General features: G+C 65.8%; 42 protein-coding genes and 1 pseudogene. 28 read left to right on the forward strand and 15 right to left on the reverse strand.

What is annotated here, in order from left to right:
* The 6 genes and pseudogenes from FV217_RS23385 to FV217_RS09875 all read left to right on the forward strand — a co-directional run.
* A pseudogene (locus FV217_RS23385) lies at positions 1 to 267 on the forward strand (hypothetical protein); the annotation flags it as partial.
* Between the two features lie 103 nt (positions 268 to 370).
* On the forward strand, positions 371 to 712 hold the full coding sequence (locus FV217_RS09855; protein WP_147817015.1) for a hypothetical protein: 342 nt from the start codon (positions 371 to 373) through the stop codon (positions 710 to 712).
* 76 nt (positions 713 to 788) lie between these two features.
* Positions 789 to 2,042, forward strand: coding sequence for a DUF3829 domain-containing protein (locus FV217_RS09860; protein ID WP_147817016.1), 1,254 nt, complete (start codon positions 789 to 791; stop codon positions 2,040 to 2,042).
* A 164-nt stretch (positions 2,043 to 2,206) separates the two neighbouring features.
* On the forward strand, positions 2,207 to 3,250 hold the full coding sequence (locus FV217_RS09865) for a zinc ribbon domain-containing protein (RefSeq protein ID WP_147817017.1): 1,044 nt from the start codon (positions 2,207 to 2,209) through the stop codon (positions 3,248 to 3,250).
* 316 nt (positions 3,251 to 3,566) lie between these two features.
* Positions 3,567 to 4,669, forward strand: a protein-coding gene (locus FV217_RS09870; protein ID WP_147817050.1) for an IS3 family transposase whose coding sequence is annotated in 2 segments (ribosomal slippage) — positions 3,567 to 3,828 and positions 3,828 to 4,669 — 1,104 coding nt in all. Because the reading frame shifts where the segments join, the coding sequence is not laid out codon by codon here.
* Positions 4,670 to 5,723: 1,054 nt separating this feature from the next.
* The gene (locus tag FV217_RS09875; protein WP_147817018.1) at positions 5,724 to 7,175 is read left to right on the forward strand and encodes a sensor domain-containing diguanylate cyclase; all 1,452 of its coding nucleotides are present in this window, start codon (positions 5,724 to 5,726) and stop codon (positions 7,173 to 7,175) included.
* A 201-nt stretch (positions 7,176 to 7,376) separates the two neighbouring features.
* Here the strand turns inward: FV217_RS09875 and FV217_RS09880 are convergent, their stop codons facing one another.
* On the reverse strand, positions 7,377 to 8,354 hold the full coding sequence (locus tag FV217_RS09880) for a LysR family transcriptional regulator (protein ID WP_246682755.1): 978 nt from the start codon (positions 8,352 to 8,354) through the stop codon (positions 7,377 to 7,379).
* 152 nt (positions 8,355 to 8,506) lie between these two features.
* Between FV217_RS09880 and FV217_RS09885 the strand changes: the two genes are divergently transcribed.
* The 4 genes from FV217_RS09885 to FV217_RS09900 all read left to right on the forward strand — a co-directional run bounded on the left by FV217_RS09885 (position 8,507) and on the right by FV217_RS09900 (position 11,341).
* A complete protein-coding gene (locus FV217_RS09885) occupies positions 8,507 to 8,893 on the forward strand; it encodes a nuclear transport factor 2 family protein (protein ID WP_147817019.1) in 387 nt (128 codons plus the stop codon).
* 71 nt (positions 8,894 to 8,964) lie between these two features.
* Positions 8,965 to 9,618 carry an SDR family oxidoreductase gene (locus FV217_RS09890; RefSeq protein WP_147817020.1) on the forward strand — a complete coding sequence of 218 codons (654 nt, stop codon included), beginning with the start codon at positions 8,965 to 8,967 and terminating at the stop codon, positions 9,616 to 9,618.
* A 23-nt stretch (positions 9,619 to 9,641) separates the two neighbouring features.
* Complete coding sequence (locus FV217_RS09895) at positions 9,642 to 10,697, forward strand: aldo/keto reductase (protein WP_147817021.1); 1,056 nt, start codon at positions 9,642 to 9,644, stop codon at positions 10,695 to 10,697.
* Between the two features lie 170 nt (positions 10,698 to 10,867).
* A complete protein-coding gene (locus FV217_RS09900) occupies positions 10,868 to 11,341 on the forward strand; it encodes a hypothetical protein (RefSeq protein ID WP_147817022.1) in 474 nt (157 codons plus the stop codon).
* Positions 11,342 to 11,471: 130 nt separating this feature from the next.
* Here FV217_RS09900 and FV217_RS09905 read toward each other — a convergent pair whose 3' ends face one another.
* From FV217_RS09905 to dnaK, 3 genes are all read right to left on the reverse strand, one after another.
* Positions 11,472 to 12,686 (reverse strand): CoA transferase, encoded by a 1,215-nt coding sequence (locus FV217_RS09905; RefSeq protein ID WP_147817023.1) that lies wholly within the window; start codon positions 12,684 to 12,686, stop codon positions 11,472 to 11,474.
* A gap of 123 nt (positions 12,687 to 12,809) precedes the next feature.
* On the reverse strand, positions 12,810 to 13,973 hold the full coding sequence (gene dnaJ / locus FV217_RS09910; RefSeq protein ID WP_147817024.1) for a molecular chaperone DnaJ: 1,164 nt from the start codon (positions 13,971 to 13,973) through the stop codon (positions 12,810 to 12,812).
* A gap of 203 nt (positions 13,974 to 14,176) precedes the next feature.
* Positions 14,177 to 16,093 (reverse strand): molecular chaperone DnaK, encoded by a 1,917-nt coding sequence (gene dnaK, locus FV217_RS09915; protein ID WP_147817025.1) that lies wholly within the window; start codon positions 16,091 to 16,093, stop codon positions 14,177 to 14,179.
* A gap of 408 nt (positions 16,094 to 16,501) precedes the next feature.
* Here dnaK and FV217_RS09920 point away from each other — a divergent pair, with 408 nt between their 5' ends.
* The 5 genes from FV217_RS09920 to FV217_RS09940 all read left to right on the forward strand — a co-directional run bounded on the left by FV217_RS09920 (position 16,502) and on the right by FV217_RS09940 (position 22,628).
* A complete protein-coding gene (locus FV217_RS09920) occupies positions 16,502 to 17,479 on the forward strand; it encodes a hypothetical protein (RefSeq protein ID WP_147817026.1) in 978 nt (325 codons plus the stop codon).
* Positions 17,480 to 17,725: 246 nt separating this feature from the next.
* Positions 17,726 to 18,628: an acetyl-CoA carboxylase, carboxyltransferase subunit beta gene (gene accD / locus FV217_RS09925; protein WP_147817052.1), complete on the forward strand. Its 903-nt coding sequence runs from the start codon at positions 17,726 to 17,728 to the stop codon at positions 18,626 to 18,628.
* A gap of 44 nt (positions 18,629 to 18,672) precedes the next feature.
* Positions 18,673 to 19,998, forward strand: a complete 1,326-nt coding sequence (locus FV217_RS09930) for a folylpolyglutamate synthase/dihydrofolate synthase family protein (RefSeq protein WP_147817027.1) — start codon at positions 18,673 to 18,675, stop codon at positions 19,996 to 19,998.
* Positions 19,999 to 20,540: 542 nt separating this feature from the next.
* Positions 20,541 to 21,443, forward strand: coding sequence for a porin family protein (locus tag FV217_RS09935; protein WP_147817028.1), 903 nt, complete (start codon positions 20,541 to 20,543; stop codon positions 21,441 to 21,443).
* 291 nt (positions 21,444 to 21,734) lie between these two features.
* Positions 21,735 to 22,628 (forward strand): porin family protein, encoded by an 894-nt coding sequence (locus tag FV217_RS09940; protein ID WP_147817029.1) that lies wholly within the window; start codon positions 21,735 to 21,737, stop codon positions 22,626 to 22,628.
* Between the two features lie 456 nt (positions 22,629 to 23,084).
* On the opposite strand, the gene trxA is transcribed toward FV217_RS09940, so the two are convergent.
* Positions 23,085 to 23,405, reverse strand: coding sequence for a thioredoxin (trxA, locus tag FV217_RS09945; protein ID WP_147077748.1), 321 nt, complete (start codon positions 23,403 to 23,405; stop codon positions 23,085 to 23,087).
* Positions 23,406 to 23,822: 417 nt separating this feature from the next.
* Between trxA and FV217_RS09950 the strand changes: the two genes are divergently transcribed.
* Positions 23,823 to 25,112: a PQQ-dependent sugar dehydrogenase gene (locus tag FV217_RS09950; RefSeq protein ID WP_147817030.1), complete on the forward strand. Its 1,290-nt coding sequence runs from the start codon at positions 23,823 to 23,825 to the stop codon at positions 25,110 to 25,112.
* 116 nt (positions 25,113 to 25,228) lie between these two features.
* Here FV217_RS09950 and FV217_RS09955 read toward each other — a convergent pair whose 3' ends face one another.
* Together FV217_RS09955 and FV217_RS09960 are read right to left on the reverse strand one after the other, a co-directional pair.
* Complete coding sequence (locus tag FV217_RS09955) at positions 25,229 to 26,128, reverse strand: TIGR01459 family HAD-type hydrolase (protein WP_147817031.1); 900 nt, start codon at positions 26,126 to 26,128, stop codon at positions 25,229 to 25,231.
* Positions 26,129 to 26,198: 70 nt separating this feature from the next.
* Positions 26,199 to 27,662, reverse strand: a complete 1,464-nt coding sequence (locus FV217_RS09960) for an EAL domain-containing protein (protein ID WP_238232549.1) — start codon at positions 27,660 to 27,662, stop codon at positions 26,199 to 26,201.
* A 273-nt stretch (positions 27,663 to 27,935) separates the two neighbouring features.
* On the opposite strand from FV217_RS09960, the gene FV217_RS09965 reads away from it, so the two are divergent.
* Complete coding sequence (locus tag FV217_RS09965; protein WP_147817033.1) at positions 27,936 to 28,265, forward strand: hypothetical protein; 330 nt, start codon at positions 27,936 to 27,938, stop codon at positions 28,263 to 28,265.
* 82 nt (positions 28,266 to 28,347) lie between these two features.
* On the opposite strand, the gene murA is transcribed toward FV217_RS09965, so the two are convergent.
* The gene (gene murA, locus FV217_RS09970; RefSeq protein ID WP_147817034.1) at positions 28,348 to 29,637 is read right to left on the reverse strand and encodes a UDP-N-acetylglucosamine 1-carboxyvinyltransferase; all 1,290 of its coding nucleotides are present in this window, start codon (positions 29,635 to 29,637) and stop codon (positions 28,348 to 28,350) included.
* A gap of 163 nt (positions 29,638 to 29,800) precedes the next feature.
* On the reverse strand, positions 29,801 to 29,965 hold the full coding sequence (locus FV217_RS22835; RefSeq protein WP_187272514.1) for a hypothetical protein: 165 nt from the start codon (positions 29,963 to 29,965) through the stop codon (positions 29,801 to 29,803).
* 345 nt (positions 29,966 to 30,310) lie between these two features.
* Here FV217_RS22835 and hemA point away from each other — a divergent pair, with 345 nt between their 5' ends.
* Positions 30,311 to 31,639 carry a 5-aminolevulinate synthase gene (hemA, locus tag FV217_RS09975; RefSeq protein WP_238232547.1) on the forward strand — a complete coding sequence of 443 codons (1,329 nt, stop codon included), beginning with the start codon at positions 30,311 to 30,313 and terminating at the stop codon, positions 31,637 to 31,639.
* On the opposite strand, the gene FV217_RS22840 is transcribed toward hemA, so the two are convergent.
* On the reverse strand, positions 31,625 to 32,254 hold the full coding sequence (locus FV217_RS22840; protein ID WP_187272512.1) for a hypothetical protein: 630 nt from the start codon (positions 32,252 to 32,254) through the stop codon (positions 31,625 to 31,627). The two genes, hemA and FV217_RS22840, sit on opposite strands and share 15 nt — an antisense overlap.
* A 16-nt stretch (positions 32,255 to 32,270) precedes the next feature.
* On the opposite strand from FV217_RS22840, the gene FV217_RS09985 reads away from it, so the two are divergent.
* From FV217_RS09985 to FV217_RS09995, 3 genes are all read left to right on the forward strand, one after another.
* Positions 32,271 to 32,834 carry a DUF4337 domain-containing protein gene (locus FV217_RS09985; RefSeq protein ID WP_147817036.1) on the forward strand — a complete coding sequence of 188 codons (564 nt, stop codon included), beginning with the start codon at positions 32,271 to 32,273 and terminating at the stop codon, positions 32,832 to 32,834.
* 121 nt (positions 32,835 to 32,955) lie between these two features.
* Complete coding sequence (locus FV217_RS09990; protein ID WP_147817037.1) at positions 32,956 to 33,471, forward strand: phosphate-starvation-inducible PsiE family protein; 516 nt, start codon at positions 32,956 to 32,958, stop codon at positions 33,469 to 33,471.
* 141 nt (positions 33,472 to 33,612) lie between these two features.
* Positions 33,613 to 34,335 (forward strand): DUF4142 domain-containing protein, encoded by a 723-nt coding sequence (locus tag FV217_RS09995; protein WP_147817038.1) that lies wholly within the window; start codon positions 33,613 to 33,615, stop codon positions 34,333 to 34,335.
* A gap of 331 nt (positions 34,336 to 34,666) precedes the next feature.
* On the opposite strand, the gene FV217_RS10000 is transcribed toward FV217_RS09995, so the two are convergent.
* Positions 34,667 to 35,563, reverse strand: a complete 897-nt coding sequence (locus FV217_RS10000) for an N-formylglutamate amidohydrolase (RefSeq protein WP_147817039.1) — start codon at positions 35,561 to 35,563, stop codon at positions 34,667 to 34,669.
* A 153-nt stretch (positions 35,564 to 35,716) separates the two neighbouring features.
* On the opposite strand from FV217_RS10000, the gene FV217_RS10005 reads away from it, so the two are divergent.
* The 4 genes from FV217_RS10005 to FV217_RS10020 all read left to right on the forward strand — a co-directional run bounded on the left by FV217_RS10005 (position 35,717) and on the right by FV217_RS10020 (position 37,860).
* Entirely contained in the window at positions 35,717 to 36,076 is a 360-nt protein-coding gene (locus tag FV217_RS10005; protein WP_147817040.1) for a response regulator, read from the forward strand.
* A 169-nt stretch (positions 36,077 to 36,245) separates the two neighbouring features.
* On the forward strand, positions 36,246 to 36,503 hold the full coding sequence (grxC, locus tag FV217_RS10010; protein WP_147817041.1) for a glutaredoxin 3: 258 nt from the start codon (positions 36,246 to 36,248) through the stop codon (positions 36,501 to 36,503).
* Positions 36,503 to 37,345: a carbon-nitrogen hydrolase family protein gene (locus tag FV217_RS10015; protein WP_238232544.1), complete on the forward strand. Its 843-nt coding sequence runs from the start codon at positions 36,503 to 36,505 to the stop codon at positions 37,343 to 37,345. The genes grxC and FV217_RS10015 overlap by 1 nt, the downstream gene beginning before the upstream one ends.
* Positions 37,346 to 37,365: 20 nt before the next feature.
* A complete protein-coding gene (locus tag FV217_RS10020; protein WP_147817042.1) occupies positions 37,366 to 37,860 on the forward strand; it encodes a DUF1178 family protein in 495 nt (164 codons plus the stop codon).
* 45 nt (positions 37,861 to 37,905) lie between these two features.
* Here FV217_RS10020 and FV217_RS10025 read toward each other — a convergent pair whose 3' ends face one another.
* Together FV217_RS10025 and mepA are read right to left on the reverse strand one after the other, a co-directional pair.
* Positions 37,906 to 39,270 carry an amino acid permease gene (locus FV217_RS10025; RefSeq protein WP_147817043.1) on the reverse strand — a complete coding sequence of 455 codons (1,365 nt, stop codon included), beginning with the start codon at positions 39,268 to 39,270 and terminating at the stop codon, positions 37,906 to 37,908.
* A gap of 151 nt (positions 39,271 to 39,421) precedes the next feature.
* The gene (gene mepA / locus FV217_RS10030; RefSeq protein ID WP_246682756.1) at positions 39,422 to 40,330 is read right to left on the reverse strand and encodes a penicillin-insensitive murein endopeptidase; all 909 of its coding nucleotides are present in this window, start codon (positions 40,328 to 40,330) and stop codon (positions 39,422 to 39,424) included.
* A 133-nt stretch (positions 40,331 to 40,463) separates the two neighbouring features.
* On the opposite strand from mepA, the gene FV217_RS10035 reads away from it, so the two are divergent.
* A complete protein-coding gene (locus FV217_RS10035) occupies positions 40,464 to 40,853 on the forward strand; it encodes a PRC-barrel domain-containing protein (protein ID WP_147817045.1) in 390 nt (129 codons plus the stop codon).
* Positions 40,854 to 41,591: 738 nt separating this feature from the next.
* Here the strand turns inward: FV217_RS10035 and FV217_RS10045 are convergent.
* A complete protein-coding gene (locus FV217_RS10045; protein WP_246682757.1) occupies positions 41,592 to 42,593 on the reverse strand; it encodes a helix-turn-helix transcriptional regulator in 1,002 nt (333 codons plus the stop codon).
* Between the two features lie 836 nt (positions 42,594 to 43,429).
* Between FV217_RS10045 and FV217_RS10050 the strand changes: the two genes are divergently transcribed.
* Both FV217_RS10050 and FV217_RS10055 read left to right on the forward strand, forming a co-directional pair.
* The gene (locus FV217_RS10050) at positions 43,430 to 44,482 is read left to right on the forward strand and encodes an HD domain-containing phosphohydrolase (RefSeq protein ID WP_147817048.1); all 1,053 of its coding nucleotides are present in this window, start codon (positions 43,430 to 43,432) and stop codon (positions 44,480 to 44,482) included.
* 294 nt (positions 44,483 to 44,776) lie between these two features.
* Positions 44,777 to 46,255 (forward strand): PAS domain-containing methyl-accepting chemotaxis protein, encoded by a 1,479-nt coding sequence (locus tag FV217_RS10055; RefSeq protein ID WP_147817049.1) that lies wholly within the window; start codon positions 44,777 to 44,779, stop codon positions 46,253 to 46,255.
* 293 nt (positions 46,256 to 46,548) lie between these two features.
* Here FV217_RS10055 and FV217_RS10060 read toward each other — a convergent pair.
* Positions 46,549 to 47,314, reverse strand: a 766-nt coding sequence (locus tag FV217_RS10060) for a SwmB domain-containing protein (RefSeq protein ID WP_281407162.1), incomplete at its 5' end; no start/stop codon positions are given.

Below are 47,314 nucleotides of genomic sequence, written 5' to 3' on the forward strand. Positions count from 1 at the left end.
AGCCATGCACAGCTCCGCGCTCACTTGGCCGACTTCGTCAGCGCTTACAACTTCGCGCGCCGCCTCAAGACCCTGCGTGGCCTCACACCCTACGAGGCCATCTGCAGGGCATGGTCCGCCGAGCCAAGCCGCTTCACGTCAAACCCGCTCCACCAAATGCCGGGACCAAACACTGATCAAGGCTCAAGATGGGGTAGCACGCTCCGCCACAGCACCGGGCATCCGGGAGGAGCGCCCCTTGTTTGTCATCTTAGGGCGCGGCATTGAGGCTATCGCTGAGCCGTTCTACCGCAGCTTCTTGATTGAAGGGTGTGGCTCGGCGCGTCGCCCCACCTCCTCGTCGACGAACCTCACCTGAGAGCTGACATTCATGCTGTTCGTCTGGTCGGGTTGGGGCATCCTGGTTGTCCCCGTTGTCGTCGGCACCGCGATCATCGTCGGTGCATTGGTCCAGCTATCGCTGCAAGCGATTGGACACCCCGAACTTGCGTTTCTCGCTTTCAGCCTTGGCCTTTTCGCCGCCGCCGCTTTGAACTGGGTGGTCGGTCGACGCCTCAACAGCACCCCTCCGCGCGAGCTCATCGACCCCGCCACGAATGAGCGCGTGCTACTCATGCGGCGGCACGCGCTGTTCTGGATCCGAATGGAGTACTGGTCCGTACCCGTCGTACTGGCCGCCTTCGTCCCGCTGCTTGCCCTCCGCAATCTCTAGCGTCGTCGTTCCAGGGCCCAGCGCTTCAACTTCCAGGACTAGAATGCACGGCACAGCTTCCACGAGAAAGTCAGGCATGTCTCACCGTTCGGCTTATGCGCTGACCCTCCTGTGGGGGATCACTGCCACACCCGTGGTGGCGGTCACTCCGGTGACACCGGTGGGCGTCGAGAGCTGTGACGCCTTCCTGGAGGCTTATGCCCAATGCGCGGCCAGCCCCAGGGTACCGGAAGCCGCTCGCCCCGGCATCCGCCAGGGCATCAACACGATGCGCGAGAGCTTCCGAGACTCGGTCATGCGCAACGAGGCGGCTCGGCCGACCGTAGCCTTTCAATGCGCTCAGGCTCACAACGCCGTGCGCAAAAGCCTAATCGACGCTTTCAAATGCGATTTTCCTGCCGCACCCCCGGCCTCTGAGTCTCTGTTGCAGAACCCGCCACCGTCGCCCGGAGCAGCCCGGGTGGCAGCCCGCCCGGCGCCAGCGCAGACTCCCGAAGTTCAGGCTCTGGCGAAGGCCAATGCCTACACCGAGACCCAGAATCACCTCGTCCGGTCTCATCCCCTGGAGCAGCAGTTGGCTGACTACCGGCGCGACAATGAGCGGGTGCTCAAACTCGGAACGAAGCTCGGCGCCAACGCCTGGTACCACTTCGGCATTGTGGATTTCGATGGGGTCATCGACGAGTTGGATAAGGCCGTTGCCATGCCGAGCGTCGTCCCAGAGGTGGATGCTCAGGCCGCACGGCTGCTGGCCGCCCTACGCGAGGTTAATCCCACCCTGAAGGCGCTAACCCGCTATCAGACCACGCGGGAGTTCAACGAGGATGGCTTCAAGTTCGCACGCGAGCAGCACGCGATCCTCGTTCCCCGCGTCGAGGCTGCTGCCAAAGCGATGGACGCTTATGGCACGGCCTTGTTCGAGCGCGAGATCGCCCGGGATGAGCGGCGCTTGGCAGCTCTGCCGGACGATGCGCCTGCGCGCCGTCTCCTCGCCACCAGCCTCACGCTGCGTCGTGCGATACGGCAGTTCGAGGCATTGGGACCGAAGGCGGATATCGCCCCCTTCCTGGCCGCACTCGGCGATGTCTCGAACGCCAACCGTCAGCTTGGTACGACCTTTGACAGCATGAGCCCGAAGGCGAACTCATCCTGCACCGGCTACACCGACACGGTCGCAAGTCTGATCGGGCATGGCCGGGATGTAGCCCGGGACATTCGCGCCAAGGGTGATCCGAGCCAACCAGCGCAACGCTTCAACGAGACCTACAACCGCTCCGTACGCGATCTAGAGTCTTGCCATAAGAACGAGAGCCGGGCGCGCCCAGGCTGAGATCAGGTTTAGACCGCCGAACCCAGGGTCGATGTCTCCTTCGAGGTAAAGGCTCGTCCTTATGCCTCCTCAAGTCTGCGGGCATCCCGAGGCGCCCGTATCAACGAGGCAGGCGCCGCACATCAGCGGATGCAGGCCCGTCATTACCCAGCAAGGTTACTGAAATGGCATCTGGTCGCAGGCTGTCGGAACGCTGGTTCACGCTTGTGCTCTGGCTGGTGGCGTTCCTCTTCGCTTGGTTCCTGATCGGCCTCGGCTCCCTTGTGGTCGGTGACCTCCCCCAGGTCGAGCACCGCTACAGCATTGAGCAATTCCTTGATGCAGATAAGGCTCGCCCGGCCGCGGAGGCCCTGCGGGAGATCAGGCGTGAGCAGGCGGACAGCCGCCGCCGGACCGAACAGGACCAGCTTGCCCTTGCGGCGGCGCGCTCCGCTTCCGAGGCCGCGCAGGAAACCTTCGCCAACTGGTTGAAGACTCGCGACGCCACTCAGCGGGTCGATCAGGATCCCGGGCTCATTGCCCGCACGCAGCAGCTCGATACCCTCAAGAGTGCGGAACGCGCCATTGAGGAGCGCCTGGAGGAGCGGGCGAGCGTTGACCTCGCCCTATCAGAGCGAGAAAACGCGCAGGAGCGGGTCGATACAGATCTGCGCGCAGCGGCCCAGTCGAAGCTTGATGCGGCCGAGCGGGAGCAGGAACTCCGCGTCTTCGGCTATCGGCTTGCCCTCACGCTCCCGCTGCTCGCTTTGGCCGGATGGCTTCTGCTGAAGCGGCGGCGCACACGCAACTGGCCCTTCGTGTGGGGCTTTGCCTTCGCATCAGCCTTTGCCTTTTTCGTTGAGCTTGTTCCCTACCTGCCGAGCTACGGCGGCTACGTGCAGTACGGCGTCGGGGTCATTTTGACCCTCGTCGTAGGCCGCGCAGCGATCAACGCACTGCATGCCTACAACGAACGCCAGAAGCTGGCCGAGGCGCGGCCGAACGAGGAGCGCCGAACGGAGATTGCGACCGACCAAGCTCTGCTACGTCTTGCCAAGAAGGTCTGTCCCGGCTGCGAACGTCCGATTGATCTTACCAACTTGGAAGCGAACTTCTGCCCGCACTGCGGCATCGGTGTGTTCGAGCGTTGCCCGGCCTGCACTCACCGCAAGAGCACGTTCGAGCGCTTCTGCTACGCCTGTGGGACGCCCGCCTTAGGACCCGCCTGAGCGCGATCCGGCCTTGGGCACGCCCTAACCGCACAGAAGCATCCGCAACGACGGTACAATCACGGCCCAAGGTCCGCTTAGGAAAGCGACGAAGTAAGAATCGTACGCCTTGGTTGGGTTAGATGCGGAACGTCTGCTTCTGGCCGAAGGGCTAAAGTCCGGTCGCCACCCAAGCTGTGACAGCCCAGAAACTCACATAGGCCGTGGACCACAAACGGGGTCAACTCCACGAGGACCGTGATCCTGACCCAGCAAACTGGTCCGCGTCGAGCGCAAGTTTTTCGGGCATCCTGAACCCTGAAGGAGGGTGGATGCCATGCCTCGCAAACGCTTCACGAACGAACAGATCGCCTTCGCCCTGCGGCAAGCGGAGAACGGTGCGACGGTGGACGAGGTCTGCCGGAAAATGGGCGTGTCCGAGCCGACTTTTTACCGTTGGAAGAAGCAGTTCGTCGGCATGGGCGTGCCGGAGATTCGGCGGCTGAAGCAGCTGGAGGACGAGAACGGCAAACTCAAACGACTGGTCGCCGATCTGACGTTGGACCGCTCCATGCTGCAGGACGTACTCAAGCGAAAGTGGTGAGGCCCGCCGTTCGCCGCGAGGTCGCCGGTCACCTGCAGGTGGCCTACGACATCAGCGAGCGTCGGGCCTGCCAGGCTACCGGCTTCGGCCGTTCCTCCCAGCGCTACCGCAAGCGCTCAGATCCGCAGGTAGCGCTGCGCATGCGGCTGAAGGAACTGGCCGCCGTGCGGGTGCGCTACGGCTATCGGCGGCTGCACATCCTGTTGCGACGGGAGGGCTGGGCCGTGAACCACAAGCGAACCTACCGGATCTACCGCGACGAGGGGCTGTCGATCCGGTCCAAGCTGCCTAAGCGCAAGCGGGCCTGGCGGTATCGTCAGGGCCGGCCGGCGATCGGTGGGCCCAACGAGGTCTGGGCGATGGACTTCGTATCCGACCGCATCTTCGACGGGCGTCCGTTCCGGATTCTGACCGTCGTCGATTGCCACACACGAGAGGCGCTCTCGCTCACACCGAGAGCCAACTTCCGCGCCTACCAGGTTACCGAGGCACTCGACGCTTTGGTCAGGCTGCGGGGGCGGCCCAAGAGCCTGCGGGTGGACAACGGACCCGAGTTCGCCGGCCGCATGCTCGACCAGTGGGCCTACCTGAACGGGGTCGAGATCGACTTCTCCCGACCGGGCAAGCCGACCGACAACGCCTACATCGAGTCGTTCAACGGCCGTCTACGGGCGGAGTGCCTTAACGCCTCGTGGTTCCTGTCCTTGGCCGATGCCCGCGAGCGCATCGAGGAATGGAGATGCCACTACAACGAAGATCGCCCTCATACGGCCCTGGGCGGCTTGACGCCCCGAGCCTTCGCCAACCAAACTGTCACGGCCCGAGAACTTGCATAGGTTGTGGACTACAAACGGGTCAACTCCAACCGACGATGCACTACCTTTGAACACGGGCCACCAAATGGGGGCAGGCCATGATCGGAGAGCCAAAACCCAGGGATAATCGGCAAGCGATTGGGGGAAAAGTGCCCGGCGACGTCTAGTCCAATTGCACTAGTACGACGCCCTTTGGTAGCTCACGCAACAGGTCAATGAGGTTGCCAATGCCGCTAACGCCAGCCCAGATCGCAGAAGCAACGGAGCTTTGCCTTGAGGCGCAGGCCAAATTTGATGGCGGTAGAAGCTATCGAGTTCGAGTGCTTCTTGAAATGGTTCTCATTGAACTTGCCACTTTGACCGCTAGGCAACCGCCGGCAGGTCTTCCTGAAAAACCAGCCGGGTCGTTGTGAGCACTGTCGTAGGGCCTGTGCGTACTGTCACGACGATATGGCCGCTGCTTGCGAGGTTGTGAGGATCAGAGGCGTACTTCGCAACTACAGAGCGAGCGTGATGTAGCGCAGCGTTGTCGTCTGCAAGATCCAGTCCAACGCTATCAGAGACATCAACCCCGTTACAGACATCAAAATAGTAGTGCGACATATAAAAACCTTCTCGGGCCAGCCGCGCGGAGTGCCGCGACGGCGGGGTAGAGTCTTAACATTTCCATAGAAAAAAGATTGCGTGCAATCGCACTTTATGTCGCACCTCACTACGGTCTGGAACCGTACATCTAACGTGTGGTGCGCCAACGAGATGATCACCCTAGGAAGGTCTCCTTCTCGGTAGCCTTATTGGCAAGGACCTACGACCGCAGAGGTGGTTTGTTGCCAGTCGTCTTTTGGGACGGAGTTTCAAATAACGAGCCGGCCCCATTTGGTCGCGGTGCCCCACCGCTTTGCTCAGACTTAGGGCGATTATCTGCTCCCGGCAGTACCTCCTCACCGTACTCACAGGTCAAAAGCCGGTTCGGACTCATTACGTAGCTGAGGTTACGCTCACTTAAGCCTATCCGCCGTATGCAACATGACGGCGGGCTTGCCTCGACGGGGCCGCACACGGGCGTCAGGAGACCATGTCGGACACACAGCGCGAGGCACTGCGCCAACAGGCGCTTGCGGAAATCAACCTTCTCGACACGCCACCTGAGCGCGAGTTTGACGCCCTCGCCAAGGTCGCACAACGCATGCTGGGAACTGGCATGTCCTCGATCACTCTGGTTGCCCCGGAGCGGCAGTGGTTCAAAGCGCGCTGCGGGCCCCTGGCAGCCGAGACACAGCGGGCCCAGGCGTTCTGCCCCATCGTGTTCGAAACCGAAGCGCCGCTAATCGTGGCGGATACCAGCCTCGACCCGCGCTTCGCGACAAGCCTGTTCGTCACGGGTGCACCGCACATCCGCTACTACGCGGGTGTTCCGGTGCGCGTCCGGCGTGCTGACGGCGACAGAGTTACGGTCGGAACACTCTGCGTCCTCGATGAGCAGCCGCGTGATACGACGCCGGTTGACCTCGAACTCCTCACGGAGTTGGCTTCCGTCGCTGAAGCCCTGATCGAGGCCCGGACCCTTGCCCTTTGCGCTGCAAAGACGGCCGAAGAGCACCGGATGGCGGTGGAACGCCTGGAACGCGAGCGCCGGCAGTTCAAGCGGGCCGAGGGTATGGCCGACATGGGATCGTACCGGTACGACATCGAGAAGCGATCCGTTGCCTGGTCGGACGGCGTCTTCGCCATCCACGAGCTGCCCGTTGGCGACGGCAAGCCGACCGGCGATATCATGGGCGCCTTGCTTGAGCCCGACCGCACCACCTTCAGAATCGCTGTGATGCGCACTCTGGACACGGGGGAGCCGTTCGAGCTGGAGGCAGACCTCGTGACCGCCAAGGGCAACGCTCGGCGCGTACGATGCTCCTGCGAGATCGAGCTGGCCAAAGGCAGGCCCGCCGCCCTTATCGGATTGATCCAGGACATCACTGAGCAGCATAGGCTGGAGACGCGGCTTCGGCACCAGGCCCGGACCGACGACCTGACGCAACTGGCCAACAGGGCCGAGTTCCACCGCCTCCTCGACGCGCGGCTGCATGAAGCGCGCGCGGCGAACGGCGACGTCGGCTTGCTGCTGATCGATCTCGACGGCTTCAAGGGCGTGAACGATGCGCTTGGACATGCGGCGGGCGACGCTGTGCTGCGCCTTGTCGCTGACCGGCTGCGTTCATCTTCATACGAGCGTTGGCTCCCGGCACGCCTGGGGGGAGATGAGTTTGCGGTCGTCGTACCTACCGACCTCGGTCGGGCGGACCTGGACCGGATGGTGCGGCGCCTTCTGCACGACCTTGAGATTGTCATGGATGGACAGGGGCACATCGCGCGAGTGACAGGAACCATCGGCATCGCATGGTCCAGCGAAGCGTTGCACGACCGCGAAAGGGTCTTGCGTCACGCCGATGCAGCGCTCTACGCAGCTAAGCGCATGCGGAAGGGAACGGCTCAGACTTATCAGGTAACAGGCCCCCCCCAGCAGGTCGCTTGAGTGAGGCGGCGGCAATCAAGGCTTGTCGCATACGGAACGTCCGCTTCCGGGCGGAGGGCTAAAGCCCGCTTCCCACCCGTCTCGGACGCTCAAGGTGAGTGCCATCCGTTAGGTTTCCTCGGCCAGGCGGGCGCCTCTAAACGGGGCCCTGGGCTCGCGGGTCCGTCGGATGCAGCGAAGGCCGCCGATTGCGATACAGGGTCAGTCTCGCCTGCCGTTCGGTCGGCATGCCCAGCCGGCCTTGATGACGTTCGCGACCTCGTCGACGAACAGGCGGGTCTTGGCGGGGACGAGGCGACCGGGCGCCAGGATCGCGTACACGCCTCCGTCCTCCCTGCCGACCCAACCCGGCAGGACCTCGACGAGGGTGCCGTCTCGCAGTGCGGGACCAGCCAGCCAGTCGGCCGCGAACGCGATGCCTGCGCCCCCCACGGCCGCCATGAGCAGGACCTCGGAATGGTCGGCGGTCAGGGAGCAGGCGGGACGCACGGTCTGGCGTTTCCCCTCCCGGACCAACGGCCAGTCCGGCCAGGCCGTGGAACCGGTGAACCCCAGGCATCTGTGACGCGTCAGGTCGGCGGGCTTCTCCGGAATGCCGTTGGCCGCAAGGTAGCCCGGCGAGGCCACGAGCAGGTTCTGGTAGGACGCGATCTTGCGGGTGGTGAGCGTGCTGTCACGCTGCGCTCCGGCTGTGACGCGGATCGCCACGTCGAAGCCTTCGGCCACGACGTCGATGAAGTAGTCCGACGTCCGGACGTCGAGCCGGATATCCGGGTACCGCGCCAGGAATGTCGGCAGCATGGGCGCGATCCACTGCCTACCGAAGACGATGGGGATGGAGACGCGAACGAGGCCCTGCGGGCTGGCGGCGTGGTCGCTGGCCTCCCGGCTGGCGCTGGCCAACTCCTCCAGGACGCCCTGAACCCGGGTGAAGTAGGCCGCACCGGCCTCGGTCGGCGTCACCCGTCGCGTCGTGCGCGACAGCAGCCGAACGCCGAGCCGCCGTTCGAGCTGGCTCACCCGCCGTGAGAGCACGGACGCATCGCGTTCGAGGACCTTGGCCGCCGCGGCGAAGCTACCGGCCTCGGCGACGGCCACGAAGGCTGTCAGCTCCTCGAAACCGCCGGGCTCCAACAATTCCTGCATGGCATGCACGAGTAAAATGCGGTTCTGGCCCATTATTCGGACCCAACGCATCACCTATCTCAAGCCGTACAAGTCGTCGAGGCGGATGTGGCCTTGGGATCCTTCCGACCATCGGGTTGGGGGTTCCACGCCGGTGACCGCCCCGCCCTCATCGACGTTCGAACATGGCCACGCAGGGAAATCCGATGTCCAGAAACCTCAAGACCGTACCGACGAGCGATTACGACGCCGTCGTCGCCACCGTTCAGGCCTACGTCGACGGGCTGAAAAGCGGGAGCGTCGCCGACCTTTCCAAGGCGTTCCACGGGGACGCGGTGATGTACGGCTTCACCAACGGTGCGCTGATGGGCGGTCCGATCACCAACCTATACGATTTCGTCGAGAAGAACGGGAAGGCGACCGAGGTCAGGACGCGGATCGACATCCTCGCGATCACGCCCACCACCGCCGTCGTCCGCGTCGACATGGAGAAGGACGTCATCGGCCTCGACTACACCGACTTCCATTCCCTGCTGAAGCAGGACGGCACGTGGCGCATCATTGCCAAGGTCTACCACGCCTATGAGGGCTGAGCCTTCGATGCCGGCATCGGCTTTCCGATGACCAGTATGAGCTTGCTCCCCAACCAACCGATAGGTGCCGCATGAACGTCTTCGTCGTCGGAGGCTCCGGAAAGGTCGCCCGCAGCCTGGCGCGCATGCTTTCGCAGGGCGATCACGCCGTTCGGTCGCTGCATCGCAAGTTGGAGCAGGCCCGGGAACTCGCCGCTTTGGGGGCGATGGCGGTTCAGGGTGACCTGACCGCGTTGTCCATCGATGCGCTAGCCACGTTGATGGCCGGCAGCGACGCGGTGGTCTTCTCGGCCGGCGCGGGCGGCGCGGGGATGGAGGTCACCAACGCCATCGACGGCCGCGGTCTCGAACTCGCCGTAGCGGCGGCCCGGCAGGCCGGCATCCGGCGCTTCCTCCTCATTTCGGCCTTCCCCGACGCCTTGCGCGGCGGCGAGCGCAATCCCGGGTTCGAGAATTACGCCCGGGTCAAGAAGCTCGCGGATGCGCACCTCGTCGCGAGCGACCTCGACTGGGTGATCCTCCGGCCCGGAACCCTGACGGACGAGCCGGGCACGGGCCGCGTGCGTGCGGCGGCCGCCATCCCCTACGGCGCGGTGCCGCGGGACGACGTCGCGGCCACCCTAGCCGCGATCATCGAACGACCGAACGTGAGCCGGACCATCATCGAACTGACCTCGGGCGACACGCCCATCGACGAGGCGCTGGCACGCATCTCCCAGCGCTGACCTAGCTCCAGAAGGATCTCGACATGGCTGAATTCCAAAGCCGCGCGCTCGGCAGGATGCGCGCGGCAGTGACGTCGCTTGGCTTCGGGACCGTGCCGCTCGCCGGCTTCAAGGCGAAGGTGAGCTTCGCCGACGCCCAGGCAATCGTGAAGGCGGCCTACGACGGCGGCATCCGGTACTTCGACTGCGCGCCGCTCTACGGCTTCGGCAAGGCCGAGTACAACCTCGGCCATGCCCTGCGCGAACTGGGCATCCGCGAGGCGGTGACGGTCAGCACCAAGGTCGGGCGCGTGCTCAAGGCGAAGAGCCGGACCAAGGCGCTCGATACCGTCTATGGCATCGACTGGGTCGAGCCGCTGCCCTTCCTCGACACCTACGACTACACCTACGAAGGCATTATGCGCTCGTTCGAGGACAGCCAGAAGCGGTTGGCGCTGGACCACATCGACATCCTCTACGTGCACGACCTCGGCAGCGCCTGGCACGGCGACCAGGCCGACGTGTACTGGAAGCAGATCCGCGAGAGCGGCTACCGCGCCCTCGACGAATTGCGGAGTTCCGGTGCGGTCAAGGCTGTGGGTCTCGGCGTCAACGAGACCGAGGCCGTGGTGACTGTGGCGCGCGAGTTCGACATCGACTGCGCGATGATCGCCGGGCGGTACTCGCTGCTCAACCATGCCCCCTTGGAAGGTGCGTTCGACGAGCTTCGGCAGCGCGGCGTCTCGGTCGTGGCCGCCGGCGTATTCAATTCCGGCGTGCTTGCGTCAGGCGTCAAGAACGGTGGGGCGAGCTACGATTACGGCGACGTGCCCGAGGACATCGCGAAAAAGGTCGCTGCCATCGAGGACGTCTGCGTTGCGCACCGCGTGAGCCTACCGGCCGCCGCGATCCAGTTCGTTGCCGCGCATCCGGCCGTGGCGACGGTGGTGCTGGGCGCCAAGGACGTCGAGCAGACCCGGCAGAACATCGAATCTTTCTCTCAGGACATCCCCGCCAGCTTCTGGGCGGACCTGACGGAGAAGGGGCTGCTCCCCGGGACGGCACCCGTCCCAGCGCGGCAATGGGCGCACCGTGCTTAGCGTGGCATTGTTACGAAAGCGTGCTACACTAATGCTACGCGGTGACGGAAAAACACCTGCATTTTCAATATTCTGAGCTTGCCGCCCCCGAATCCCGCAGGGCGCGCCACTCTCTCCTGCTTCGCTACGGCCTTCACCGCTCGATAATTCCTGGCGGCTATCCTGGCCGGATGATCCGGTCGTTCCTCATCCTCGGCGTCCATGCGGTTCTCGCCGGGAGTGCGGCGGCCGCGCAGAAGGGCGCGGAGGTGCCGACCCTGGCGACGGTGAGCGGGACCTGCGAGCGCCTCGTGATCGGCGGCCGGGACGTCACCGGCCAGTGCAAGGGGACGCTGCTCAACACCAGCTACGCGACCGGCCGGGTCGGGTTCTACTTCGTCACCGGCGACGGCGCGGCCCTGACCTTCACGGGCATGGGCAGCAGCCAGATCAAACCCGATCCGGATACGGCCGTGCAGCCGGTCGACGGGGTGATTTTCGGGTTCAAGGGGCAGTTCGACCGCACCAGGGCGGTGGGAACCTGCCGGTTCACCAATCCCTATGCGCGGCCGGGCTCGGTGAGCTGCAAGGCCGACACCCAGGGCGGCACCTTCGCGGCCGAGTTCATCACCGACGGCAATCCGCCCTCGGTGATGAAGCCGTGAGGGCGTTCCGGTTCATCGGCTCGGTCGAGGAAGGCGCTCTTCTCTCGGCAAGGGGGAGGGGAGGCGCCGTCCGCCCTCTTGATCGAACGAAAACCTTCCGAAGTCCGGCAGGATTCCGCGATCCTGCGGTTCAGCGCACGACGCCCTTGGCGAAAAAGCCCTCGATCGCCGCCGCGTCGTAGCCGGCCTCGTTCAGGATGGTGCGGCTGTGCTCGCCGAAGAGCGGGGCCGGGCCATGGACCCGGCCGGGCGTCTGCGAGAATTTCACGGGGAGGCCGAGGGTCGCCATGCGGCCGGCCTTCGGGTGGTCGACCTCCACCACCATCGCGCGGGCGCGCGTCTGCGGGTCGCGATGCATGGCGGCGACGTCGAGGACCGGGCCGGCCGGCACGCCGCCGGCCTCCAGCCGCACCAGCCAGTCTTCGGAGCTCGCCTGCCGGAAATGGGGGGCAAGCACTGCGGCGAGAATCTCGCGGTGGGCCATGCGGTCGCGGTTCGTCGCGAAGCGCGGGTCGCCGGAGAGATCCTCGGCCCCGAGCACCGCGAGCAGGCGCAGCCAGTTGGTCTGGTTGGCCGCGCCGATGGTGATCCAGCCGTCGGCCGTCTCGAAGGCCTCGTAGGGGGCGTTGAGCGGATGAGCCGAGCCCATCGGCCCGGGCGCGGCGCCCGTCGCCATGGCGATGGCGGATTGCCAGTAGGTCAGGGTGATGCCGGCCTCGAACAGAGAGGTGTCGACGGCCTGGCCCTCGCCGGTCCTGAGCTTGTGCGTGCAGGCGGCAAGCACGCCCATGGCCGCGAGGATGCCGGCGGTGATGTCGGTGACCGGCGGGCCGCATTTCATCGGCGGCCGACCCGGCCCCTCGCCGGTGATGCTCATCAGCCCGCTCATGCCCTGCGCGACGAGGTCGAACCCGGCCCGGTCGGCATAGGGGCCGGTGCGGCCGAAGCCCGAGAGCGCGCAGTAGATCAGCCCCGGAAACTCCACGCGCAGGGTCTCGTAGCCGAGGCCGAGCTTTTCCATGGTGCCGCCGCGGTAGTTCTCGATCAGCACGTCGGCGCCGCTGAGGAGCCGGCGAAAGATCGCCTTGCCCTCGGCGCTCTTGAGGTCGAGGGCGAGCCCGCGCTTGCCGCGGTTCATCATCATGTAGGCGGCGCTCTCGCCTTCAATGGCGGGCGGGACCGAGCGGCGTGTGTCGTCGCCGCCGTCGATCTTCTCGACCTTGATCACCTCGGCGCCCATGTCGCCGAGCATCAGCCCGCAGACCGGGCCGGCCATGATGTGGGCGAGCTCGATCACCCTGAGGCCGGCGAGGGGGCCGTTCGTCCCGGGAGCGTTCTCCGTCATGCGCGCCTGTCTTTTTCGCGGGCAGGGTGCGTCAGCGTGCAGCGCGGGTCCGGGCGCGCCGCAGGCGAGAATCCGGCCCCCGGAGCATTAACGGTCGTCGCGGGTCGGCGGCCGTCCGTACGATCAGGGACGCCCCGTGCCGGCGACGAAAAAGTCCTTCACCTTGGAAAAGAACCCGGCGCTCTCGGGGTGGTTCTCGGCGGAAGCCGATTGGTCGAATTCCTGCAGCAGCTCGCGCTGGCGCTTGGTCAGGTTCTGCGGAGTCTCGACGGAGACCTGGATGTAGAGGTCGCCGACCTCGCGCGTGCGCAGCACCGGCATGCCCTTGCCCTTGATGCGGAACTGCTTCCCGGCCTGCGTGCCGGCGGGGATGCGCACCTGTGTCTGGGTGCCGTCGATCACCGGCACGGTGATCTCACCGGCCAGCGCCGCAGTGACCATCGAGATCGGCACGCGACAGAACAGGTCAGCGCCGTCGCGCTGGAAGAAGGTGTGCGGCGCGATCGAGAGAAACACGTAGAGGTCGCCCGAAGGCCCGCCGCGCAGGCCGCTCTCGCCCTCGCCGGCGAGCCGGATACGCAGGCCGTCGTCGACCCCGGCCGGCACGTTGATCGAGAGGTTCCGCTCGCGGGTGACGCGGCCGGCCCCGGAGCAGGACGGGCAGGGATCGTCGATCACCTCGCCGCGGCCGTGGCAGTTCGGGCAGGTCCGCTCGATGGCGAAGAAGCCCTGTGCCGCGCGCACGCGGCCGTAGCCGCCGCAGGTCGAGCAGGGGCGAGCCTTCGAGCCGGGCTTGGCGCCGGTGCCGGAGCAGGGCTCGCAGGCGATCGAGGTCGGGATCTTGATCGCCTCGGTCTTGCCGGAGAAGGCCTCTTCCAACGAGATTTCGAGGTTGAAGCGCAGGTCGGCGCCGCGCTCGCGGCCCGGCGCACCACCGCGGCCGCGACCGGCCCCGGCGCCACCGCCCGGCTGCCCACGTCCGTCCCCGAAGAAGTTCTCGAAGATGTCCGACATGAAGTCGCCGAACTCGTTGCCGAATCCGGGGCCGCCCTGGCCGCCCTGCTGGAACGCGGCATGGCCGAAGCGGTCGTAGGCGGCGCGCTTCTGGCCGTCGGAGAGGCACTGATAGGCCTCGTTCACCTCCTTGAAGGCGATCTCTGATTCCTTGTTGCCGGGGTTCCGGTCGGGATGGTGGACCATCGCCAGCTTGCGAAAGGCCACCTTCAACTCGACTTCCGTCACCGTCTTGGTGACGCCGAGGACCTCGTAATAGTCCCGCTTCGACATACCGGCCCTCGAAACCCCTCGACATGCTTGATCCCCGAGAGGGGCCCGGGGATCAAGTCTTCGTCGTCATCACATGAAAAAACGATGCCTGGAAGCATCGTCCCGGCATCGGGTCGTCTGAAAGCCGGCAACCGCCTTTCGGCCCGATGCCCTGGAAACGAACGGGGGCCGGATCGCTCCGGCCCCCGCGTCCTGCGCCGGATTCAGGCGCGCTTCTTTTCGTTCTTCTCGTCGACCTCGGAGAAGTCGGCGTCGATGACGTCCTCGTCCTTCTTCTCGGCTCCGGGAGCGGCGGCGCCTTCCGGCGCGCCGTCCTGGCTGGCGGCGTACATCGCCTCGCCGAGCTTCATCGAGGCCTGCATCAGGTCGTTGGTCCGCGCCTTGATGGTCTCGACGTCGGTGCCGTCCAGCGCGGTGCGGAGCGCCGCGATTCCGGTCTCGATCGCGCCCTTCTCGGCCGCGCCGACCTTGTCGCCATGCTCGGCCACCGACTTCTCGGTGGAGTGGAGCAGGCTCTCGCCCTGGTTCTTCACCTCGACGAGCTCACGGCGCTTCTTGTCCTCGGCCGCGTTGGCTTCGGCGTCCTTGACCATCTTGTCGATATCCGCGTCCGAAAGGCCGCCGGAGGCCTGGATGCGGATCTGGTGCTCCTTGTTCGTCGCCTTGTCCTTCGCCGTCACGTTGACGATGCCGTTGGCGTCGATGTCGAAGGTCACCTCGATCTGCGGCATGCCGCGGGGTGCCGGCGGGATGCCCATCAGGTCGAACTGACCGAGCATCTTGTTGTCCGCCGCCATCTCGCGTTCACCCTGGAAGACCCGGATGGTGACCGCGTTCTGGTTGTCCTCGGCCGTCGAGAAGGTCTGCGACTTCTTGGTCGGGATCGTGGTGTTGCGGTCGATCAGGCGCGTGAACACGCCGCCCAGCGTCTCGATGCCGAGCGAGAGCGGGGTCACGTCGAGGAGCAGCACGTCCTTGACGTCGCCCTGGAGCACGCCGGCCTGGACCGCCGCGCCGATGGCCACGACCTCGTCGGGGTTGACGCCCTTGTTCGGCTCCTTGCCGAAGAACGCCTTCACCACCTCGGTGACCTTCGGCATGCGGGTCATGCCGCCGACCATCACGACCTCGTCGATCTCGGCCGCCGTCACGCCGGCATCCTTGAGCGCCTTGCGGCAGGGCTCGACGGTACGCTGCACGAGATCGTCGACGAGCGACTCGAACTTGGCGCGCGAGAGCTTGATCGCGAGATGCTTCGGGCCGGTGTTGTCGGCGGTGATGTAGGGCAGGTTGATCTCGGTCTGGGTGGCCGAGGACAGCTCGATCTTCGCCTTCTCGGCGGCCTCCTTGAGGCGCTGAAGGGCGAGCTTGTCCTTGGTCAGGTCGATGCCCTGCTCCTTCTTGAACTCGGCGATCAGGTACTCGACCACGCGGTTGTCGAAGTCCTCGCCGCCGAGGAAGGTGTCGCCGTTGGTCGACTTCACCTCGAACACGCCGTCGCCGATCTCGAGGATCGACACGTCGAAGGTGCCGCCGCCGAGGTCGTAGACCGCGATCGTGCCGGTCTTCTTCTTGTCGAGGCCGTAGGCCAGCGCAGCCGCCGTCGGCTCGTTGATGATGCGCAGCACTTCGAGGCCGGCGATCTTGCCGGCATCCTTGGTGGCCTGACGCTGGGCGTCGTTGAAGTAGGCGGGCACCGTGATCACGGCCTGCGTGACGGGCTGGCCGAGATAGGTCTCGGCCGTCTCCTTCATCTTCTGAAGGGTGAAGGCGGAAATCTGCGAGGGCGAATAGCGCTTGCCGTCGGCGCCGACCCAGGCGTCGCCGTTGTCGCCGCGCACGATGTCGTAGGGCACCAAGCCCTTGTCCTTCTGCGTCATCGGGTCGTCGTAGGTACGGCCGACGAGACGCTTGATGGCGAAGAAGGTGCGGTCGGGATTGGTGACGGCCTGGCGCTTGGCCGGCTGGCCGACGAGGCGCTCGCCCTCGTCGGTAAAGGCGACGATCGACGGGGTGGTGCGCGCGCCTTCCGCGTTCTCGATGACCTTGGCCTGCGACCCTTCCATCACGGCGACGCAGGAATTGGTGGTGCCGAGGTCGATACCGATGACTTTACCCATGGTGGGATCCCTCTGTTGGACTGTTCAAGCAGACCGCCGAGCCCCGAAGCAGCTCGGCCCATGGCTCTAGGCTTAACGGGCGATGCAAATCTGAAAGCGGTGGGAACGGGAGGAGGAGGCGATCGCACCGCGTGCCGGTCGGATCGGCCCCTCTCCGTGCCTCGCCAGATATATGAATGTGGTCGCGGGGCCGCAAGACGGTCGGGCGCGACGGGCGCAAGCCGGCGGTTTTCGCCGGTTTTCCGGTTCGATTGGTGACCGTGCCCTCGAAATGTTACGGCCCCGCCACGCCGTCGCCACGGGTCGCGTGCTAGAGCGCGGGCCGACCCCGCCGTCTCGACGCCCTCGCGCCTCCCGCGAAACCGGCGTCGCGGCGGCCGCCTTTCCGCTCCTCGGGCGAGACTTCCGATGCGCCTCCCCCGCACCCTGCTCGTGCTCGCGGCCCTCGTGCTGCCCGTCGCCATGACCGGCCCGGCGGCCGCCCAGAACTTCTTCGAGGAGCTGTTCGGGATCGGGCGTGCGGCCAGGCCCCCGGTTCCGCGCCAGCCGATCCCCGGGACGCCGATCGCGCCTCCGCCCGCTCAGCCGGGGGGCGTCGACCCGAATGTCGAGGCCGCCAAGCCGGCGGCGCCCGCGCCGCCGCGCCAGCCGGTGGTGCTGAAGGTGCCGGCCGACGACAACGTCTACGGCCAGGATCTCATGCTCAACGGCCTGACCGGCGGCCTGAGGCTGGAGAAGGCCGGGGCCGGCGTCACGGCCAAGGTGACGCTGCCGGGCACGAAGATCTCGCAGCCGACCGAGAGCTGCACGGTGAAGCTCAACGCGGGCGGCGGCGTCACCCTGACCTCCGAGGGCAAGCCCGAGGGCGTCGCGCGGCTCGAGGCGGCCGCGGCGGAATGTCCGCTGCGCTTCGAGGTGGTCGACGGCGGCGTCATCGCCACGCCGCTCGGCGGCAGCCCGGTCTGCACCTTCTCCGCCGCCGACTGCGCCACGACGCCGAAGGGCCTGTGGGGACCGGCCGCCGCCGGGCTGATCCCGCGCGCCGGCGAGTTCGACGGCGCCCGCGGCGTCGCCGACAAGGCGGTGCGCGACAACTACAAGATCATGACCCAGCGCCTGCGCGGGCAGGACGTCCGCCCCGTGGTGCAGGAGCAGGCCGCCTTCTCCTCCGACCGCGAGGACCTCTGCCGGACCTATGCCCGCGAGGGCGCGCACGGCTTCTGCCACCTGCGCTTCACCGAGGTCCGCGCCATCGCGCTCGCCGTCCGCCTCGGCGCCAACACCAGCGCGCCGACCGCCAGCGTCGCCCCGCGCCCCGTGCGCAAGCGGCCCGCGCCAGTGGACGGGATGAACCCCGAGGGCGCGGCGTCGGCCATCACCGACTGAGTCCAACAACAGTTGGCAACCGCGACTGCGCGCCGCCGCGCGCAGTCCAATGTTTGCAGACTGCGTACACTTATCTGCATGCGGCGAACGGCCTTTGAGGCGCAAGCCGAAAGGGCCACCAGGAACAAGCCCCTCCGTTTCGCCGCGACCGGATCTGGGATAAAGCGCTCGCCGATAAGGGAGCCGCGCCACTCGCATTCGCGCCCGCGCGCTCCGATATCCGTGGTCTCCCACAAGGACGTTCGCATGGTCGAGGCGATGAACTGGATCTCGGAGGTCATGCGCCCCAAGATCAAGACGCTGTTCAAGCGCGAGACGCCGGAAAACCTCTGGATCAAGTGCCCCGACAGCGGGCAGATGGTCTTCCACAAGGAGGTCGAGCAGAACCTCTGGGTGATCCCCGGCTCCGAGCATCACCTCAAGATGAGCGCGCATGCGCGCCTCAAGACGATGTTCGACGAGGGCACCTGGATCGACGTGCCGCTGCCAGAGGTCGCCACCGACCCGCTCAAGTTCCGCGACGAGAAGAAGTACGTCGACCGCCTGAAGGAGGCCCGCGCCAAGACCGGCATGCCGGACGCCTTCAAGATCGGCTTCGGCCGCGTCGGCGGCCTGCCGACCACGATCGCGGTGCAGGAATTCGCCTTCATGGCCGGCTCCCTCGGCATGGCGGCCGGCGAGGCCTTCGTCCGCGGCGCCGAGACCGCTCTGGAGAAGCGCACGCCCTATGTGCTGTTCTCGGCCTCCGGCGGCGCGCGCATGCAGGAGGGCATCCTGTCGCTGATGCAGATGCCCCGCACCACGGTGGCGGTGCGCCGGCTCAACGCGGCGAAGCTCCCCTACATCGTCGTGCTGACGAACCCGACCACCGGCGGCGTCACCGCCTCCTACGCCATGCTCGGCGACGTGCATCTGGCCGAGCCCGGCGCGCTGATCTGCTTCGCCGGCCCGCGGGTGATCGAGCAGACCATCCGCGAAAAGCTGCCCGACGGCTTCCAGCGGGCGGAATACCTGCGCGAGCACGGCATGGTCGACCAGGTCGTGCACCGCCGCGACATGAAGGAGACGGTGGCGCGGATCTGCGGCCTCCTGCTCGACGTCCGCCCGACCCCGCCCAAGGACCGGCAGCCGGCGCCGCAGGCCGCCTGACCCGTCACCGGCGTTCCGATCCTCGACAACGCGACCAGCGAGACATGGATTCCTCAGACGCGCTCATGGCGCGATTCCTCGCCCTGCATCCGCGCACGATCGACCTGTCGCTCGGGCGGATCGAAAGCCTGCTCGCGCGGCTGAATCACCCCGAGCGGCGCCTGCCGCCGGTGATCCACGTCGCCGGCACCAACGGCAAGGGTTCGACCATCGCCTTCATGCGGGCGATCCTCGAGGCCGGGGGGCTGGCCGCCCACGTCTACACCTCGCCCCATCTCGTGCGCTTCCACGAGCGCATCCGCATGGGCGGCATCGGCGGCGGCACCTTCGTTCCGGAGGAGCGCCTCGCCGAGGCTTTCGCCCGCTGCGAGGCGGCCAATGCCGGCGATCCGATCACGGTGTTCGAGATCACCACCGCCGCGGCCCTGCTGCTGTTTTCGGAGTCTCCCGCTGACGTGCTGCTGCTGGAGGTGGGCCTCGGTGGCCGGGTCGACGCCACCAACGTCATCGCCGAGCCGGCCTGCGCCGTGGTCACGCCGATCGGCCGCGACCACGCCGAATATCTCGGCGACACCCTGGAATCGGTGGCCACCGAGAAGGCCGGCATCTTCAAGCGCGGCTGCCCGGCCGTGATCGCCGCGCAGGACTACGCCGAGGCCGACGCGGTGCTGTGCCGCCACGCCGAGCGCGTCGGCGCTGTGCCGATCATCGTCGGCAAGCAGGATTTTTCGGTGCACGAGGAGAGCGGCCGCTTCGTCTACCAAGACGAGACCGAGCTGTTCGACCTGCCGCGCCCGAAGCTCGCGGGCCGCCACCAGCTCGTCAACGCCGGCACCGCCATCGCGGCGCTCCGCGCGGCGGGCTTCGGCGATCTCGGCACGCCGGCCTACGAGGCCGGCCTGCGCAACGTCGACTGGCCCGGCCGCCTGCAGCGGCTGACCCGCGGCCGCCTCGCCGACCTGATGCCCAAGAATTCCGAGCTCTGGCTCGACGGCGGCCACAATGCCGACGGCGGCCGCATCCTCGCCGCCGCCATGGCCGACCTGTCCGAGCGCAGCAACGTGCCGCTGGTGCTCGTCGTCGGACTGCTCGGCACCAAGGACGCCGAGGGGTTCCTCAAGAACTTCGTCGGGCTCGCCCGCGTGCTGGTGGCGGTGCCGATTCCCGGCCAGCTCGCCGCCCGCCCGGCCGACGAGGTCGCGCAGATCGCCGAATCGGTGGGAATCGCCACGCGCGTGGCCGGCGGCACCGAGGCCGCGCTGATGAGCCTGTCGGACATCGCCTTCGAGCATCCGCCGCGCGTGCTGATCTGCGGTTCGCTCTACCTGGCGGGCGCGGTCCTCGAAGCCAACGGCACGCTGCCAGCCTGACGCGCGATTCCGGGCCGGTGGCATGACGCCGCCTCCGGCCGGTCGCCCCGGAGCCGGTGAAGCCCTGCGCCGGATGGGTGCAAAGCGCCGGCCGGCGGTGTCGCAGGCATCGCCGCAGACGCGGTTTTCCCGTCACCGGATCGCCTTCAGCCTTCCGGCCGGCCTGCGCGAAAGCGCGGCGTCGTCTTCCCGATGATTGCTTGGCCCGTCTCGCTGCGTCCGGTCCCGAGGGACACGGCTTCGGCGCGGGCCGGCTGCCGTGCGATCGGTCGCCGACAGTGATCCCGTCCTCGCGCCGCAAGACGAACGTTGCCGCGAGGCCGGCGACATCTCCCTGGCCCGAAGGCGCCCGCATCCGGAATTGTACTTCTCCGATTTGGGGTCTTTGCGGATCCCGCGAGGGCCTGCTGCACTGCAATAGAATTCGAGGAGATCAGTGTACGGGTATTGTGCGGCGCGGGTGTGTCCTCGACGCTACATCCCGATAGTGGGGAATCGCCTAGCTTGATCGTCGATCGGGCACAAAGCTGGGGATCAAACAAATGAAAAGACTTCTGACGACATTCGCTGCCTTCACGGCACTCACCGCCGCCGCCACCGCGGCGGATCTGCCGCGCCGCGCGGCGCCTCCTATCTTCACGCCGATTCCGGTGTTCACCTGGACGGGCTTCTACGCCGGTTTCAACGCCGGCTACGGCTTCGGCGTCTCTGACCCCGCCTCGCCCTTCAGCCTCGTCGGCACCAACGACCCCCGCGTCGTCACGGGTCCCGGCGCTCCGGGCACGAATATCGGGCTCCTCGCCTTCAACAACCGCACCAACATGGACGGTTTCACGGGCGGCGGTCAGATCGGCTATAACTACCAGTTCACGCCGGGCTCCGGCATCGTGATCGGTGTCGAGGCCGACGCCCAGTATTCGGACCTCGGCGGACGCAACAACGCCTTCCTGTTCGCGCCCGTCACGGCCGGTGCGGCCCTGAACCCCGGCGCGTCGGTGTTCAACCCGACCGGCCTCGGCGGCCTCGACTTCTTCGGCACCGTGCGCGGCCGGATCGGTTACGCCTTCGACCGTGTCCTGTTCTACGGCACCGGCGGCTTCGCCTACGGCAGCTTCGGTGGCGGCAAGGCCCTCAACACCGACGATTTCTCCACCGGCTACGCCGCGGGTGGCGGTGTCGAATACGCGCTCCCGACCGACTCGTTCCTGAACTTCTTCCGCTCCTCGGCGGTGACGTTCAAGGTCGAAGGCCTGTACGTGAACCTCGACCAGAACAACCGGGGCTTCACCTACGCCAACGCCGGCGGCGCCGCGATCGCCGCCACGCCGATCGCCCAGTTCGTTCCGGGCACCACCACCTCGGTCCTGTTCAGCAGCGCCGCCAAGCGCGAGACCGACTTCGCGGTGATCCGTGCCGGCATCAACTACAAGTTTGGCTCGTACTAAAGCTCACTTCGATCGAGCGGCTGCCGGTCGATCGCGAGAAGGCGCGTCACGACAAAACCTTGGAGCCGCCGGCCCGACGATGTCGGGTCGGATACGGCACCAAGCCGACACGGTCTCGAAACCTTCCGAAAGCCCGGCCTTCCCGGCCGGGCTTTCACCCCCACCCCACCGGCACGACCGCACCGAGGCCAAGACTTCGGAGCGCCGTGTGTGTCTTCGCCGCTACATCCCCAATCCCGGGAATGGTCTAGCTTCAATGGCGATCGGGCACCTCGCTGGGGATCATAAAAAATGAAAAAGCTTCTTACCACGTTCGCCGCCTTCACGGCGCTCACCGCCGCCGCCACCGCGGCGGATCTGCCGCGCCGCGCGGCTCCTCCCATTTTCACGCCGGTTCCGGTGTTCACCTGGACGGGCTTCTACGCCGGTTTCAACGCCGGTTACGGCTTCGGCGTCTCGGACAACAACGCCCCGACCATCGTCGGCGTTGGCCCCACCACGGCAATCTTCGCCAACGGCGCCGGCACGGCTCTGCAGTCCGGCGTCCTCGCCTTCCGTAACGGCAACCAGGGCGACGGTTTCACCGGCGGTGGCCAGATCGGCTACAACTATCAGTTCACGCCGGGCTCGGGCGTCGTCGTCGGCGTCGAGGCCGACGCTCAGTACGTCGATTTCGGTCGCAGCCGTAACCAGTTCGCCTTCGCGACGGCCGGCACCGGCGGTATCATCCCCGGCACCCTCGTCTACAACCCGTCGGGTCTCTCGAGCCTCGACTACTTCGGCACCGTGCGCGGCCGCATCGGTTACGCCTTCGACCGCGTCCTGTTCTACGGCACCGGCGGTTTCGCTTACGGCGCCGGCGGCGGCCGTCAGTTCGGCTCGGGCACGTCCTCCGACGACTTCAAGACCGGCTACGCTGCTGGTGGTGGCGTCGAGTACGCTCTCCCGACCGACTCCTTCCTGAACTTCTTCCGCTCCTCGGCGGTGACGTTCAAGGTCGAAGCTCTGTACGTGAACCTCGACGAAGGCAACGGCAACACCGGCGCTTTCGCGACCAACCGCCTCGGCCGCACCGTCGCCGTCGGCAACCCGGACGTGGCGCTCGTCTCCGGCGCTCCGCGCCGCCAGGGCACCGAGTTCGCCGTCGTCCGCGCCGGCATCAACTACAAGTTCGGCTCGTACTAGGCCGAACCCAACGGGTCTTCGGACTTGCGGAAAAGCCCGGCCATCTGGCCGGGCTTTTTCGTTTTGGGCGATCGGGTCCCGTTCCTCTCAGCCGGCACGCCGCTCCGAAATGCCCGCATCGGCGGGCCTCGAAAGAGGCTTCCGGGAATCGCGGTGGGATCTGTAGGCCCCTTCGAGGCCTCCGCCGATGCGCTCCTGCGCCTCGGGGTGAGGTTCCGGGTGGGATGATCAGTTCTCGGCCGGGCTTCAGAGCGGGGAGGGCGTCCGCTCCATCGTCGCCGTATGTCGAGACAGTCGGATCCCTGGCTGCTCAGTCTCGGGAAGGGCCGTCGCCGGACCGGATGGGCCTTCGACCCGTTCCAGGCCCCCGGAACGTAACGCCTCGTTCACCACGGCAGCAAAAAGCCCGGCCTCGCGGCCGGGCTTTGCTTCGTCGGGATCAGCCCCTGACGGCGTTCAGGCGCTCGCCTGGATCCAGCGCGAGAGGTCGCCCTTGGGCGCCGCGCCGACCTTCTGGCTGGCGAGCTTGCCGTCCTTGAAGATCATCAGCGTGGGGATCGAGCGGATGCCGTAGGTCGAGGCGATGCCGGGGTTCTCGTCGACGTTGACCTTGGCGATCTTGACCTTGCCCTGCAGGTCCGTCGCGATCTCCTCGAGCGCCGGGCCGATCTGGCGGCAGGGGCCGCACCACTCCGCCCAGAAATCCACGACCACGGGCTCGGCGGACTGGAGCACGTCCTGTTCGAAGCTCGCGTCCGTTACTTTCACCGTCGCCATCATATACCCTTTCACGATACCGCTCCCCCGAGGCATCCGCGCCGCGTATGGCGCCGGCCCTTGCGGGGGCCGCTGCCGGGGAATTCCCGAGAATTGGAGACACCGCGTCCCACGGTCAAGGCGCTCGTCTCCAGGCACAGTCCTGACGCGCGATCGGATCATGCCGCTCCTCGGCCGGGACGCCGCCAGCACCCGCGGCCGGCGAAGCGATTCGGCGGCAAGCGGCACAGAAGCCGCCGCCGGCCCTCGCCGAGCGGCCCCTGCCGCCCCATCTGCGGGTGTGGCCCGCGCGAAACCTCGCAGGTCGGACCCGTCCCGCTCCCTCCCGGCGCTCCTGCGCCGTCGGCAGGTGGCCGGAGAGGCGCATGCCTGCGAACCCCTTTCGCGGCTGTGCCCGATTTCAAGGAATTGACCGACGTGAAGCGCACTCTCCCCCTTCTGCTCGCCACCGTCGCCGCCATCGGCCTGGGACAGCAGGGCGCAATCGCCCAAGGCGACGACAACGCGGCCCGCACCCCGCGCGTCGGCGGCGAATCGTTCCAGGCGCCGGCCGCCCCGAGCGCCGGGGACACGCCCGCCGAGACGCAGGCCCCGAACACCGACTACAAGCCGCTCCTGCCGAACCAGACCCGCGCGCCGCAGCCGTCGCAGAAGACCGAGGTCGAGGTCGCCTCCGTCGCGAAGGGCCTCGCCTCGCCCTGGGCGCTGGAATTCCTTCCGGACGGCCGCATGATCGTCACCGAGAAGGCCGGCAAGATCCGGATCGTCGCGAAGGACGGCAAGGTCGGCGAGCCGGTGGCCGGCGTGCCCAAGGTCGATTCGCGCGGCCAGGGCGGCCTGCTCGACATCGCGCTGAGCCCGAGCTTCGCCGCCGACCGCCTCGTCTACATCAGCTACGCCGAGCCCCGCGAAAAGGGCAACGGCACCAGCGTGGCCAAGGCCAAGCTGATCGAGAGCGGCGGCACCGCCAAGCTCGACGAGTTCAAGGTGATCTTCCGCCAGACCCCGACCTATGATGGCGACAAGCATTTCGGCTCGCGCCTCGTCTTCGCGCCGGACGGCAAGCTGTTCGTCACGGTCGGCGAGCGCTCCGACAAGGCCACCCGCGGGCAGGCCCAGGACCTGACCAGCGGCCTCGGCAAGGTCTTCCGCATCGACACCGACGGCAACGCCGCCAAGGACAACCCCTTCACCGGCGGCGAGAAGGCCCGGCCGGAGATCTGGTCCTACGGCCACCGCAACGTGCAGGGCGCAGCGCTCGACGGCCAGGGCCGCCTCTGGACCGTGGAGCACGGCCCGCGCGGCGGCGACGAACTCAACCGTCCCCGCCCCGGCGTGAATTACGGCTGGCCGCTGGCCAGCTACGGTCTCGAATATTCCGGCGAGAAGATCGGCGACGGCGTCACCATGGCGGCCGGCACCTCGCAGCCGGTTTATTACTGGGACCCGGTGATCGGCCCGTCCGCACTTGCCTTCTACGACAAGGACGTGTTTCCGGCCTGGAAGGGCGACTTCATCGTCGGCGGCCTCGTCAGCACCGGCCTCGTCATCCTCAAGGTCGACAGCGATAAGGTCGTCACCGAGGAGCGCGTGCCCCTCGATCACCGCATCCGCGACGTGAAGGTCGGCCCGGACGGCGCGGTCTACGCCGTCACCGAGGGCGAGGACGGCGAGATCCTCAAGCTGACGCCGAAGAAGAGCAGCTGATACCCATATGTGTCGCTCCCGACCCGTGGTCGGAAGCGACACGTCCGGCGGACGGACACCGCCGCGCTAGTGAAAGACGATGGGTCGAGGCCCATCGTCTCTCGATGTGACGTCGCCTACCAGACCAGACGCTCGATCACGGCGTCCGGCCGGACCGGCTGGCTCGACAGCCACTCCGCGATGTCGCCCAGGCTGTGGTGCTCGGCCGTGAGGCCGAGTTCCGCCGCATGGATTCCGCGGGCAACGAGGATCGAGGGGATGCCGGCCGCTTGAGCCCCGGCGATATCGGTACGGATCGCATCTCCGATGGCCACGATGCGCATCCGATCCAGCGCTGGCCAATCGTCGAGATGATGGGCCTTAGCCAGGGCAGCATCGTAGATCGGCCTGTAGGGCTTCCCGGCATACACCACCTCACCGCCGATCTCTTCATAGGCGTTGGCCAGGATTCCGGCGCAGGGGATCAGCCGATGATTGCGCTCGACCACGAGATCCGGGTTCGCGCAGATCATCGTGATTTCTCTCGACCGGAAATCGGCGAGAACCTCGCGATAATCATCGGCCGTCTCGGTGTCGTCGTCGAACAGACCCGTGCAGACGACGCGCTCCGCCTCCGCCGCCGATACCAGCGTCAGGTCCAGCCCCTCGTAGATCGGCAGGTCGCGCTCGGGCCCGAGATGATGCACCCGCGCACCCGGATGCTTTGCCAGCAGATCATGCGTGAGATCGCCCGACGTCAGGATCGCGTCATAGGCCTCCCGCGGCACCCCGTAGCCGTCGAGGATCGCCTGCACCCCGCGCCAGGGCCGCGGCGCGTTCGACACCAGGACCACGCGGCGGGGGCGCTCTCCGGGAAGATTTCGGAATGCGATCAAGGCCTTGCCCGCCGCATCGTGCGCGCGCCGGCCGTCGTGGAGCACGCCCCAGACGTCGCAGAGGATCAGGTCGTAGGCCTCCGCCACCTCCGCGAAATGGCGAAGCGTGGGGACTGGAGCCGCGGCGGCGCGGTCGGGCATGGGGGTCTCGGGGCGATCGGATGTCGACCGCCCGGTTAGGGACGCCGGCCCCGGAAATCAATCGCCCCGATCACACGGCCCGGCGCAGGAAATCCCGGAACGCCCGGCGCTGCTGGGGCGGCTCGCCGGCCGGCTGCGCCTCGGCCTCCGCTCCGGCCGGGGCTCGCGCAAGTGCCTGCTGCGTCTCGGCAAAAACCTCCGCCCGCACCGCCTTCGGCCCGGCGAAAACCGTCCCCTGCGCAAGCGGCACGTCGAGGTCGATCAGGTCCGGCACCTCGCTCTCGCGCTCGACCTGCGTCGCCACGAGGCGGATGCCGGCCCGGCCCAGCGACGCGACCAGATCCTCGATCGCGATGTCGGACACCGCGTCGCGCGAAGGCGGACGCAGCAGGAGGGAGGTCGGAACCTTGATCTGCGAGACGCCGCGCTCGGCGAGCAGCCCCACATCGAAGCGCAGGTCGGTCGGCCGGTCGAGCCCGAAGCCGATCCGGCCCCGCAACGCGCCGAGCACCGCGACCTGCTCGGGATCGAGACTGCGCCAGCTCGCCTGCGGCAGCGCCACCGCGACACGGCCGGCCAGATCCGCATCGCCCGAGACGAGACCGACCAAGGAACGCAGGAAATCCGGCTCGAACAGCGACAGCGGCGAGAGGCCGTAGGCCACCGTGGCATTGCTGCCGCGGCCCTGCAGATGCCGGGCGATCACGGCGCTGCTGCGGATCATGCGGCGGTCGAGGGCGGTGGTGCGGCCGTGCCGTTCCAGCACGGGGAGGAAGGCGTCGGGCGAGAGGATTTCGGAGCCGAGCTTCAGCCGCGCCAGAGCCTCGTAGGACACGACCTTGCGCTGGGGCAGCGTCACGACCGGCTGCAGCCAGACCTCCAGTCCGTCGGCGTCGAACGCCTCGACGAGGGCGGCCTCCTGCGCCGGATCGCGGTTCGCGGTCGCAAAGGCCGGCGGTTTGAACGCGATGACGGGTTCCGGCGTCGGCTGCCGCGCCGGAACGGAACGCGGCCCGGCCGTCAGCTCGGGCGGCACGGCGGCTGCCGGCTTCGGCGGCGGTGCCGACGGTGGCGCTGCCTCGCGCTCGGTCTTGAGACGGCCGATCTCGGCCTCCTGCGTGGCGACGACCGCGGCGAGCTCGCGCACGATGCCACTCAGCAAGCCGATCTCGCGCGTCACCTCTTCGACCCCCGCCGCGAGCGCCTCGTTGTCGGGGCCCGGCGTCTGGGGGAGCGTAGCCGGCGCATCGGTTCGCGTAAGCACCGCACGAGCGGCCACGGTGATCGCCGCCTCCGCCTTGAGCAGACGTTGCGACAGCACGCCGATTTCGCTCGACAGTTTTTCCTGGGAAACCGTAAGACGGGCAGCACGGCGCTGCTGGACGATCGCCGTAAGAATGGCCGCCATGAGACCAAGGCTGCCGAGTCCAAGGGCGCCGGCGAGCGGTGCGACGATCGAGAGCGGCAGGACGACCAGCAGCCCCGTCAGGCCGATGGTCCACAGGCCGCCGCGCAGGCCGATTGTCCTGGCCATCGGGGTCTTCATCTCTGGAACGCTACAAACGGAAGCAGATCAACGTTGTTGCCGAGGGGCGAGTCGGCTGCAAGGCACCATCGTCCTCCGCACCGGCCCACCGACCGATATTGCCCGGGTGTTGCTTTCCGTGCAGGAGCACAGGCTCAGCCGCGGTTCATCCGTGGCGATTAGAACGGTGCTCGGCCAAGACCGATGTCACGCAACCACGCGATACCGCAATCGGTTGACGGATTTTGGACCAGTTGCCGAGATTAGAGGAGACGAAACGGGATGACGACGAAGCGGGTGATGCTGGTGGCGATGGCCGCGACGGCGCTCGGGATCGTGGCTGGTGCCGTGCCGGCGAGTGCCCAGTATGGCGGCGGCCGCTACTACAACAACGATGGCGACGATTATCGCCCGCGCCGCTACGAGCGCCGCTACGAGGACGAAGACGATCGTCCGCGCTCGCGGCGTTTCGGCCGCGGCGGCGGTGGCGGCAGCATCTGCGTGACCGCACGCGGCAATTGCCAGTACCCGCCGGCACCGCGCAATTCGTCCTGCTCCTGCGACATCCCCGGTTTCGGCGAGAAGCGCGGCGCGATCGGCGGCGGTTACTGACGTTTTCGCAATAGCGCGAACGGACGGAGTTGCAGGGCCGCGATCCGATCATCCCGGATCGCGGCCCTGCGTTTGTCGGAGGTCAGGAGCGGACGCGCCGGATGTCGGCCCCGCAGCGTGCTAGCTTGGCTTCGAGGGATTCGAAGCCGCGATCGAGGTGGTAGACGCGGCTGATCTGGGTTTCGCCTTCGGCGGCGAGACCGGCGATCACCAGCGACACCGAGGCGCGCAGGTCGGTCGCCATGACCGGCGCACCTTTCAGCCGATCGACGCCCTCGACGATGGCGAGATCGCCGTCGAGACGGATCTTCGCGCCGAGACGCGCGAGTTCCTGCACGTGCATGAAGCGATTCTCGAAGATGGTCTCGCGGATGTTCGACTGGCCCTTGGCCAGCGTCATCAGCGCCATGAACTGCGCTTGCAGGTCGGTCGGGAAGCCAGGGAACGGATCGGTGGTGATGTCGGCCGGGTGGATGCCGCCGCCGTTGCGGCGCACCCGGATGCCGCCCTTGACCTGTGTGATTTCGGAGCCCGTGGTCGCCAGCACGTCGAGGGCCGAGGAGAGCAGGTCCGCCCGGGTGTTTTCGAGCACGATGTCGCCGCCGGTCATGGCCACGGCCATGGCGTAGGTGCCGGTCTCGATCCGATCCGGCAGGACCTCGTGCCGGGCGCCGTGGAGCCGGGCGACGCCCTCGATGACGATGCGGGACGTGCCGGCGCCCTCGATCCGCGCGCCCATCCGGATCAGGCATTCCGCCAGATCGACGACCTCGGGCTCGCGGGCGGCGTTGTCGATCACTGTGGTGCCGTGGGCCAGCGAGGCCGCCATCAGCGCCACGTGGGTGCCCCCGACCGTGACCTTCGGGAAATCGATTTCGGCGCCGCGCAGGCCGTTCTTCGTCTTCGCGACGACGTAGCCGGCATCGATCTCGATCTCGGCGCCGAGCTTTTCCAGCGCCATGATCAGCAGGTCGACGGGCCGCGTGCCGATGGCGCAGCCGCCCGGCAGGGAGACCTTGGCCTCGCCGAAGCGCGCCAGCAACGGCGCCACCACCCAGAAGCCGGCCCGCATGGTCGAGACCAGCTCGTAGGGCGCCGTGGTGTCGATGACGTTCGAGGCGGTCAGCCGGATGGTCTGGCCGGCCTCGGTGCTCTGGCCGGGGCGCTTGCCGACGACCATCTGGTCGACGCCGTGATTGCCGAGGATGCGCAGCAGCGAGGTGATGTCGGCGAGACGCGGCACGTTGATGAGCTCGAGCGTCTCGCCCGTCATCAGGCTGGCGATCATCAGGGGCAGCGCGGCGTTCTTGGCGCCGGAGATCGGGATCGTGCCGTTCAGCGGCGCGCCGCCGGTGATGTGGATGCGGTCCATGCTCGTTCCCTGGGCGCCGGGCCCGCGTCTGCGGTGTCGGTCGCGCGCCATTCCGGGGGCAGGCCGCCCCTTCAAACCGCCAAGTATATCCGGTATCCGGCAGAAAAAGGATCGCGCCCCGCGGCAGAAGTCGTGACCTGTGGCTGCCGTGCATCGCAGGCCGCTACGACCGATCGCGCTCCGGGTCCGACGGCGGGTCCGGATCGAGTTTCACCTCCCGCTCCGGTTCGATGTCGTCATGAGGCAGCTCGGCCCGGCCGCGCGCCTGCAGCTTCCGGCGCTTGAGGTTGTCGCGCAGAGCCGCCTTCAACCGATCCTCGCGTGACATCCGGGGCGTCCCGTCCCACTCGCGCGGTGCCACATCGCCCGCGAAACCCCAGGACGGCTACAGCCTTCGCGGGGCCGTCTCAACAGGTGCAAGGCAGCAATGACCCGAGATCACCTTGAACCGATTCCAAATTCCCTTCTATTCTGCACACCGGTGAGCCGGCGTCCGGTGGACTGACCGGAGGCAAGACGTCACCGCAGCGAGATCGGGCTCGTCGCCGATCGACAGGCATGACTGCGCAGATGTGTGCGGATCGCCGCGTCGATCATTTTCCCGGCCGCTGGATCCGACTTCGGGATGAACCCGAAGCTCGCAGCCGAGGAAACGCGTCGAGGACGGATGCCCGTGAACCTGATGCCTGCGCAGACCGACACCGCCGACGGATCCGAAACGGGCCTCGCCGAGCGAAGCAACCACCGGGACAGCCAGACGCCGCGGATCGACTACGAGCAGCATTTCCGGAGCGCCGTCGACCGCCTGCACGCCGAGCGCCGCTATCGCGTCTTCGCCGATATCGAGCGGATCGCGGGCCGCTTCCCGCAGGCGAACTGGCGCAAGCCCGACGGCGGCACGCGTGAGATCACCGTCTGGTGCTCCAACGACTACCTCGGCATGGGCCAGCATCCCGATGTCGTCGATGCCATGACCGAGACGGTGAAGCGCTGCGGCGTCGGCGCGGGCGGCACCCGCAACATCGCCGGCAACAACTCGCCGCTGGTCGACCTGGAGCGCGAGCTCGCCGACCTGCACGGCAAGGAGGCCGGCCTCGTCTTCACTTCGGGCTACGTCTCGAACCAGGCCGGCATCTCGACGATCGCCAAGCTGCTGCCGAACTGCCTGATCCTGTCCGACGCCTTCAACCACAACTCGATGATCGAGGGCGTGCGCCATTCGGCCTGCGAGAAGCGTGTTTTTCGCCACAACGACCTCGCGCATCTGGAGCAACTGCTCCGCGAGGCCGGCGACCGCCCGAAACTCGTCGCCTTCGAGTCGGTCTATTCGATGGATGGCGATGTCGCGCCGATCGAGGCGATCTGCGACCTCGCCGACGCCTACGGCGCCATGACCTATATCGACGAGGTCCACGCAGTCGGCCTCTACGGTGCCCGGGGCGCGGGCATCAGTGAGCGCGATGGCGTCATGGATCGCATCGACGTCATCGAGGGCACGTTGGCCAAGGGCTATGGCTGCGTCGGCGGCTACATCACCGGCTCGGCGGTGCTCTGCGACGCGGTGCGGAGTCACGCTGCGGGGTTCATTTTCACCACCGCCCTGCCGCCGGCCATCGCCGCCGCGGCACGCGCCTCTGTTCGGTATCTCAAGCACTCGCAGACCGAGCGTGCGGCGCACCAGCGCCAAGCCGCCAACACCAAGGCCGCCCTCGACGCCGCCGGCCTGCCGGTACTCGCCACCGAGACGCACATCGTGCCGCTGATGGTGGGCGACGCCGAGCTCTGCAAGGCGGCCGCCGACCATCTGCTCGAACGCCACGGCATCTACATCCAGCCGATCAACTACCCGACCGTGCCGCGCGGCACCGAGCGGTTGCGGATCACCCCGACGCCGTTCCACGACGACGCCCGCATCGCCACGCTGACGGCCGCCCTCGTCGAGACCTGGGACACCCTCGATCTGCCCCGCGCCGGGACGATCTTCGCCTCAGCCGCGGAATAGGCTTTTCGCTGGCCGGTTATCGGGTGCGACGACCCGATGGCGACGCTGCTCGATCAGGACCGTTTGATCGAGGCCCTCTAACGGCTCGACGCCGACTTGGTCGATCTCGGGACTTTCGTCGAAATCGCCGTCTATGGTGAGGCTAGCTATCCCGACGACGATCGCGAGCGGCAGGCGGCCTTCATCCACGATGACCCGGGATTTCGTGGTGAGCCCCGACCCGATGCCTTCCTCGGCGGAGCCGGCGAGCACTTGGCCCGGCGTTGGGGACTGCCGATCTTTCCCTGAGTTCGTCACGAGGGCCGCTATCTCGACATCGCGATGTGCGTGCCGTCCGACGCCGCGTTGCGCAGCTATCTGATCTGCGTCAGCCCCTTGGCCTTCCGTGCCCCGCTGATCTTCACCGGGCCGGACCCGCTGCAGCGGGCAAGATTTCCGTATCACTGCGGTGTGGCCACCATGCCGGCTGAGCATCCGGCGCGGTGTGATCGCAAGGGCGGGTAGTCCCTGAATCGACCCGAACCGAAGTCTTCCGATCCCGGGATCGATCCACGATGCGGTTTCGCGTTGCGCATCGCCCGATGATGGGCTGTGACTGCCGCGCTCGCGAATCATCGAAGAGGAAACACGGATGTCGGGTGGCGGTCACGGGGCGATCGAGGGATCGAACAAGCGCGTCGCGCTGATGATCTCGGTGCTGGCGCTGTTTCTCGCGGGCGCCGAGACGCTGGCCAAGAGCGCCCAGACCGAGGCGCTCGGGGCCAATGTCGAGGCCTCGAACCAGTGGGCCTATTTCCAGGCCCGCACGATCCGGGCGACGGTGCTCAAGACCGCCGACGAGGCGCTTGCGCTGGCGCCGCCCGCCGGGGGCGACGACGCTGCCGTGAAGGCCAAGCGCGACGAGTGGGCCAAGACCGTGGCCCGCTGGGAATCCGAGCCCGCGACCGGCGAAGGCCGCAAGGAACTCGCCGCCAAGGCCAAGGCCTCCGAGTTGCGGCGCGATCTCGCGCTCGAGCGCTACCACCATTTCGAACTCGCCTCGGCCGCCTTCCAGGTCGGCATCGTTCTGGCCTCGGCGGAGGTGATCACCGGCATCGTGGCGCTCGCCTTCGCCGGCGGCTTCCTCGGCGTCGCCGGCCTGGCGCTGGCCGCGTTCGGGCAATTCGCCCCCCATACGCTGCCGTTCCTGCACTGATGCGAACTGTCAGGCGGACCATGCGTGCCCCGCGACAAGGAGCAGTGTGGACGCGGCGTTATGGCTCCTGTCAGAGTTGCGGTCGGCGGCTCCATCCCGAGCCGGAGCGGATGGGTCGAGCATGGCACAGGCTTCCGACGACGAATCCGAAAACCGGCTGACCAAGCTGTCGGCCGTCTTGTTCCTGCACACCGAGCATCTGGTCTACGCACTGCTCGGCGGCCTGCTCGCGGCGACGGCAGCCCTGGCGCTGCTCGACGCGGCCGGCGTGCTCTACGAGGCGTTGAAGGTACTCGGCGGCGCCAAGCAGATGCTCGACGTCATCGATCGGCTGCTCTTCCTGCTGATGATCGTCGAGATCCTGCACACGGTGCGGGTCTCGATGCGCTCGGGACGGCTGACCTGCGAGCCGTTCCTAATCGTCGGCCTGATCGCCTCGATCCGGCGCGTGCTGGTGATCACGCTGCAATCGTCCGAGGTGATGCACCCGCCGATGACCGGCGAGAAACAGGCGATGTTCAACGCCTCGATGATCGAACTCGGGGTGCTCGGCGGCCTGATCCTGGTAATGGTGGTCTCGATCTTCCTGCTGCACCACGCCAGTCCGAGCGGGGCGAGGCCGGCCGGCGAGGAGTGATCCCGGGAGCGGCGAAACCGTCCCGGCAAGGCCTCGGCAGGCAATGCTGCACTGCAGGAACGGCGATTCGGACCACTGGTTGATCAGCCGATTGCGTCGGGGCGACCGGCGCGGGTCAAGTGTCACGAAGAGTCAATTGCCATGAAGAAGACCGTCACCCTCGCCGTTCTCGGCCTATCTACGATCCTCGGCGGATCCGCCTTCGCGCAGGAGCCGCTGCCGCTGCGCGTCCAGTCGCAGGATCTGGCGCTCCCCGCCGGTGCGACGACGAGCACGCCGACCTTCCGGACTGAGGCCCTGCGCTCGGATGCGGTGAGCATCGAATCGAGCCGCATCGCCCTCGAGCGTTCGCGCAATCGTGAGATTCGCAGCTACGCCCGCCGCGTCATCGAGACCCGCAAGGCCACGACCGAGGCGCTGCTGCCCCCCGGTACGTCACTGAGCGCTGGCGGCAGCATCGTCTCGGACCGGCAGGGCATCGAGACGCGCCTCGACAACCCGGTCGGCATCGTGCTGGCGCCGGTTACGGTCGCGGCCAATGTCGCGACGGGGATCGTCGGCGGTGTGCTCGGTGGTGTCGGCCTCGTCGACAACAGCCCGACCGAGCCGGGGCGCCGTGTCGCGATCGGCCCCCAGGGTCAGGCCAAGATCGACCGTCTCCGTTCGGCACCGAACGCGCGCAGCTTCGACCGCACCTATGTCGCTCAGCAGGCGCGCTCGGACGCGCGTACGCTCGCACTTTACGACGGCTATTCGCGCGGCGGTGACAGTGCTCAGGGGCGCCAGTTCGCCAACGAAGCGCTTCCGTATATCGCTGCCGAACACGACCGTTCGGCCAACATCGACCTGAGTTTCGGTGGCTGATCACCTCTGCCAATCATACGAGACCGGAGGGCCGCCTGCAGGGCGGCCCTTTTTGCATCCGGGTGCCGATTCCAATGGCAATCTGCTTCTTCGCCAGATCCCGGCTCGCATCGCTTATGGCCGTCGCGATCAGGCTCGGCGCGGGCGGCTCAAAAGCTTCTTTTCGGACGGCTTGTGTTTTGTGCGCCGCACTGTATCTTGTGCACTGCGATATCGCGATGGCGTCGCGATTTTGCAGCCCTTCTTGGGCGTTTCCTCCCTAGACTTCGGGTCGTTCCTTTGGAGCGGCCTTTTTTTTCGTTTTGAGCGGCGTGGCTAAAATCTATCGCCGCTATTCTGCGGCGATCCGTCGAGAGCTCCAATCCGACCAGTCGGCGGCCACTGCCACGACCACCCGCGTCAGGCACTCCACCAGATCCTCGAAGCCGCCGGTGAGAGCAAGGGTGCGCTCGTTCATGTAGAGGGCACGGTTGATCTCGATCTGCAGCGCATGACGGGACGAGTTCGGCTCGCCGTAATGCTCGGTGATGAAGCCGCCGGCATAGGGTTTGTTGCGCACCACCCGGAGACCATGTTCGCGAAACCGATGCTCGATGCCGTCGATGAGAGCCGGAGCGCAGGCGGTGCCGAACCGGTCGCCGAGCACGATCTCGGTCTTGGCGTCCTCGTCTCGGCCGAGGCTCGACGAAGGCATCGAATGGCAGTCGATCAGGACGACGTTGCCGAAGCTCTTAACGGTGCGCTGGATCAGGCTGCGCAGCATCCGGTGATAGGGCTTGTACAGGTGTTCGATCCGGGCAAGCGCATCTTCGACGGGCAGTCGCTCCCGATAGATTTCCTGTCCGTCCGCGACGATGCGTGGCACGGTACCGAGGCCGCCGGCCACGCGCATCGAGCGTGTGTTGGAGAAGGACGGCAGCCGCCCGACGAACATGCGCGGGTCGAGTTCATAGGGCTCCCGGTTTACGTCGAGATAGGCGCGTGGAAAGTTCGCCCGCATCAACGGTGCGCCGAGCCCGACCACGGGCGCGAAGAGCCGGTCGACATAGGCGTCTTCCGAGCGCCGCAGGGTCAGCGCGTCGAGGCGCGAGGCCGCAAGGAAGTGGTCCGGATAGATTGCGCCGGAATGGGGCGTATTGAACACGAAAGGAACCGCATGGGAGGCCGGCTCGTCGACGGCAAAGGGCGGTTCGAAATCGGAGGGCGGATGCGCCGGGCGCTCGATCATCGCCGCACTTTGATGCGAGTGGGTGATCCTGTCCACCAAACCGTGATGCCCAGCGCGCGGATGGGGTCTTAACGTCGTGTTTACCAAGTCGCCGCTTTATGAAATGAACATACCAGTCGTACCGGGCCTCAAAGAGCCCCAGGAAGCCGTTCGATGAAGATCCTTCTGGCGGAAGACGACAACGACATGCGCCGGTTTCTGGCCAAGGCGTTGCAGAACGCCGGCTATGAGGTGCTGTCGTTCGACAACGGGCTCTCGGCCTACAACAGGCTGCGTGAAGAGCCATTCGAGCTGTTGCTCACCGATATCGTGATGCCGGAAATGGACGGTATCGAGCTCGCGCGCCGGGCCACCGAACTGGATCCCGACATCAAAGTGATGTTCATCACGGGCTTCGCTGCGGTCGCGCTGAACCCGGATTCGAAGGCTCCGAAGGATGCGAAGGTGCTCTCCAAGCCCTTCCATCTGCGGGAACTCGTCAGCGAGGTCGAGAAACTGCTCGCTGCGGCCTGACGGACTCCCAGGTGGCGCCGAAGCCTATGGCGCCGGCCGCTGAGCCAAAAAGCTGGACGAGGCGAGCGCTTTCAAGCGATTGCCTTAGGCCTGTGTGGCGCCTGCAATAGGAACTGCACATCACGGTGCTATATCATCATGCGTTCCTTCGCATGATCGATCCGAGACGATGCAGCCGGTTACCCTCTACACCACGGCTTGGTGCCCCTATTGTTCGGCGGCCAAGAGCCTGCTGAAGGAAAAGGGCGTGGCCTTCACCGAGATCGACGTCGAAAAGACCGCGGGCTCGCGCGCGACGATGTCGCAGCGTGCAGGCGGTCGTACCAGCGTGCCGCAGGTCTTCGTCGGCGATACACATGTCGGCGGCTGCGACGACCTCTATGCCCTCGAAAGGGCCGGTGGTCTCGATCCGCTCCTGACCGCCTGATGGCGGAACACGCGCATTCCCGGTTCATTGCCGCCTGCGTGCAGATGCGTTCAGGACGTGACCCGCTCGCAAATCGCGATGCGGCCGTGGCGGCAATCCGCGAGGCGGCCGGTCGGGGTGCCGACTACATCCAGACTCCGGAGATGACCTCGCTGGTCGAACGAGACCGCACGCGGCTGTTCGACACGGTGGGGCCGCAGGAGAGCGACCCGACGCTGGCCGGCCTGCGCGAGGCTGCGCGCGACAACCACGTCTTCGTTCATGTCGGCTCGCTGGCGATACGGACCGGCGACAAGATCGCCAACCGTGCCTTCCTGATCGATGCCGGCGGCGAGATTTGCGCAGCCTACGACAAAGTCCATCTCTACGACGTCGACTTGCCCGACGGCGAAAGTTGGCGGGAATCGGCGACCTATACCGGCGGCGACTGCGCCGTGGTGGCAAGTTTGCCCTGGGCGGAGATCGGCATCGCCATCTGCTACGACATTCGTTTTCCCGCGCTCTATCGAGCCCTTGCGGAGGCCGGCGCCACCGTGCTGACGGCGCCTGCCTGCTTCACACGCCAGACCGGCGAGGCGCACTGGCATCTGCTGCAGCGCGCCCGTGCCGTCGAGACGGGATCGTTCATGGTCTCGGCTGCCCAAGGTGGCCGGCATGAAGATGGTCGCGAGACCTACGGTCATTCGCTGATCGTCGACCCGTGGGGACGCGTGCTGGCCGAGGCCGAGAATGATGCGCCCGGTGTCATTCTCGCCGAGATCGACCTTGCTCAGGTCGCCGACGTGCGTGCGCGCATCCCGGCTCTGCGCAATGCGCGGCCTTTCACCGTGCGGCACGCCTGAGGCGTCCCCATCTTGACCCTATGATCCGTTACACCCTCGCCTGCGAGTCCGGCCACAGCTTCGAAAGCTGGTTCCCGTCCGGCGATGCCTATGACGAGCAGGCCGCGCGCGGTCTCGTCTCCTGCCCGATCTGTGATTCCCGCAAGGTCGCCAAGGCATTGATGGCCCCTGCCGTCGCGCGGACCGACAAGGGCCGTACTGGAGGGCCCGCTGCGGTATCCCGGGAAGAGGGAGCGGTGGAAGCCCCGGCTCCTGCACCGGTGGAAGCTCCGGTTCCGATGATCGCTGAGCCGGAGCGTCGCCTGCGCGCGCTTCTGCGGGCGGTACGTGACCAGGTGACGCGCACGGCGGACGATGTCGGAGCGCGGTTCCCGGAAGCAGCGCGTGCCATGCATTACGGTGAGGCGCCGTCCCGCGCGATCTATGGTGAGGCCACTTTGCAGGAGGCGCATGCGCTCGTCGAGGAAGGCATCGCCGTCGCTCCTCTGCCGCCGGCCCCCGACGACCGGCATTAGCAACGGCCGACCGCGTCTCGGCCGGGCGGGACGAGACGCGATCCGTCAGGCGGCCGTCTCGAGCTTCGCTCCGAGATGGCGCCGTACACCGTAGGCCGACAGTACGATCCCCGTCGAGAGCAGGCTCAGCAGCAGTTGCGAGCGGGTCTCCGCCTGCAATCCCATCGCCACGAGGATCCCCGTCATCGCGGCGATCGTCAGCAGGGTGAGGTAGGGGTAGAGCCACATCCGGACCACCGGCCGGTCCGCCGGAATCCGCGGCCTCAGGATCAGCTGCGACACCGCAATCGCCAGATAAACCAACAGGATGACCGCGCCCGACGAATTCAGCAGGAACAGGAAGACCGTGTCCGGCGAGAGGTAGGCGGCGACCACCGCGAGGTAGCCCATCGCCGTCGAGACGAGGATGGCGGGGGCCGGAACCCCGGAGCGGTCGAGCCGCATTAGCGCCTTCGGCGCCTCCCCCCGTTCGCCGAGCAGGAACAGCATCCGCGAGGCGGTGTAGAGGCCGGAATTGAGGCAGGACAGGACGGCGGCGAGGACCACGGCGTTCATGGCGTCGCCGGCCCGGTTGAAGCCCATGCGCTCGAAGGCGGCGACGAAGGGGGAGCCGCCGGGCGGCAGGCCGTCCCAGGGCAGGATGACGGTGAGCAGGAGGATCGCGGCCACGTAGAAGACGGCGATCCGGATGGCGACGGTGCGGGTCGCCCTGGCTATGGCCTTGGCGGGATTGGGCGTTTCGGCTGCGGCGATAGTGGCGATCTCGGCGCCGACCATGGAGAAGATCACCACGACGATGCCTGAGACGATCGCCCCGACGCCGTTCGGAAACAGGCTGCCGCCGCGTCGGAGGTTGGAGAAATCCATCGGGTGGCCGGGCCAGAGGCCGAGGGCGTAGCTGCCGCCGAGGACGAGAAAGGCGAGGATCGCCAACACCTTGATGCCGGCGAACCAATACTCGAACTCGCCGAAGGCGCCGACGGAGGTGAGGTTCGTCGCCGTCATCAGCAGCATCAGGCCGAGCGACAGGCTCCAGAGCGGTAGGCCGGGTAGCCAAGCCTGCAACAGGCCGGCCCCGGCCACCGCCTCGAAACCGACCACGATCACCCAGAAATACCAATAGAGCCAAGCCGTTGTGAACCCGGCCCAGTCGCCCAGCGCCTCTCGGGCATAGGTGACGAAGGAGCCGGTCGCGGGCGCGGCGGTGGCCATCTCGCCGAGCATCCGCATCACCAGGATGACCAGGATTCCGGCGGCGGCGTAGGAGAGGAAGGCGCCGGGGCCGACCTGCCGGATGACGGAGCCGGAGCCGACGAACAGGCCGGCGCCGATCATGCCGCCCAGGGCGATCATGCCGAGATGGCGCTGTCTGAGGCCCTGGCGCAGGCTGTCCGGTGGACCGTCGGGCATCGCGATTTCGCTCGGGGTCGGTCGAGGATGATCATGATCCCGGTCGGGCACGATCACGAGAGGTGCGCCGGGCATCGTGCGATCCGTTGCCCACGTGCTGCCATGGCCAAAGCCGGGGCAAACCACGTCGTGCACCGGCTTAGCCCGCTGGCTAACGCGCGTGCAGCACGGACCGGCAGGCGTCGGGCAACCCGGCCATCGTCATGGGTGGTCGTGGCCGCGGCGGCGTCTTGGGCTTGGGCGGATTGAGCACGGCCGCGCTGAACCAGTAGTCGAGCTCGGACCCGCAGCCGTCGCCGGGCGGGGGAGGGGCCTGGTCGCCGCAGGATTCGGCGCCGCGCGGGCAGGCGAGGCGGATATGGTAGTGGTAGTTGTGCCCGTACATCGGGCGCACCTTGGTGAGCCAGCCGCGGTCGCCGCCGGCCTCGCGGCAGAGGGCCTTCTTGATCGCGGCGTTGACGAAAATTCGCGCCACCTCCGGCTGCTTGGCCGTGAGGCGGATGAGCGCAGTATGCGCCGGCGTCCAGACGTCCTCGTCGATGTCGCGGCGGTCGGCGCGGACCATGTCGGTGGCGGAGGTCTGCTCGCGCTCGGCGCGGGTCATCCGGTGGTCGGGCATCGGCGTCAGCCAGAGGTCGGCGTCGAGGCCGAGCTGGTGCGAAGCGTGGCCGGTGAGCATCGGGCCGCCGCGCGGCTGCGACATGTCGCCGACGAGAAGCCCCGGCCAGGCTGCCTGCGGCGCCTTGCTCGCGAGCCGTTCCAGGAAGCTGACGAGGTAGGGCATGCCCCAGCGCCGGTTGCGCGAAGGCCGCATCACCTGCCAGGTCGGCCCGTCGAAGGCGAGGCCTTCGCCGCCGGCGAAACAGCCCTTGGCATAGGAGCCGTAGGCCTCGGCCGATCCGCTCGAGGGCGCGGTGACGCGGCCGAACAGAGCCTTGGCCGGCGTCGCGGGATCGTTCGGGTTGGCGAGCGGCGGCAGGGGTTTGGGGTCCATCGTGCCCTTGTCCTGCGCCATCGCGGAACCGGCGATCAGGGCGAGGAATGCGAGGGCAACGGACATGTGAACGGTCTGCGGCATCGGCGCTGAGGTCCCTCGGCGAACAACCCGAGCGGCCGGAAAAGCCGCACCGGAACGTGCCCGGTCACCCGAGCGTTTTCCCGGTTGGATGTAACAAGGTTGCGAGCCCCGCGCCATGGACCCCGTCAGCACCACCCCACAGGCCGGGCCGAAGGCCCGCACCCTCATCGCCAGCGACCGCGTGATCGGCACCGAGGTGCGCCGCCCCGACGGCGGCAAGGTCGGCCGCATCGAGCGGCTGATGCTCGACAAGTCCTCGGGCCGCGTCGCCTACGTGGTGATGAGCTTCGGCGGCTTCCTCGGCCTCGGCGAGGATTACTACACGCTGCCCTGGGCGGTCCTGGCCTTCGATCCGGCCATCGAGGCCTACGTCGTCGACATCACCGAGGAGCAGCTCCGCAACGCCCCCGCGCGCTCACCCGAGGGCGGCGACCCGGCCGACGAGCGCGAGTGGGAAGAGCACGTGCACCGCTACTACAACGCGGCACCGTATTGGGGAATCTAGAGCCGTACCTGACCCCGTTGCATCGGGCCGGCGTCTCTAGATCACGCTGCGTTTTGAGCGGGTCAATCAAAACGCAGCGTGATCGATTCAAAAGTCGAAAGCAGGCTTCGCGCGAAAAACCGTTGCCATTTTTTTGCAGCCTGCTCCAGGGCGGCAGGTAAACCAGCCTGGCGCCGGGCGTCTGTCGAGTCGCGTCGGAACCGAAATTGGGATCCGCCGTGTAAAAGTCCTGATTTCTGCGCAAGCGTCAAAGACACAGCCGCACATACTCTGTAAAGTCGATATCTCAGCATCAAAGAGCTGTTAAAAGACAGCAGTCCATTTCTGTCCGATAAATACATACCTGCCAATTTTTCACGAAGTGGTCTCGAACAAAAACACTACCACGCGAATGACGACGTGCCATGAGCCGAGATATCCATGTCGTATAACTGCTGGATTCAAATTCTCAGAATTTATCTTGAATATCTATTTGGCAGACCGATCGAATTACGAAGATAGTTTCGTCTTGCTCATCCCGGACTTGCAAGACAACGGAATAGCTATCACATTTTTCGCTTCCTGCTGCCAGCAGACCGGTGATCGCTTTTAGGGCGCCTCGCCTCAAGGCCGCCTGATCTCTGAACTCACAGCCGATATGATCCCGGAAATCGAGCCCATCATTGGTGTCAAAAAAGTACCGTGGCATTCTGCTTCTGCTTCATTGTTTTCCACCATCGATCCGAAAGGACGCTCCTCTCAGCGGGTGAATGGCGCCTCACGGCGTGTGTCGGACGGGGAACAGCCAAATAATCTGCGATAACGCTGCCCAAAGTCACTCATGTGGACGAAGCCCCAGTGTCGAGCAATATCCGAGATAGACCATGTTGCTTTGGCAGCTGAAAGCAGATCGTGATGAGCGCGTTCGAGACGCTGGTCGATAATGAACTGAATCGGTGTCCGGCCGATTTCTTTTCTAAATTTATCCTGCAGTGATCTAACGCTGATACCAGCTATGGAGGCAATATCGGCTAAAGTTAATTCACTTGATAGATTGGCGTGAATATAATCGACTGCTAAGTTGAGCCGACAGGACGACGCCGGTGTCGATTCATTTAGCGGCTTATTTTCAAGTCTTGGCCAAGCTGATAATAATTGATAACTCATTATCTCTTGTATCATCGGCAATATTAAGTCTGGTTGCTGCATCGAATCGTTGATTTGGCTCTTAACCAACTTGACGGTGCAAAACAGCGCCATCATGCCCGGTGTGGTCATTTCGGCGACCGGTGAAAGCGACGGTAAACCTGCGTGGTCGTTGCCCGTCAGCGCCTTGTTTGCGGCTATAAGGGTTTTAACCGCGATCGTTCCGCTGATCGAACTGAGTGCCCTGGATGCGCAAACGTCCTTTATACCTTCGAAGCCGGCCAATGTAGCATGTGTTCTGGATCCCAGGACGTCCCCGCCCCGGTGCGAATAAATAATGTGGCCACTCGTAATGAAGCGGACGGTTAAAAGATTGGCGGAGAATTTGGGTTGCGTGATGAAGCCACTGGCCGAACGCGTCTCCCAGAAACTAAGCAGTTCGCTTTGACTGCCTGATATATTGATGTCAGGTTTCATTGCCTTCATAACATCAAAATTAACTGCGATGCCTCCGGCATCATTGAAATTACGGAGCTGGCGCGCCGAAATAATACTTGCAGAAAATCGAGGTTGTGGCCGCCACGAGTTTTCATCGTGTCGATCCTGGCCTATCATCAGATTCACACGTTGCCCGTGAATAACTCACGCCTTTCAACCGCAGACGGTCTTGTTCCCTGAACACTGACGGACCGGATGCCGCGCCGCAAGTCCCGAAGGAGGTTTAGCCCAATATAGAAGACTATAGCGAGACTATAAATATACTGTATTTTTATATCATTTTTGCGCATGGCGTCTGTTAAGACTATAGAAACCTTGGTAATCCATAAAAATACGACCTGAGGTGGAGTGTGATAGATTTGCAACGTCATGCTTTTGCTTCGAAATAATTTGCGGTCTGTGGGACCTGTCGGTTTTGCACGACGCCGATCAGGTCGCGGTGGCGGCAAGCGATCGCCGAGTTTCTGCTGCGTGATATGGCTAAGATGTCCAATTGCAATCTCATGCCATCATGTAATTCCGCTCGGCCAGAAGGCGAGTCTGGCATCGTATTCCATGCATGCCGTCCATCGAGCAGGATGAAAGTTCAAGCCAAGCATCTGTTATGGTCGAGCGCGGCAGAGTTTCCATGGCTTAAGGATTTGCATTTTCATTTGTAATCGTAGCGGTAGAGTGTCGCGGACAATGTTTCGTGACTTACTATCCTGGACGAATGTGCCATGATCTTTGGATCGCCGGTAATTGGTTTTTGGAACGACCAGACAAAGATTTCTAGAATGTCGGATTGGATAAATAAAGAGAAACAATAATATTACTTGATGACCGATCGTGGATTAATTTGATTTATTATTCTATGCAAGATAAACGCCAGAATCTGGACGTCGAAATCGGGTTGATGCCGTGGCTCTGCGTTTCGTAGATCATTCCTTGATGGCCCAAAGCAGGTTGGATCGATGCCAAGCTCGACTGTCGTCGTACTCACCGATAACATCGATCGGGGTCACGATCTGTGTGAAGCTGTTCGCATGATGGCCGGCTGTCGCGTCGCTGACGTCGAGGAGCAATGGCTGAACCTTGAGCCCGTCGTCGGCGTCATCGCAGATGTCGCCTTGGAGCGTCCAAATTCGAGGCGCTGCTTGCAGAGGCTGACCGTCAGGTGCCGCGATCGTCGGATGCCGCTGATCTACCTCACAAGAACGGGAACGGACGCCGTGCTGCGGGAGGCCGGAAACCTCGGCATCACGGCCTGCTTTTCGGCGCTTGCCATGGAGCCGCGAACGGTCGTCGCAGCCCTGTTCCGCTTGATCGCTCCTGCAAAGACCACAACCGATTTGCTTGTCGAGCACAATTTCGAACTGGTCGGCTCGACCTTCAGCGAGATGTTCGACACAGCCCGGTCGGGATCGCTGGACATGGAGACCGTCAACGAAGCCATTGGGCCGCTTCTTGTTGCTATACGGGAAGGCGGCCTGGATCGGTGGATTACTCTTATACAGGCGCACGACGACACGACTTTGCGACACTGCCTGCTCGTTGCGAGCTATGTAGCTCACTTCGCCATCTACCTCGGCCTGCCGTCCTCGGAGCGGACGACATTGATCCGTGCCGGGCTGGTGCACGATGTCGGTAAGGCGCTGATCCCTCTTTCCGTTCTGAACAAGCCCGGAAAGCTCGATTCGAGCGAGATGGCGACGATGCGGACTCATGCTGCACTTGGGTACGAAATCCTGGCCGCGGCTGGTTCCGTCGATCCGATCATCCTCGCGGCCACGCGACATCATCACGAAATGCTTGACGGATCTGGATATCCGGATGGTCTGCAAGGCGGCCAGATCGGCGATACGGTTCGCCTTTTGACGATCTGCGATATTTACGCGGCACTGACAGAGCGGCGCCCTTATCGGCCGCCGATGTCCCAGACGGAAGCGTTGCAGATTCTGCGCGGCATGACAGGCAAACTCGAGCCGGCACTTGTCGAGGCTTTTGCCGCTTCGATCGAAGGGTGAATGCGAGTGAAGAAGGCTAAGCCAATGCTATTGTATAACACATCAACCTGAATGTTTATGGAGCTTCTTTAATGTATTTTATTTACATGTTATATATCTGTTCTCTAATTTAGATGTAATTTTTTTCAAATATAGATGTAGTTTTATTTGAAGCCATATGAGAAATACAAATGTAGCATCCGAAAAATATCTGCAATTTAGCTAATTATTATTGATTTTTGTATATTTCTAATCATTAAGCGGATCAGCCATGCGTCTAGGACGTGCGCGGATTCGCCGTGGCAAGGATTTGAGATGTTGAATTTTCGCGCCCCTGAAGCAGACGCAAAGCTTGCGGTCCTGGATCGTTCCCAGGCGATAGTCGAGTTCAAGCTCGACGGCACGATCCTGACTGCAAATGCAAACTTCCTCGCGGCCGTCGGCTACACCCTCGACGAGATCCGGGGACGTCATCATAGTCTGTTCGTCGAGCCGGGCTACAGCGAGAGCGCGGCTTACAAGGCATTCTGGGAAACCCTGCGCCGCGGCGAGTTTCAGTCGGCCGAGTACAAGCGCATCGCCAAAGGTGGGCGGGAAATCTGGATTCAGGCTTCATACAACCCGGTGCTCGATCGGGCAGGCAAGCCGGTCAAGGTCATCAAGTTCGCTTCGGACATCACGACACGGAAGGTGCGCAGCCTCGACCTGGACGGGCAGATCGCCGCCCTGGACCGATCGCAGGCCGTCATCGCCTTTGCCCTCGACGGCACGATCCTGACGGCCAACAGGAATTTCCTCGACACGCTCGGCTATCGGCTCGAGGAGATCGCAGGCCGCCACCACAGCATGTTCGTGAACGACGACGAGCGCCGCAGCGCCGCCTATCAGGCGTTCTGGGTCGCCCTGGCTCGGGGCGAGTTCCAGTCGGCCGAGTACCGGCGCATCGGGAAGGGCGGCCGCGAGATCTGGATACAGGCGACCTACAATCCCGTTTCAGACGCGGACGGCAAGCCGATCAAGGTCGTGAAATTCGCAACCGACATCACGGAGCAGGTACGGGACCGGCATCGCCGCGCGGACGCGCAGAAAGCGATCGGTCTCGACCTCGACGCCATCGGCGTCGCGGTCGGCGACGTGACCCGGCAGACCACGGAGGCCGCCGGCACTGTCGGGCGCGTCTCGAGCGAGATCCAATGCGTGGCATCGGGTGCCGAGGAGCTCTCGGCGTCGGTGAGCGAAATCAGCCAGCAGGTGAGCTATGCCGCGAAGATCGCCGGGGAAGCCGTCGAGCAAACGCAGCGCACCGGTGCGATCGTGGAAGGCTTGAGCGGACAGGCGGCCCAGATCGGCGACGTCGTGGCGCTCATCCAGGGAATTGCCGCCCAGACGAACCTTCTCGCGCTCAACGCCACGATCGAGGCGGCGCGGGCCGGCGCGGCAGGCAAGGGCTTCGCCGTCGTGGCTGCCGAGGTCAAGGCGCTGGCGGAGCAGACGGCCAAGGCGACGGACCGGATCCGAGGCCAGATCGCGGCGACCCAATCCGCGACACGGGAAGCCGTGGATGCCATCGGCACGATCCAGTCGACCATTCGCACACTCAACGATGTGTCCGGTTCGATCGCGGCCGCCGTGGAAGAGCAATCTGCCGTCACGCGGGAGATGTCGGGAAGCATGCAGGCCGCGTCGCATGGGGTCAGCGCGATCGCGGCCGGCATGGACGCCATCGCTCTGGCGAGCGAGCAGGTCGATCAGGCGACCCGTCAGGTGCGCGAGGCTTCCCGCGCCGTGGGATGAGGCCTTAGAGCGCTTTCCGACCAAGAGGTTGCCGGTTGGTCGAAAGAAAGCGCGTCACAACAAAGGCTTAGGGCCGTACCCGACCCGATGCAATCAGGTCGGGTACGGCCCTAGAGTTTCGTCGAGACAGCATATCCGTATCGACGAAACTCTCGCGTTTCGTCCGTCTGCGAGGCCGAAGACTTTCCGTCTCAGGGCACTTCGTCGCGTACCCGAAGATCGGCGTTGTCTCGTTCCTGCCTGAAAGCGGACGGTCTGCCGAAGGCGCCGAGAGATGGGCCGGCCGGCATGGCTCAGGCGAAGCTGGCGGCGGTGAGGGTCGGTGCGCCGACCGTGAGCTGGAAGTCGGCTTGGGCGTCGCCGTTCAGGTCGGCGCTCACCAGGGAGGTATTCGCCTGGGTGCCGCGCTGATAGCGCAACTGCCCGGCTTGGCCGCCGAAGGCGTCGGTGCCGATGAAGGTGAAGCGCTGGATCCCGGCAATCCCGGAATTGGCATCGATGGCGGAGAAATCGATGCGGTCGCCGTCGCCGCTGATGAACTCGATGATGTCGAGGGCGCCGCCCGCACCGAAATCGGCCACGCTCCGGAACGCGAAGCGGTCCGCGCCGGCCCCGCCATAGACGGTGTCGGCGCCGGGGCCGCCGATGAGCACGTCGTCGCCTGCGCCGCCCGAGAGGTAGTCGTTGCCGGCGGCCCCGTCGATGGTGTCGCCGCCGCCGTTGCCGCGCAGCGTGTCGTTGCCGGCGCCGCCCGCGATCGTGTCCGCCGCCTCGCTGCCGTTGATGGTCTGGCCCGGCGCGGAGCCCGACGTGGTGTTGGTGACGCTTCGGGCGGCGAAGGTGGCGGCGTCGTTGCCGGCGAGATCCTGGATCGCCAGCGCATCGTTGCCGGTGCTCGGATCGGTGTAGGCGACGGTGACCGCCTGGCCGGCCGCGACGGCCGCCGCCAGGGTCAGCGTCACCGTGTTGTTCGCGACGCCGACGCCGACGACGCCGACCGCGCTGCTGCCGGCCCGGACGGCGAAGGCGGCGGGGGCGGGCCGGTTGGCGGCGTCCAAC

Origin of the sequence: Methylobacterium sp. WL9, from assembly GCF_008040035.1 — a bacterium.
In the GTDB taxonomy this organism is placed as follows: domain Bacteria; phylum Pseudomonadota; class Alphaproteobacteria; order Rhizobiales; family Beijerinckiaceae; genus Methylobacterium; species Methylobacterium thuringiense.

What these genes read in the sequence shown, in the direction of transcription:
- FV217_RS09855 (WP_147817015.1), top strand. Translation starts at nt 371, where the DNA reads ATGCTGTTCGTCTGGTCGGGTTGGGGCATCCTGGTTGTCCCCGTTGTC.
- FV217_RS09860 (WP_147817016.1), top strand. Translation starts at nt 789, where the DNA reads ATGTCTCACCGTTCGGCTTATGCGCTGACCCTCCTGTGGGGGATCACT.
- FV217_RS09865 (WP_147817017.1), top strand. Translation starts at nt 2,207, where the DNA reads ATGGCATCTGGTCGCAGGCTGTCGGAACGCTGGTTCACGCTTGTGCTC.
- FV217_RS09875 (WP_147817018.1), top strand. Translation starts at nt 5,724, where the DNA reads ATGTCGGACACACAGCGCGAGGCACTGCGCCAACAGGCGCTTGCGGAA.
- FV217_RS09880 (WP_246682755.1), bottom strand. Translation starts at nt 8,354, where the DNA reads ATGGGCCAGAACCGCATTTTACTCGTGCATGCCATGCAGGAATTGTTG.
- FV217_RS09885 (WP_147817019.1), top strand. Translation starts at nt 8,507, where the DNA reads ATGTCCAGAAACCTCAAGACCGTACCGACGAGCGATTACGACGCCGTC.
- FV217_RS09890 (WP_147817020.1), top strand. Translation starts at nt 8,965, where the DNA reads ATGAACGTCTTCGTCGTCGGAGGCTCCGGAAAGGTCGCCCGCAGCCTG.
- FV217_RS09895 (WP_147817021.1), top strand. Translation starts at nt 9,642, where the DNA reads ATGGCTGAATTCCAAAGCCGCGCGCTCGGCAGGATGCGCGCGGCAGTG.
- FV217_RS09900 (WP_147817022.1), top strand. Translation starts at nt 10,868, where the DNA reads ATGATCCGGTCGTTCCTCATCCTCGGCGTCCATGCGGTTCTCGCCGGG.
- FV217_RS09905 (WP_147817023.1), bottom strand. Translation starts at nt 12,686, where the DNA reads ATGACGGAGAACGCTCCCGGGACGAACGGCCCCCTCGCCGGCCTCAGG.
- dnaJ (WP_147817024.1), bottom strand. Translation starts at nt 13,973, where the DNA reads ATGTCGAAGCGGGACTATTACGAGGTCCTCGGCGTCACCAAGACGGTG.
- dnaK (WP_147817025.1), bottom strand. Translation starts at nt 16,093, where the DNA reads ATGGGTAAAGTCATCGGTATCGACCTCGGCACCACCAATTCCTGCGTC.
- FV217_RS09920 (WP_147817026.1), top strand. Translation starts at nt 16,502, where the DNA reads ATGCGCCTCCCCCGCACCCTGCTCGTGCTCGCGGCCCTCGTGCTGCCC.
- accD (WP_147817052.1), top strand. Translation starts at nt 17,726, where the DNA reads ATGGTCGAGGCGATGAACTGGATCTCGGAGGTCATGCGCCCCAAGATC.
- FV217_RS09930 (WP_147817027.1), top strand. Translation starts at nt 18,673, where the DNA reads ATGGATTCCTCAGACGCGCTCATGGCGCGATTCCTCGCCCTGCATCCG.
- FV217_RS09935 (WP_147817028.1), top strand. Translation starts at nt 20,541, where the DNA reads ATGAAAAGACTTCTGACGACATTCGCTGCCTTCACGGCACTCACCGCC.
- FV217_RS09940 (WP_147817029.1), top strand. Translation starts at nt 21,735, where the DNA reads ATGAAAAAGCTTCTTACCACGTTCGCCGCCTTCACGGCGCTCACCGCC.
- trxA (WP_147077748.1), bottom strand. Translation starts at nt 23,405, where the DNA reads ATGGCGACGGTGAAAGTAACGGACGCGAGCTTCGAACAGGACGTGCTC.
- FV217_RS09955 (WP_147817031.1), bottom strand. Translation starts at nt 26,128, where the DNA reads ATGCCCGACCGCGCCGCCGCGGCTCCAGTCCCCACGCTTCGCCATTTC.
- FV217_RS09960 (WP_238232549.1), bottom strand. Translation starts at nt 27,662, where the DNA reads ATGGCCAGGACAATCGGCCTGCGCGGCGGCCTGTGGACCATCGGCCTG.
- FV217_RS09965 (WP_147817033.1), top strand. Translation starts at nt 27,936, where the DNA reads ATGACGACGAAGCGGGTGATGCTGGTGGCGATGGCCGCGACGGCGCTC.
- murA (WP_147817034.1), bottom strand. Translation starts at nt 29,637, where the DNA reads ATGGACCGCATCCACATCACCGGCGGCGCGCCGCTGAACGGCACGATC.
- FV217_RS22835 (WP_187272514.1), bottom strand. Translation starts at nt 29,965, where the DNA reads ATGTCACGCGAGGATCGGTTGAAGGCGGCTCTGCGCGACAACCTCAAG.
- FV217_RS22840 (WP_187272512.1), bottom strand. Translation starts at nt 32,254, where the DNA reads ATGATTCGCGAGCGCGGCAGTCACAGCCCATCATCGGGCGATGCGCAA.
- FV217_RS09985 (WP_147817036.1), top strand. Translation starts at nt 32,271, where the DNA reads ATGTCGGGTGGCGGTCACGGGGCGATCGAGGGATCGAACAAGCGCGTC.
- FV217_RS09990 (WP_147817037.1), top strand. Translation starts at nt 32,956, where the DNA reads ATGGCACAGGCTTCCGACGACGAATCCGAAAACCGGCTGACCAAGCTG.
- FV217_RS09995 (WP_147817038.1), top strand. Translation starts at nt 33,613, where the DNA reads ATGAAGAAGACCGTCACCCTCGCCGTTCTCGGCCTATCTACGATCCTC.
- FV217_RS10000 (WP_147817039.1), bottom strand. Translation starts at nt 35,563, where the DNA reads ATGATCGAGCGCCCGGCGCATCCGCCCTCCGATTTCGAACCGCCCTTT.
- FV217_RS10005 (WP_147817040.1), top strand. Translation starts at nt 35,717, where the DNA reads ATGAAGATCCTTCTGGCGGAAGACGACAACGACATGCGCCGGTTTCTG.
- grxC (WP_147817041.1), top strand. Translation starts at nt 36,246, where the DNA reads ATGCAGCCGGTTACCCTCTACACCACGGCTTGGTGCCCCTATTGTTCG.
- FV217_RS10015 (WP_238232544.1), top strand. Translation starts at nt 36,503, where the DNA reads ATGGCGGAACACGCGCATTCCCGGTTCATTGCCGCCTGCGTGCAGATG.
- FV217_RS10020 (WP_147817042.1), top strand. Translation starts at nt 37,366, where the DNA reads ATGATCCGTTACACCCTCGCCTGCGAGTCCGGCCACAGCTTCGAAAGC.
- FV217_RS10025 (WP_147817043.1), bottom strand. Translation starts at nt 39,270, where the DNA reads ATGCCCGACGGTCCACCGGACAGCCTGCGCCAGGGCCTCAGACAGCGC.
- mepA (WP_246682756.1), bottom strand. Translation starts at nt 40,330, where the DNA reads ATGTCCGTTGCCCTCGCATTCCTCGCCCTGATCGCCGGTTCCGCGATG.
- FV217_RS10035 (WP_147817045.1), top strand. Translation starts at nt 40,464, where the DNA reads ATGGACCCCGTCAGCACCACCCCACAGGCCGGGCCGAAGGCCCGCACC.
- FV217_RS10045 (WP_246682757.1), bottom strand. Translation starts at nt 42,593, where the DNA reads ATGATAGGCCAGGATCGACACGATGAAAACTCGTGGCGGCCACAACCT.
- FV217_RS10050 (WP_147817048.1), top strand. Translation starts at nt 43,430, where the DNA reads ATGCCAAGCTCGACTGTCGTCGTACTCACCGATAACATCGATCGGGGT.
- FV217_RS10055 (WP_147817049.1), top strand. Translation starts at nt 44,777, where the DNA reads ATGTTGAATTTTCGCGCCCCTGAAGCAGACGCAAAGCTTGCGGTCCTG.